Source organism: Enterococcus sp. DIV1937 (assembly GCF_050535975.1).
Taxonomy (GTDB): domain Bacteria; phylum Bacillota; class Bacilli; order Lactobacillales; family Enterococcaceae; genus Enterococcus; species Enterococcus faecalis.
Genome location: NZ_CP172909.1, coordinates 1,652,401 through 1,710,071, shown reverse-complemented (window position 1 = coordinate 1,710,071; position 57,671 = coordinate 1,652,401). Strand labels below are relative to the sequence as shown.

The window sequence follows — 57,671 nt, the reverse complement described above, 5'->3', positions numbered from 1 at the left end:
TTATGACAAAAAATGGTAGAATATGAATGAAAACGACTATTATTTTATATTGACGGAGGATATCATGACCGAAAACTATCAAGATGACACCTTACGCATCTTCAGTTTAAATGCAAATCGACCACTTGCTGAAAAAATCGCAGCATCAGTAGGAACAGAATTAGGAAAAAGCACCGTGCGCCAATTTAGTGATGGCGAAATTCAAATTAATATTGAAGAAAGTATTCGTGGCGATCATGTCTACATCATCCAAGCAACGAATGCTCCTGTAAATGATCATTTGATGGAATTGCTTATTTTAATTGATGCATTAAAACGTGCTAGCGCAAAAACAATTAATGTTATTTTGCCTTACTATGGTTATGCTCGCCAAGACCGCACAGCGAAACCAAGAGAACCCATTACTGCGAAATTAGTTGCTAATATGTTAGTAGAGGCAGGCGCAACACGTTTGTTAACATTAGACTTGCATACTGTTCAAGTCCAAGGATTTTTTGATATCCCAGTAGATAATTTATTTACAATGCCTTTGTTCGCTCATTATTATCGTCAACAAGCATTAGTAGGGGAAGAAATTGTGATTGTTTCGCCTAAAAACAGTGGCGTTCAACGCGCACGTAGTTTATCGGAGTACTTAGATGCGACCTTAGCAATTGTCGACCATGAAGAGATTGATGGGGTGCGCCAAGAAGGTTACGTTATTGGGAATGTCGCTGGGAAAAAATGTATTCTTGTTGATGACATTTTGAATACTGGTCAAACGTTAGCCACAGCGGCGGAAGTTTTAATGAAAAATGGTGCGCAAGAAGTGTATGCTTGCGCCTCGCATGGTTTGTTATCAGAAGGCGCAAAAGCAACCTTAGAAAATGCGCCAATTAAGGAAATTAGTATTACTGACTCTGTTTATACGACAGCAGACCGCCAACCAGCAACCTTGAATATTATTTCTTGCGCTGAGTTAATGGGGGAAGCGTTACTTCGTATTCATGAAAATAAACCAATGAGTCCATTATTCCGTTTAGAACCAAAAGGAGAATAAGTGATTCCTTAAACTAGAAATAGGTCTAACAACTTTAATAGTGTTGGGCCTATTTTTCTTATCTCTTTTATAAATAGAAGAGAAAGTATTCTGATTTTGTGTTTTAAGCTTTTTATGCTAGAATAACGCCAGAACATAAGGAAAGGGACGAGTCATTTGGAACCCATTTATTTAGATCATGCGGCAACAACACCGCTTCATCCAACGGTCATTCAAGCGATGACTGAAAATATGCAAACGACTTTTGGCAATCCATCAAGTATTCATCAGTTTGGACGAAAGGCACACGGTCTTCTGGAAGAAGTGCGTCAAATGATTGCCGAGAGCTTACAAGCCAAACCCCACGAGATTATTTTTAATAGTGGTGGCACAGAAGGGGATAACACAGCCATCTTGGCAGTTGCTTTTTCTCGTCAAAAGGAAGGAAAACATATTATTACTACGGCAATTGAACATCCCGCTGTGTTACGAACGATGGAATACTTAGAAACGTTAGGCTTTGAAGTGACTTACTTACCTGTGAATGAAAATGGTCAGATTTCAATGGATCAATTCAAAAAGTCTTTACGCGAAGAAACGATCTTGGTTTCAATGATGTATGGCAATAATGAAATTGGAAATCGATTACCGATTGCTGAAGTTGGTGCAATTCTTAAAAATCATTCGGCGATTTTTCATACAGATGCCGTCCAAGCTTATGGAAGTGAAGTCATTTTACCTCATGAATTAGGGATCGACTTATTAAGTATTTCCGCTCATAAAATCAATGGTCCAAAAGGCGTAGGTTTTTTATTTAAAAGCGATGCAATCCAATTACCACCTCTTTTACATGGTGGGGAACAAGAAGAAAAACGACGTGCGGGCACGGAAAACTTAGCTGGAATTATTGGCATGGGTACTGCCGTTTCATTACTAACTTCTGCAGAAAAGCAAGCAAGAAAAACAGCCTATCAAAGTTTTCAAACGATTATTTTAAAAGCGTTAGAAGAAGCCAATATTGATTTTTCAATTAATGGTGAACCCACCAATCGTTTAGCGCATGTTTTAAATCTTCATTTAAAAGGAATTCCCAGTGATTTGCTCTTAATGCATTTGGACTTAAGAGGTATTGCGATTTCAACAGGCTCGGCTTGTACAGCGGGAACTGTGGATCCTTCGCACGTGTTGACAGCGATGTATGGAGAAAATTCCTCAGCTATTAAAGAATCAATCCGGATTAGTTTTGGCTACGGGAACACACCAGAAGAAATTGCGACTTTTTCTGAAGTACTAGTTGCAGTGATTCAACAATTGAAAAAATAATCTGATTGCGGCAGCTACAGGTTTTCGCTATAATGAAGATAACAATGAAAATAACGAGGTGGAACCCATGGCATTTACAACAACGGCTGCTGTTGAAGGCTCAACAGTTTTTTACAAAGTACATCCTAGTGCAAAACGCTATACATTAAAAGATAACGGCTTTACTGAAACAAAATCAGGGAACTTTCAATTGATTCGTTCCTTAGATCCAACGCCTCAGAGAAATGAAGGCTTCAAATTGAAAATTACGATCACTGCTGATCTAAAAGAGTTGAAAATGTCCATTACAACGGCAAATGGTTTAAAACCAATGAATATTTTCAAGAATGAACAACATGAAATGAGTAAAGAAAAATACTTTTTCTTAATGGATGGCTTAATTAGCCGTGGTGTATTAGAGAAAGTAGAATAATTTAGAGAAACCTGAAGAAACAAGTGAAAGTAGCTTGTTCCTTCAGGTTTTCTGTTTATTTGAAAGCAACAGCTTGTTGGCTGTGTCTTTGTTCCAAGTATTTTCTCATTATACGCCCGGCTTGCTTTACTTATTTCAAAAAAATAGTATAATGAAAAGCACTGAAAAGTTACGACCTTCAAATCGTGGATGATTTCAGAATCTAATTGAAATGATGGTGATAAAATGGCAGATAACAGCAAAACGCGTGTCGTGGTAGGCATGAGTGGCGGTGTCGATTCATCTGTCACAGCGTTGCTTTTAAAAGAGCAAGGCTATGATGTAATTGGGATCTTTATGAAAAATTGGGATGATACAGACGAAAATGGTGTCTGTACCGCAACTGAGGATTATAAAGATGTCGCAAAAGTAGCGGATCAAATTGGGATTCCGTATTATTCGGTCAATTTTGAAAAAGAATATTGGGACCGTGTGTTTGAATATTTTTTAGCAGAATATCGGTTAGGACGGACACCAAATCCAGATGTCATGTGTAATAAAGAAATTAAATTTAAAGCATTCCTAGATTATGCTATGCAACTAGGCGCTGACTATGTTGCAACTGGCCACTATGCGCAAGTAGAAACGGATGAAAATGGCGTAGTGCATATGTTACGTGGAATTGATAATAATAAAGACCAAACTTATTTTTTAAGCCAATTATCACAAGCCCAATTGGCAAAAACAATGTTTCCATTGGGTGGCATGGAAAAATCAGAAGTTCGTGCAATTGCTGAACGTGCTGGATTAGCCACAGCCAAGAAAAAAGACTCAACGGGCGTTTGTTTTATTGGTGAAAAGAATTTCAAAGAATTTTTGAGTAATTATTTACCAGCTAAAAAAGGCAACATGGTGACAGAAGATGGCGAAATCAAAGGACAACATGATGGTCTGATGTATTATACTATCGGTCAACGCCAAGGCTTAGGAATTGGTGGCGGCGGTAAAACACAAGAACCATGGTTTGTGATTGGGAAAGATTTAACTACCAATACATTATATGTGGGACAAGGATTTCACCATGAAAAACTATATGCAACACATTTAGAAGCTAGTGAGGTTCATTTTACTGTTGATACACCAATGCCAAAAGAGTTTGACTGTACGGCTAAATTCCGTTATCGTCAAGCAGATATTCCAGTGCATGTTTCCTTATCTGAAGATGGCACAAAAGCAACCGTTACGTTTAAGGAACCAGCGCGCGCAGTCACTCCAGGTCAAGCTGTTGTTTTTTATGATGGGATGGAATGCTTAGGGGGCGGCTTAATTGATCGCGCCTACCAAGATGAAAAAGAGCTACAATACGTCTAAAAAGTTTCACGAGTTGTGAAACAAAAAGGATGGAGTTAACCAAAAGAAAAGCGGATATGCTGGTTATAAAACCAGTAAATATCCGCTTTTCTTTTTTGTTTTATATGCCTATTTTTTTTAAAATAAGAAAAAGAGAAAAATTAAAAATTCAAATTGTGGATAACTTTTCTGTGTATAACTTAGTCATCATTTTTCTCTTTTTTTAATTCGGCGGTGCTTCGACGAACCCATAGAAGGTTAATGAGAACCAGACAAGAAGTGGAAATAAAGACCCCACGATAACCGAAAGCGGCAGATACGCTTGAACCAATCATAGGACCAATCACATTTCCTGTCGCTTGGAAAGATTGATTGTAACTGAAAATACGACCTGCAGCGTCACTTGGGGAATAACGAGTGATCAACGTTTGAACAGCTGGTAGTAAACAGGCATCGGAAATCCCAACTAAGAAACGAAGCATGGCAAGCTGCCAGACATTTTGAACAAAGGCCATTGGTAGGTAAACGAAAATGGCTAAAATTAAGCCAATTGTCAAGATACGTTCACTGCCAATACGATCGCCTAAGCGGCCGAAACGTGGGGCGGCTATTAACGTTGCAATCCCTGGAATAGAAGCAATGACTCCGCTAATTAAGGTGACATTTCCGTGACCACCCAACAATTGTTGAATATATAAACTGATGATGGGACTAATTGAATTATTGGAAGCTTGAATGATTAATGTCGTAATAAACATTCCAAGAATCACGTGGGGATGTTCTAGTTTTTTTAAAATTTGTTTCCCAGATGCGGCTTGATTTTTTTCAATTGGCACAAACTCTTCATGGACAAAGACGAGACTCAAAACAAAAACGAGTAATAAAATCGTACCAGTAATGAAAAAGGTTGGCCGATAACCGAAAATAGACGCAGTGACACCGCCCAAAAGAGGACCAAGCAACGTGCCGGTAACAGAACCAGTGGCTAAAGTACCAAGCACTTGACCGCTTTTTTCCTTAGGTGTGCCTGTAGCAACTAACGCAGTCGCATTACTGATATAACCAGAAAAAACACCTTGTAATAAGCGTAAGCCAATCAATTGATAAACACTTGTGACTGCGCCCATTAAACTAATGACGATAGCCATCCCTAATGAAGCGCGTAATAACATTAACTTGCGTCCTTTTCGGTCGGCTAAACGGCCCCACCAAGGTGAAACAATGGTTGTGACTAAAAAAGTGGAAGAGAACGTGATTCCGCTCCAAAAATTCAATTGTTGGTGGGTAAAAGTACCTAATGTGTTGATATAAAGAGGCATAAATGGCATCACTAAGCTAAAGCCAATACCAGCCATAAATGTGCCAAACCATAAAACGAGCAGATTTTTTTCCCAAGGTTGTCTTGGACGGAAAATTTTACTTTTAATTAATTCATACATTCTATTTCCTCACTTTCTAGTAAAGAAATTCAAATTTGGCTTTGGCGAGTAGTTGATCATTCAATGCTTGATGCAATTCATTCGCAAAAAAGCCTTCTTTTAAATTTAGTGGATTTTTTGTAGCGTACACATATAACGTATAGGTGTGCACACCAGAGCGAGGGCTTAACCCCAGATAACGTTCGGTTAACTCAGGTAACGTTTCAGTGGCAAGCGCAGGAATCATCTGTTTCCCCAAAGGAGAAGCAAGACTATTTTTTCCTTGAATGGTAGGCTTGAGTGCTGTTCGACTAAAGTCTTCAGGAATCTCATTGGTTACAGGAACATTGGCAGCTAACCAATGAATAAAAGGGAAACCGATTAGAGGAATCGTGTCATAATCAATTAATTCCCAGGATAAATAGCGGGCTTCTTTAGGAATGGCCGCTAAAGAAATAGGAAAAGATAAAATAGGACGTTCGTGTAATAAAAATTCTGCACTGGTTCGTTTGCCATAACGATCGGCCAAATGAGAACGGTTGGTAATATGCATGCCAAACAGCCTTCTTTCAAAAATAATGTTTACAAATTATTATTATAAACTATAATTTATAGTTTAAAAAGAGTCAATAGATATGATAAACTAATACTTGTCCAAAATTTAAGAATTGGAGGCGTCAGAAAGATGGCAAAAAAACGGAATTTAACGAAAGCCAAAATCCTTGAAAGTGCCCGCAATCTAGCGGAAGAATTGGGCGTTCAACAATTAACCTTTCAAAATTTAGCCGTTGATTTAGGCATCAAGTATCCTTCACTCTATAATCACTTTAAAAATATTGCTGAAGTAAAAAATGCTCTAGTGGACTTGTTAATTCAAGAATTAAATGATGCATTGCGAAGAGCCTTAGTGGGTAAGAGTGGCGCAGAAGCAATTCGGATATATGCTGAAACGTACCAACAATTTGCTTTTGAAAATTCTGCAGTCTATGAATTACTTATCAGTGTGCCGAAAACGCAAAACCAACAATTAATTGAAGGCATCCATGAAACCAATCAAATTATCTTACAACTTTTAGCTTTTTATCCATTTAATAATGAAGAACGACTGCATAAAAGTCGAGAACTACGTAGCTTAATCCATGGTTATATTACCTTACGTTTTTTAGGTTATTTTCAACGCGAAGAAGCCACGCCGGAAGAAAGTTATCGTCGCATGATTGAAGATTTTATTGCTTCTTTAGAAGTGGCAGGATAAAATAAATTTCAAAAATTTCTCAGTCCGAAACCAAATCCTTGCAACTTTTTCAGAAAGTGACTATGATACCTACAGTAGCAAAAAAAGGAGCGGTTCAATGTATCAAGTAATTACAATGTATGGCGACAATGAACCTTGGTGGTTTTTTGATGATTGGCAAGAGGACATTGTTCAAGAAAAAACCTTCGATAACTTGACCGATGCAGAGACATATTATGTGGAAGTTTGGCAAAAACTTTCTCAGAATTATACATACGTCAACACAAAGCCTAACTATTTAACGGCTTTCTGGAATGATGGGGAAGAACGCTGGTGTGAAGAATGCGATGAAGATTTACAACAATACTTCGGTTTAGCATTACTAGAAAATCATCATGCGGTTACTTTTGAAAATAAAGCTGAGTTTACCACAATATCCAATCATTTTGGCAAAACAAAATTCTGCAAACGGAAAGTTATTTGAAACGCATGAGTTTAAAGAAAAACCTCAGGGAATTTTCTTTAAACTCTTTTTCTATTCTCGGAATTTAGAGAAAATCGAACCAATATTTGGTATAATACGAAAAGATAGCACTCAAAAAGGAGCGAAACTAGTGGTTGCAAAACAATTAATTATTGCTGAAAAACCTAGCGTAGCAAAAGATTTAAGCCGCGTTTTAGGAGCAAATCAAAAAAATAAGAATTATTATGAAGGACCCAACGTGATTGTCACCTGGGCTTTAGGCCACCTCTTAGGACTAAAAATGCCAGAAGATTTAAACAAAGAATGGCAAACGTGGCAAATGGAAACTTTACCGATGATTCCTAAGAATTTAGGGATTAAACCGTTACCGAAAACGGGACATCAATTAAAAGCGATTAAACAATTAGCTAATCGTAAAGATGTTTCTGAAGCCGTAATTGCCACCGATGCTGGTCGTGAAGGTGAATTAGTGGCCCGCTGGATTTTAGAATATGTCCGTTTTAACAAACCAGTCAAACGCTTATGGATTTCATCTCAAACAGACAAAGCCATTAAAGACGGGTTTAAGAAAATTCGCCCAGCGAAAGACTACGATAATTTGTATTACTCTGCCTTGGCGCGCGCAAAAGCTGACTGGTTAGTTGGGCTAAACGTCACACGGGCCTTGACAGTGAAATATCAAGATAACTTATCCGCAGGTCGTGTTCAAACACCAACTTTAGCAATGGTGCGCCAACAAGAAAAAACGATTGAACAATTTAAGCCTCAAACTTATTTTACTATCTCGTTAACTGTTGAATCAGAAAAAGCAAAGATGACCCAAAAAAATCCATACGCTTTAAAAGAACGGCAGGAAGCAGAACAATTAGTCAAAGAACTCTCAAAACAAAAGGGCTTAGTTACCGATATCCAAGAAAAAGTTAAAACAGAAAATGCGCCGTTACCATATGATTTAACCGAAATCCAGCGTGAAGCCAACCAGCGATTCCAATTTTCTGCAAAGAAAACGTTGTCTCTTGTACAAAGTTTATACGAAACCCATAAAATTGTTTCCTATCCTCGAACTGACAGCAAATATCTAACAACGGATATGAAAGGAACGATGAAAGAACGACTTCAAGCCATTGCTGATTTTTCACCAGAAGTGAAAGGCTACCTTAAAAATGGGGCCGTTGTTAAACAACAAAAAGTTTTCCAAAATGCAAAAGTCACGGATCACCATGGGTTGATTCCAACTGAACAACGTCCTCGTTATGAAAAGCTAAGTAATGATGAACAAAAAATCTATCAAATGATTGTTCAACGATTCTTAGGTTTGTTTGCTGAGCCAAACCAAACCAAACAAACAAAAGTTACAGTCGCTTTTGGAAAAGAAATATTTGTCTTTCATCAAAATAAAGTAGTTGTTGCTGGCTGGAAAACAACAGCCGAACAGCCGCTATCAACTGTCCAATGGCAAAAAGGCATGACCGTTGCGCCAAACTTTACCATTAACAAAGAATTAACGTCGCCGCCAAAACCATTAACCGAAGGAACGTTGTTAGGAAAAATGGAGAAACACAGTTTAGGCACACCGGCAACGCGAGCTGAAATCATTGAAAAACTGATTAAATCAGAATTGATGGAACGAACCAATAGCGGTTTAAGTGTGTCTGCCAAAGGAAAGCAACTATTAGACTTGGTGAATCCATCACTTGTGACACCTGAACTAACGGAAAAATGGGAAAAGTCGCTCGAAGCAATCGCTTCGGGTCAACAAAAGAGTCAACTTTTCTTAAAGGATATTGAAGAGGATACGAAAAAATTAGTCCGTGAAATTAAACAAAGCGAGAAAAAATATCAAGATTTTTCCATTACGCAAAAAAAATGTCCAGATTGTGGCTCAAACTTACGGGAAAAAAATACGAAAGATGGGAAGATTTACGTTTGTACAAACCAAGAATGTTCTTATCGTCGGCGAAAAGATCCTAAAGTATCCAATCACCGTTGCCCACAATGCCATAAAAAAATGGTCATCATAGAAGGAAAAAATGGTCGTTCTTTCAAATGTAAATTCTGTTCGATTACTGAAAAAATTCCCGATAAAAAAGAACGAAAACAAAAAATGACTAAACATGAAGAACGTCGTTTGATGAAAAAATATTCACAACCAGACGAACCAGAAGAAAGTGCTTTAGCGCAGGCCTTAAAAGCCGCTATGAATCAAGAGTAGCGACTTGACGAATGTTGGCTCTAAATAATCAAGTCATCCATGTTGGTCTTTAGTAAACTTTCAAATAGAAAGAGAGGGACACGGATGCTCGCAAATTTAAATCAAGCAATGGATTATATTGAAGAACATTTAACGGAAGAAGTATCCTTCGATGAATTGGCAAAAAAGACAGGGATTTCTGTTTACCATTTTAAACGAACTTTTTCGTTTTTTGCGGGGATGAGTCTGGCTGAGTATATTAAAAAGAGACGTTTGGCGGAAGCAAATTTAGCATTACTTGCTGGTGAAAAAGTGACGGATGTAGCTTTTAAATATGGTTATCAAAGTATTGAAGGATTCTCAAGAGCTTTTCGCGATTGGTCAGGACAAGCCCCTTCTGAAGTAATGAAAACACAAATCCAAAAAACGTTCCCTAAATTCTCTTTCTATATTGATATTAAAGGAGGACAATCAATGGATGTTAAATTGATTGAAAAACCAGCGTTTCAAATAGTCGGAGTTAGTCAGAAGGTTCCCTTGCAGTATCAAAAGGAAAATCAAGCAATCATGGAATTAGCACAGCGCATTACACCACAACAACGAGCGGAAATGCATACATTTGATGATGTATATCCTCATCAAGTAGTAAATGCTTCTTTTGACTTTCAAGAGGGACGAACAACAGAAGGTGGAGAAATGACACACATGATTGGCTTTGCCACTTTGCAAGAAAATATCTATGAAGATTTGGAGCAACTAAGCGTACCTGCTCATACATGGGCGGTTTTTCCAAATGAAGGTCCTTTCCCACAAACTTTACAAGAAACCTGGGCAAGGATATTCTCTGAATGGTTGCCTTCATCTGGTTACCAAGTCGTTGCAGCACCAGAAATTTCGTTTACGCAATATCAAGGACCAGCAGAAGCTAAGTACAGTGAAATCTGGCTCGCTGTTACAGCTACTAAATAAAGAAAACCCACCATTGAAAAATGGTGGGTTTTTCCGCCAAGAAGGAGAAAGTTTGGTATAATAAACGTGAAGAAAAAAATCAGACCTTCTAAACTGAAATCTAGCTATGGATAAGTGATGCGAATACGGAATCATGGAGAAAAAATAATTCTCCGAGGTTTTAGAGTCATGTTGTTTAGAATGGTACCAAAACGGGATTTACAATAACTTCGCTACCATCTTCGTTTTAGAGTCATGTTGTTTAGAATGGTACCAAAACTTATGTGATTGAGGGAATTTTGATTGATGCGTTTTAGAGTCATGTTGTTTAGAATGGTACCAAAACATAAGGCTAAAGAATCTATCAAGAAAGTAAGTTTTAGAGTCATGTTGTTTAGAATGGTACCAAAACCTTAAAGCGTTCCGAATAGCGTTCTAAGAAGTTTTAGAGTCATGTTGTTTAGAATGGTACCAAAACTAAGCATTTTTTTGATGTGTAATACTTATCGTTTTAGAGTCATGTTGTTTAGAATGGTACCAAAACCTTATTTAAAAGACGGCAATATTAAAAACAGTTTTAGAGTCATGTTGTTTAGAATGGTACCAAAACAAACTTTTTTGATTTGGCTTTTTCTCCCCTGTTTTATAGCCATGTTGTTAAAAAACAAACTATCACCTCAAGCAATCCGTAATTTTCATCACAAGATTAGAATTTTTATCATCAAAGACGAGCTGTTTCAATTTTCGAAAACTAATCAAGTGATAAGTCAAAATGTTGATAGATTGAGATTAGTTCTTCCTTTTTTTAGGAAGGGCTTTTTTTATTGATAGAAGAAAGGGAAGAAATCTTGGTAGCACCTAAAAAAATTGTGAGAAATGCTTCTGTATTGTTTGGTTTCTGCCTCAGAAAGTTGTATACTTAGATTGGAATTATTCTATATTACATGCATTTTCACACTTTTTGGAAAAGTTCACTTGAATTTTCTTTTAGTTTCGTAGATAAAAGGAGTCATCGCTAATGGAAATGAACAATTCAGGTAAGCTTGTTTCTTTGTGTGGAGGCAAATCAGGGAGGAAATAATATGTTTGATATTGTAACATTGGCGAGAATCCAATTTGCGATGACAACAGTTTTCCACTTTTTCTTCGTACCGTTTTCAATAGGATTAGCACTTGTTGTAGCAATTATGGAAACAATGTACGTTGTGAAAAAAGAGGAACGTTATCGTAAAATGGCCAAGTTTTGGGGAAATATATTCCTATTAAGCTTCGCTGTTGGGGTTGTAACCGGGATTATTCAAGAATTTCAGTTTGGGATGAACTGGTCTGATTACTCTCGATTCGTCGGAGATATTTTTGGGGCACCGTTGGCGGTAGAAGCGCTCTTAGCTTTCTTCTTAGAGTCAACATTCTTAGGTTTGTGGATCTTTACTTGGGATAAAATGAATCCAAAAGTTCACGTAACCTTTATCTGGTTAGTCGTATTCGGTTCAATGATGTCTGCTTTCTGGATTTTAGTTGCCAATAGTTTTATGCAACATCCAGTAGGTTATGTCATCAATAATGGCCGTGCTGAAATGGTGGACTTTGTAGCTGTCATCAGCAATCCAAAAGTTTGGTATGAATTTTCACACGTTATCATGGGCGCCTTTACATTGGGCGGCATGGCAGTAGCTGGTATGGCTGCTTTCCAATTGTTGAAAAAACGGGATATTTCATTCCACAAAGCATCTATGCGCATTGGCTTATGGGTTACTTTGTTCGGTTCAATCGGCGTTTTATTAGCTGGCGACTTGCAAATGAAAGCTCTAATTGAAGGACAACCAATGAAATTTGCGGCGATGGAGGGGGCCTATGAAGACTCTGATGATCCTGCTGCTTGGACATTGATTGCTTGGGCAGATGAACGAGAACATAAACAAGTTTTTGGTATCGATATTCCGTATATGCTAAGTATTTTATCGTATAATAAATTATCAGGTTCGGTTGATGGGATGGATACAGTCAACAAGCGCTTGGTAGAAAAATATGGGGATGATAAAAATTATTATCCACCAGTTAACACTTTATTCTGGAGCTTCCGTATCATGGCTGGTTTTGGTGCCTTAATGTTATTGGTTGCTGCCTTAGGACTATTCTTTACAAGGAAGAAAAAACCATCGCTGTACGAGAAGAAATGGATGCTGTGGATTGTTGCTTTATGTACGTTCGCACCATTCCTTGCCAATACAACAGGTTGGTTAGTCACTGAATTAGGTCGTTATCCGTGGACTGTCTATGGATTATTTACGATTGAACAAAGTGTTTCACCAAATGTATCGGTTGCTTCATTAATTACGTCAAATGTCATTTATTTCTTATTATTTGCTGGTTTAGGTAGTGTCATGGTTTACTTGGTTATTTTAGAATTACGTAAAGGACCAGACTATGAAGCGAAAAAATTAGCGAAAGAAAATGAACCAGCGTTGGATCCATTTGATAAGGGGGTATTTGGCGAATGAGTACACTACAATTATTATGGTTTGTCCTTATCGGCGTCTTGTTCTCAGGTTTCTTCTTCTTAGAAGGATTTGACTTTGGTGTTGGAATGGCCGTTCAAACGTTGGCACACAATGACGACGAAAAAGATCAAGTCGTTGCAACAATTGGACCTGTTTGGGACGGAAACGAAGTTTGGCTATTAACAGCGGGCGGCGCAATGTTTGCCTCTTTCCCATATTGGTATGCTTCATTATTTAGTGGCTACTATTTAATTCTATTTACGATTTTATTTGGCTTAATTATTCGCGGAGTTTCCTTTGAATTCCGCCATAACATGCCGGAAGGTAAACGTCGTCGGATGTGGAACTGGACGCTATCAATTGGTAGTTTCCTTGTACCGTTCTTCTTTGGTATTTTGTTTATCAGCTTAGTCCAAGGGATGCCTTTAGATGCAAACGGCAATATGCATGCGCAATTTACGGATTATTTTAATCTGTTTTCAATTGTTGGTGGAGTAGCCTTAACATTACTTTGCTACTTACACGGCATGAACTATATTGCTTTAAAAACAGAAGGCCCAATTCGTGAACGTGCTCGAAATTATGCAGAAATCTTATACGGCGTTTTATATGTCGGTTTAGTTGTTTTTGCAGTGTTGATGTACTTCAAAACGGACTTTTATGAAAAGAACTTTGCGGTCACTTTAATTTTAACGTTAGCAATTGTGGTCTTAACGGTCATTGCTAATGTTGGGGTGTTTAAACGCAAAGAGATGTTAGCTTTTCTAGCGAGTGGTTTAACATTAGTTGTACTAGTTGCTCTCTTGTTCAGTGGCTTGTTCCCACGTGTTATGATTGGTAGTGAAGGTTTTGATTTGTTGATTAAAGATGCAACAAGCACACCATATACACTAAAAATTATGACGTGGATTTCTTTAAGCATTTTACCATTCGTGTTAGCTTATACTGCTTGGTCCTATTATATTTTCAGAAAACGTATTTCACAGACAGCCGTACCAGAGGGGTATTAAATCTATGATTGATAAAGACATCTTACAGATGCCTAAAATCAAAAAAATTCTTGTCTTGCTTGCAGGTTTTTCTTTCCTGCAAGCAGTCTTTATAATTGGGCAAGCTTTTTTTCTTTCAAAAGCCATTGTCGGCCTTTGGAGTGGCGGGCATCTTAACCAACAACTACAGAGTATTTTACTCTTTTTTATTTTTTATCTTGGTCGACATGTTATTACGTATTTTCGTGAGAGAATGCTCGATACATTTAGTTATGAACGCTCAAAAGAATTACGCGAACAATTATTAACTAAAATTTTCCGTTTGGGGCCAAATGTTGTTCAAAAAAATGGAACTGGAAATATGGTTACTATGGCTTTAGAAGGCATCAGTCAAACCGAAAATTATTTACAATTGATTTTGACAAAAATGATGAATATGATGATTATTCCTTGGATTATTTTGGCCTTTGTTTTTACACAAGATATTCGTTCAGGCATAACATTGCTGATTGTTTTTCCGATTATTATTATTTTTATGATTGTGTTAGGTTATGCAGCACAAAGTAAAGCGGACAAGCAATATGCGGCGTTTCAAATGCTTTCCAATCATTTTATTGATTCCTTGCGAGGAATTGACACGCTGAAACTGTTTGGGTTGAGCAAAAAATATGCTGGGAGTATTTACCATACAAGTGAACGATTCAGAAAAGCGACCATGAGTACATTGAAAATTGCTATTTTATCAACCTTTGCGTTAGACTTTTTTACGACATTATCGGTAGCTGTTGTGGCAGTTTTCCTTGGATTAAGTTTATTAAACGGCACGATTTTATTATTTCCTGCCTTGGTTACTTTAATTTTAGCACCTGAGTTCTTTTTACCGATTCGTGATTTTTCAAGTGATTATCACGCAACCTTAGATGGAAAAAACTCTTTTCAAGCGATCCAAGCGGTATTAGCATTGCCAGAAGCAGAACAGACCGATGTGCTCACGTTAGATGATTGGCATCAAGAAAGTCAGTTGTCAGTCACAGCGTTAAATTTTTCCTATGAAGATGCAACGCAAGAAGCGATTCAATCGTTGCAATTCTCTGTTGATGGTCGCAAAAAGATTGGAATTATCGGGGCGAGTGGTTCTGGTAAGTCAACGTTAATTAATTTATTAAGTGGCTTTTTATTGCCAACAGAAGAAACGAGTCAATTGGCGATAAATGGCCAAACGATTCCACATTTTTTACAAAAAGACTGGCAAAAACAAATCCTTTATATTCCGCAAGCACCATATATTTTTCAAGATACTTTGGCAAACAATATTCGCTTTTATACACCTGAAGCAACAGATGAGGCGATTCAGCAAGCGATTCAGTTAGTTGGCTTAGACGAGCTGGTTAAAGATCTTCCCGAAGGAATTCATACCTTGATTGGGGAAAGTGGTCGAATGTTAAGTGGGGGACAAGCGCAACGAGTAGCGTTGGCCCGCGCCTTTGTCGATCAAAAACGCCACGTCTTGCTGTTTGATGAGCCGACAGCGCATTTGGATATTGAAACAGAAGTTGAAATGAAAGAGCGCATGTTGCCATTAATGAACAATCATCTTGTCTTCTTTGCGACACATCGTCTGCATTGGATGGAAGAAATGGATTACATTTTAGTGATGGAAAAAGGTCAATTAGTGGAACAAGGAACGTTAGCAGAGTTGATTGAAAAAGATGGCTACTATGTTCAATTAATGAAGCAAATGAGAGGAGGACGCCAATGATGGAAAAACAGCCGACAACGAAAGACGTTTGGAAAAACGATCAATGGGTTCGTCCTTTCTTAAAACGCTATAAAAAAACCTTGTATTTTGCCTTACTTTTAGGCTTCTTGACGTTCTTTAGCGCAGGGGCATTAATGTTTACGTCTGGTTACTTAATCAGTCGTGCGGCTTCCTTACCAGAGAATATTTTATTAATTTATATTCCCATTGTTTTAACAAGAGCATTCGGGATTGGCCGTCCTGTTTTTCGTTATGTGGAGCGTCTAACGAGTCATAACTGGGTGTTAAAAATGACCTCTGATCTGCGCTTGAAACTTTATAATGTACTAGAAAAAGATGCGATTTTCTTTAAGACAAAATATCGCACTGGGGATATCTTAGGTTTGCTTTCGGAGGATATTAATCATATCCAAAACTTGTATTTACGAACGATTTTCCCAACCGTTATTGCTTGGATTTTGTATATCTTTTTAGTGATTGCATTAGGTTTCTTTTCTTGGTGGTTTGCTTTATGCATGTTACTGATGTTAGGAGTGGTTGTTTTTCTATTACCACTTGTTTCAGTTCTAGTGAATGGTGCGCGTCAAGAAAAACATAAATATGCCAAAAATGAGTTATATCAAACACTAACCGACAATATTCTAGGTGTGTCTGATTGGGTATTTAGTCAACGAGGCTCTGAATTCGTTGCTCGTTATGAAACAGATGAAGCAAACGTTCGTGCATTAGATGAAAAAATGAAGCAATTTAACCGTGGCCGAGACTTTGTTTTACAACTTCTGTTTGGTGTGATTGCGATTGCTGTCTTAGCTTGGACTAGTGTGCGGTTTCCAGGTAATCATGGGGGCGCAGCCAATTGGATTGGTGCCTTTGTTTTAACCGTTTTTCCGTTAATTGATGCTTTTGCTCCGCTACCTGCTGCAGCACAGGAAACAACGATTTATAAGGATTCCATTCGTCGTTTTAATGAGCTTCCTGAAGGGGAAGATGACTCAACAGAAGCGCCTGTTCAGCCAAATGGCACCAGTTTATCGATAGAACATTTGTCTTTTGCATATGAAAATCAAGAGAAAAAGGTATTAAATGACTTATCGTTAACAATTCCTGAAAAACAAAAATTAGCGATTTTAGGACGCAGTGGTTCCGGAAAGAGTACGTTGGCTTCGCTCATTCGTGGTGATTTACGGCCTACTTCGGGAGAAATCCTTTTAGGAAATATCCCAACTGAGGCATTTGGTGAGACGATGACTGAATATATTGGGGTTATGCATCAAGCACCGTACCTATTTCGAACAACCATTTTAAATAATATTCGGATTGGTAGAGAAGAAGCAAGCGAAGCAGAAGTTTGGGCGGTTTTAGAAAAAGTTGGCTTAAAAGAAATGGTTGCCCAATTACCAGAAGGTTTACAAACAATGGTGGATGAAGCAGGTTTGCGTTTTTCTGGTGGCGAACGACATCGCTTGGCGCTAGCGCGGATTCTTTTGCAAGATACACCGATTGTGTTATTAGACGAACCAACTACTGGTTTAGATCCAATTACAGAACAGCAATTGCTGGAAACCTTTTTTGAGGCATTAAAAGATAAAACCGTCATCTGGATTACCCACCATTTGCAAGGCGTAACTTTGATGGATCAAGTGATCTTTATTGAAGATGGCCAATTAGAGATGAGTGGTACGCCAGAAGAATTACTTGCAACCAATGCGCATTATCAGAAACTTTACCGAATTGATCGTGGCATTAGTTCTTTCGAGGAATAAAAAAACGACTGGTTGTTGATTAAAGCAAACAATCAGTCGTTTTTCTATTTCAATTAATGGCAATTCTTCCATAAAACGTTTAAAATGAACGATGTAATAAGAGCTCAGTTAAGGAAAGTAAGGTTTCTTTTGCTGTGCCATCAGGCAATTGTTGAATATCAGTGATTGCTTTGTTGGTTACTTTTTTAGCAAAAGCTTGTGCTTCTGTAACGCCATGATAGTCATTGACTAGCGCCGCAACTTCAGCTGCCTCTTCTAAGGTAATGGCGCGTCCTTTATCCAAATAAGGGCCGAATACGTCAGGTGCTGCTTGATAAGCGAAGAGAAGGGGTAACGTATAAACACCTTGTGACAAGTCTTCTAAAGCGGGCTTTTTCAAAGTTTCCGTGTCGGCAGTGTAATCTAAAATATCGTCATAGACTTGAAAAGCAATGCCAATATGACGGCCAATTCGTTTAGCTAAACGTTGGACTTCTTTTGAACTATGACCGAAATAGGCCCCTTCAAGACAGCTTAGTGAAAAAAGTTCGGCTGTTTTGCCGTTGACACTTCTTAAATAAGCAGGAATCGACATGCGGCGGTCAAATCGATGACTCATTTGATCGAGTTCACCAAGTAATAACCGTTTCATTCCTTGTGCATTGATTTTCATAAATTCAGAGCCATTCATGGCATCTGCAATCAAAGTAAAGAATTCAGTGAATAGTAAATCACCTGTGTAAACAGCCACGTCTTTACCATATTGTGATTGAATAGTCACAGCGCCTCGGCGCAATGGAGAATCGTCAATAATGTCATCGTGAATCAACGTAGCCATATGTAGGATTTCCAAAGATGCAGCTATTTTTAATAGTTGTTGTTTCTCTTGTTTTTCTTCATCACCCAGTTGAGCAAAAAGAAAGAAAAAAGCGGGGCGTAATAATTTGCCGCCAGAACGAGCCAAAGTTACTAAGGCTTCTTCAATGTCTTCGTTGCGTGTATGCAACGTTTGTTCAATTAATTCACATGTTTCCGTTAAAGAACGTTCAACGTCAGGAAACGACTTCCAAAATGTGTTCATAAATATACTACGATCCTTTCAGTGGTTCAATACTATTTGATTGTATACGAATTGGCGACAGAAATACAGTAATTAAGTTTTAAAAGTAACAAAGTTTGTAAAAAAGTAGCGGAGGGATAGTTTGAATCGAGAAATATTTTTTGAATTAGTAGAATTAAAAGCAAAAACAGCGAGTGTTTTGCCATTTTTGTTAGGAATTTGTTTTAGTTGGTACCAATATGGGCGGCTCCATGTTGGTTATGTTTTAATTTTTTTCATTGCGATGTTTATTTTTAATATGGCGGTCGATATTTTAGATAATTATAATGATTACCATCATGCTACAGAAGTTCATGATTATAAGGAAAAAACGAATATTATCGGTCGAGAAAATTTATCTTTGCCATTAATACGCAAAATGATTTTTTGGATGATTCTCGTTTCTGCTTTAATGGGGATTGGGTTGTCATTTATTGTTGGCTGGCCGTTATTAATTATGGGTCTTTATTGTTACTTAATTGGTATTTTTTATTCATCAGGACCGAAACCTTTGTCCAGTCTACCATTAGGGGAAGTTTTCTCAGGATTTACAATGGGGTTCATGATTACCCTTATTTGTGTCTACATTAATACGTTTGAAGTTTTCAATTGGTCAGCAGCTAATTTATGGGGGATTTTCTTAGTCGCTTTACCTAATACTTGTTACATTGCTAACTTAATGTTAGCAAATAATATCTGTGACTTAGAGGAAGATGAAAATAACAAGAGATATACATTAGTTCATTACCTTGGCAAAGCAAGTTCTTTGAAATTATTCGTCGGATTAAATACAATAGCAATGTTAGCCATTTTGTTAGCTGTCGGGTTAGGATTAACCCCGCCAACAATGTTACTCATGCTTTTAACTTTACCTTTTGTACGGAAACAAACCCAAGCCTTACTGAAGGAACAAGTGAAGAGTAAAACATTTGTTTGTGCTGTGAAGATCTTAGCTGTGGGAGCAACTGCACAAGTGCTATTTTTTGCCATAGGTTTGTGGTGGCTGTAAATTTTTTATAGAGTGGAAGGGAATCAAAATGAATAAGAAACATGTTGTTATTTTAGGTGCTGGTTACGCAGGCTTAAAAACATTACGCGAATTACAAAAAGGCGCCAAAGACGTCGAAATTACTTTAGTGGATCGTAATAACTATCACTACGAAGCAACGGACTTGCATGAAGTTGCTGCTGGAACACAACCAGCTGAAAAAATCACATACAATATTATGGATGTTGTCGATGAAAAAATGACCACCTTTATCCAAGGAACAGTTCAAACAATTGATGCTGCAACACAAACAGTTGCTTTAGAAGATGGCCAAACAATCAATTATGATTACTTAGTTGTTTCTCTTGGGTTTGAATCAGAATCATTTGGTATCCCTGGTGTGCAAGAACATGCTCTACAAATGGTAGATGTGAAAACGGCTTTAAACGTGTATGAACATATCCAAGAACAAATGCGTCAATACAAAGCAACTCAAAACGAAGAATTCTTAAAAATTGTTGTCTGCGGAGCAGGCTTTACAGGGATTGAATTATTAGGTTCTCTTGTTGAAAATAAACCAAAATTTGCTGAAATCGCAGGTGTCTCAGCAGATCAAATCCAAATTTATTGTGTCGAAGCAGTTACTCGCCTATTGCCGATGTTTAACGAAAAACTTGCGAACTATGGTGTGCAATTATTAAAAGATTCAGCTATTCATTTATTATTAGGTAAACCGATTAAAGAAATCAAACCAGGCGCAGTTGTTTATCAAGATAACGAAGCAGGCGACTTGGCAGAACTTTCTGCTAAAACAATTATTTGGACAACGGGTGTTAGTGGAAGCCACGTTGTAGGCGATTCTGGATTTGAAGCTCGTCGTGGTCGTGTCATGGTTCAACCAGATTTAACAGATGCGAACCATAGCAACGTCTATATTATTGGTGACTGCTCAGCAGTGATGGATACAGAAACCAATCGACCTTACCCAACAACAGCACAAATCGCCTTGAAGATGGGCGCTCATGCTGCTAAAAATATTCAAGCACAATTGAAAGGGGAAGCAACTAAACCTTTCAGCTTTAAATCACAAGGTTCTGTTTGTTCTGTCGGAAATACACGTGCTTTAGGAATCGTTGGTAAAACAGACATTAAAGGATACCCAGCTTCATTCATGAAAAAAATTATCATGAACAAAGCGCTCTTTGAAACAGGTGGTACCAAAGAAATGATGGCTAAAGGTCGTTTCGACTTATACCATTAAGAATCAGCAAAATAAGAAATAATGAGGTCGGGACAGAACCGTTTAGCTCCGAGAAATAAGAAGAAATTTCCGAAAATTGCTCTTTAATTTTTGGAGAATTTCGGCTTATTTCCGAAGGAGTTGGTTCTGTTCCCGCCGTTTATCAGTTTTTGAGCGTGGAGCAAAAATCCAAAGTGATTTTTGTCCCACGCTCATTTTTCTTAAATGAAAGTTTTTAAAAAATTTCCATGATTTTTCAAGTAAAATGAGGTGGGCACTTTTGTTCGATTCCATTTTTATGTATAATGAGAAGTGATGGAAAGAGGGAAGTTAAATGGCACAAAAAAGAGCAACAAATAAGAAAAAAAGTACGACAAAGAAAAAGACCAAAAAACAACAGCAACAACAAGAACGTTTAAATTATATGTTTCTTGGCCTGATTTTTATTTTATTCGGTGTCTTTGGACTCTTTCGCTTAGGGTTTTTAGGCACGTTATTAGCGAATTGTTTACGCTTAGTTGTAGGTAATACCTTTCCATTTGCAGCGATTTTACTAATCCTGTATGGCTTATTAGTCATGATTTATGGGAAAGATTTTCCGTTAAAAAGAGGGCGCCCTATTTTTGGGGCTGTTCTGATTTATATTAGTGTTTTGTTATTTTTCCATGCCTTTATGTTTCGAAATGTTAGTGGCAGTCAACCAGATATTTTAGGTAACACTTGGGAGTTTTTGCAAAGCGATCTAAAAGCCAACCAAGTGACGCAAAACGTAGGGGGCGGTATGATTGGCGCGCTGCTTTATCAAGGAACGTACTTTTTGGTGGCACAATTTGGCAGCTATTTAATTGCTACATTGCTACTGTTAGCGGGTATTTTCTTGATGAGTATGTGGGATTTTCAGCAAATTGTTGATCATTTCCAAAGTATTCAAGATCGCCTAAGTCATGTTTCGGCAAAATCACAGGCGCGACAAGAAGAAAAAGAGACGAAGCGAGCAGCGAAGAAAGAAGCCAAAGCTGCAGAACGCCAAGCAAAAATTGAAGCCGCTGCCCAACAAAAATTACAAGAGCGGGAACGCATGGAACAAGCGGCAGCCGAGCGCTTAACAAAAACACCTGTTGAAACCCACCAACCAATGGTGGAAGAACCGGCCGCACCAACGCCTGTTCAAATTGATTCGTTTCAACAGCAAAATCAGGCGATGCCTGTACCACCAATTGCAGCAACAAAACCGCAACGAGAGCAGGAAGAAGAGGCGGCAGATGAAGCTGGTGTTCTCGAATTTGAAATTTCTGAAGAAGCGGAAGATCGTGATTATCAACTACCACCAACTGATTTGTTAGATACAATTCAAGCAACGGATCAAAGTGGTGAATATGAAAAAATCGAAAAAAATATTGGCGTCTTAGAACAAACCTTCAAGAGTTTTGGTGTTGATGCTAAAGTAGTCAAAGCTAGTTTAGGACCATCTGTCACAAAATTTGAAGTTCAACCCGCTGTTGGGGTAAAAGTTAGCAAAATTGTTAACTTGACGGATGACATTGCTTTAGCGCTTGCGGCCAAAGACGTTCGTATGGAGGCTCCGATTCCTGGGAAATCACTAATCGGGATTGAAGTTCCTAATAGTGCAATTAGTACAGTATCCTTTAGAGATATTGTTGAGGCACAACCAAGTCATCCAGATAAACTATTAGAAGTACCTTTAGGTCGAGATATTTCAGGGATGGTTCAAACTGCGGATCTATCAAAAATGCCGCATTTATTAATTGCGGGATCGACAGGGAGTGGGAAATCGGTTGCTATCAATGGCATCATCACAGGTATTTTGATGCAAGCGAAACCTCATGAAGTAAAATTAATGATGATTGACCCGAAAATGGTGGAATTGAATGTGTATAACGGGATTCCTCATTTATTAACGCCAGTGGTTACTAATCCGAGAAAAGCAGCACAAGCCCTGCAAAAAGTAGTTCAAGAAATGGAATTTCGTTATGAAAAATTTGCAGCAACAGGCGTCCGAAATATCACTGGTTACAATCAACTAATTCAACAGAAAAATGCGGAAGATGGCGAAAATCGTCCAATTCTACCATTTATTGTTGTCATTGTTGATGAGTTAGCTGATTTAATGATGGTGGCAAGTAACGAAGTAGAAGATGCGATTATCCGTTTAGCCCAAATGGCACGGGCAGCAGGTATTCATATGATTTTAGCGACACAACGGCCAAGTGTGGATGTCATTACAGGAATCATCAAAGCAAATGTCCCTTCTCGAATGGCTTTTGCGGTCTCAAGTGGGACAGACTCGCGTACCATTATTGATACCAACGGGGCGGAGAAACTATTAGGTCGAGGCGATATGCTCTTCTTACCAATGGGAGAAAATAAACCAATTCGTATCCAAGGGGCCTTTATCTCTGATCAAGAAGTCGAACGAGTGGTTGCGTTTGTAACGGACCAACAAGAAGCTGAATATCAAGAAAGCATGATGCCAACAGATGAACCGACCACTTCAGGCGGTGGCGAAGCTCCTCAAGATGAGTTGTTTGAAGAAGCGAAAAACTTGGTGGTTGAAATGCAAACAGCTAGTATTTCATTGCTACAAAGACGTTTTAGAATTGGCTATAATCGTGCGGCTCGCTTAGTAGATGAATTGGAAGCACACGGAGTTATTGGACCATCAGAAGGTAGCAAACCAAGAAAAGTCTTTCTACAAGCGGAATCAGAAGAGGCAGCACCTGAGACGCCAGAACAATAAACAAAAAGAACAAAAATAGATAAATTTATCTATTTTTGTTCTTTTTTTATAATTTCAGCAAAGCATCATGTTATAATCATCATTTTCTGGTAAAATAGAAAGGAATAGTGCGGTTGGGAGGGAGCGTATCATGAGAAGAAAGAGCGTGCTTTATTTAGAAGTAGCAGATCAGATTAAAGAAGATATTTTGAGTGGCAAGTATCCAGTAGGAACGTTTTTACCAACAGAAACAGAATTGGAAGAGCTGTTTAACGTTAGTAAAATTACGATTCGGCGGGCAATCGAAATGTTAGCAACGGAAGAATTTGTTGAGAAAAAAAGTGGCCGAGGCACAACTGTGTTAAGCAATCGTCCCTATAATAAACTATCAAAAGCAGGGACATTCACTGAATTTTTGAATGAATCAGGTCAGAAAGTAACTAAAAAAGTTTTACAAGTTGAAAACTTGACGTTGTCAAAAGAGATGCCGGCTTATCAATTTTTAGGAGAAGAAGTGGTTCACCTTTCACGGTTATATCTAATCGATGAACAACCCTATATTTATTTTAATTACTATTTGCCAGCTGCCATGAAAGACGTATCATTGACTGAATACAAAGAAGAATCCTTGTATCGTTTGATGGATCGACATGCCATTGAAATTTATAAATTTGAAGACCGTTTTGAAGTTGCAACTTTGACAGAAGCAGAGCAAAAGATGTTGCAAACAACTGAAACAACGGGCTTAAAAAGAATTCGGCGTTCGTTAAGCCCAACAGGTCGTTGCGTAGAATATTCAGAAGCTATTTATAATACGAAGATTCATCCTTATGTGATTGAATATGAAGCATAACTTTTAAAAGAATAACAGTGCACTTACAGTAATGTAAGTTCATTGTTATTCTTTTCTATTGTCGTTTTTTTTCGTTTTCGATACACTAAATGAGTGAGAAGAATAGGAGTGGAAAATATGTTAGAAGTACAAAATTTGAAAAAAGTTTACGGAAACGAAATTAAATATGAAGCTTTAAAAGGGATTAATTTAACTGTCCAAGATGGTGAATTTATTGGTATTATGGGACCTTCTGGAAGTGGGAAAAGTACACTTTTAAATTTATTGGCAACAATCGATAGTCCAACAGACGGTGAAATACTTTTAAATGGAAAAAATCCAAACAATTTGAATCAAGAACAAATTGCTAAATTCCGTCGCACAGAATTAGGATTTGTTTTTCAAAGCTTTAATTTAATGCCAACATTAACTGTTGAAGAAAATATTATTTTGCCATTGACGCTTGATGGAGAAAAAGTCTCTGTAATGAAACGACAATTAGCAGAATTAAGTGAGCGTTTAGGTATCAATCATCTGTTGAAAAAACGAATTGCAGAAATTTCTGGTGGACAAGCACAGCGTGTCGCCGTTGCGCGGGCAATGATTCATCATCCGCAATTATTATTGGCTGATGAACCAACAGGAAACTTAGATACGAAATCATCTAAGGATGTGATGGGCTTGTTACAACAATTAAACGAAGAAGAAGCGGCGACTATTTTAATGGTGACCCATGATCCGCTAGCCGCAAGTTATTGCAAGCGCATCGTCTTTATTAAAGATGGTGAATTAATTGATGAAATTGTCCAAAATGGCAATCAAAAAGAGTTCTACGATTTAATCATGGTGAAACTGGCTGAGATTGAAGGTGTCGATAATGAATTTTAATCAGTTTGTTATAAGAAACACGATTCGAAATAAGCATTTATACTTGGCTTATTTCCTAAGTACAATGTTTTCTGTGATGATCTTTTTTACGTTCACTGGTTTTGTCTTTCACCCAGCCTTAGCTAATGGTTTAAATCCTAAAGCACAAATGGGAATGACGGCTGCGGCTATTATAATCTATGGTTTCTCTTTCTTATTCGTTTTATACTCGATGGATGTCTTTATCCAATCTCGGAAAAAAGAGTTTGGAACCTTGATGATTCAAGGGATGAGTCCAAAACAGTTAAAGAAAATGATTTTTATTGAAAACTTAGTGATTGGTTTCTTTGCTACAATTTTTGGTAGCATTTTAGGTGTTGGATTTTCACAGTTTATTTTATGGATTAGCAATTTATTGATGCATCTAGGTTTAGGTTTTTATTTGCCAGTGATGCCGTTTATCATTACTGTCATTTCATTTGCGGTCTTGTTCTTAGTAATTTCTTTCTTTATTCAATTCCGCTTGCCAAAAGCGACACTTCAAGAGCTATTAAAAGCAGGGGAAATGGGTAAAGGTGAAATCAAAAGCTCTAAAGTTAAATCTTTCTTAGCCGTGTTGCTTTTAGTTGTCGGTTATGGAATTGCTTTAGTTGCTAAGGGACAGTTAGTTTTAATGGTGATGTTCCCAGTGATTTTCTTAGTTATTTTAGGGACAAAATTCTTATTTGACCAATTGAGTGTTTCTGTCATTGAACGTTTAAAACGGAAACCAAAAATCTTTTGGAAAAAAACCAATATGGTCGTTTTATCAGATTTAGCATTCCGCATGAAAGATAATGCACGTTCGTTCTTCTTGGTTTCGGTGATATCAACGGTTGCTTTTGCTGCCATTGGAACGTTATACGGCGTGAATGAGATGATTTTTAAAGGAATAAGTTCTGTACCGTACGAACTGACATTGTCTGATTCGACCAACCCAGAAAATCAAGAAATGAAACAATTTGCGACAAAAACATTCCAAGAAAAAAATATTCAGTTTGATCAGATTGATTACACAATGTACAAAACAAGTGCCGGTATCCAATTAATCAAAACATCTGAATATAATAAACTCGCAAAATTTATAGATGAACCAACTTTAACAGGTGAGAAAGTAGTTAATTTATCACAAAAAGATGCTCCTTCTGCTGCATCAGTAGATGTCAAATCTGTTCAATTGGCAAATGATCAAGTTTTAAACATTGATAAAACAGAAGAAACCAATGTATTACCGACTTTTGGCGGTGTGGTTGTTATCCCAGATAGTACCTCAACAGATGGAATCAAAGCGGAAACAGAAACAATTTGGCAACCAAAAGAAGGCACAGATAAAGAAACCTTAATTGATGCTGAAAATATTATTGGTGAAAAATACCCAATGTTACTAGGAACCGCGGCTACAGTTGCAGGTATTACGCAATTTTATACGCCAGTTCTTTTTGTCGGACTATTTATCGGTATCGTGTTCTTTGTTTCGGCGGGTAGTTTCTTATACTTCCGTTTATATAGTGATATGAATACGGACGTTGAAAAATTCAAGATGATTTACAAACTTGGCTTGACGAAAAAAGAATTGAAGAAAATGATTTACCAACAAGTAGGTATTTTATTCTTTACACCGATTGTTGTTTCATTTATTCATGGAGCTGTTGCTTTGAAAGCAATGTATGCCGTGTTAGATCAGCCAATGCAATTAGCTGGCTGGCAAGTTTTAGGCGTTTTCTTATTGATTCAGGTCGTTTACTATTTAATTGCCAGAACGTTCTACTTCAAAAAAGTTTATCACTTAGTGAAAGATTAATTATAAAAAATCGTTAAGTATGCACGCTTAACGATTTTTTTTTGAGGCTCTTCGTGATATTGCATTCAAAGTGAGAATACGTTATAGTTATGAAGCGAATGTAATAGCAGAAATGAGGAAAAGAAATGCAGAAAGAATCCATTTATGGACTGACGAGAGAACAGCTTGTGGACTGGTTTTTAGCCCATGGCGAGAAGAAATTTCGCGCAACACAAGTGTGGGAATGGTTGTATACAAAACGTGTTGCTTCATTTAGTGAAATGTCGAACATTTCTAAATCGTTGATGACTTTATTAGAAGAAAATTTTTCATTAAATCCATTAAAACAAGTCATTGTGCAAGAAGCGCAAGATGGTACCGTGAAGTATTTATTTGAATTACCAGATAAAAATATGATTGAAACAGTCTTGATGCGTCAAGAATATGGATTATCTGTTTGTGTGACCACTCAAGTTGGCTGCAATATTGGGTGTACATTTTGTGCTAGTGGGCTATTAAAAAAACAAAGAGATTTAACTGCTGGCGAGATTGTTGCCCAAATTATGTGGGTGCAACATTATTTCGATGAACGTGGGTTGGATGAACGTGTTAGCCATGTCGTTGTGATGGGAATTGGTGAACCATTTGATAATTATGCCAATGTCATGAACTTTTTACGAACGATTAATGATGATAAAGGCTTGGCTATTGGTGCCCGCCATATTACAGTTTCAACAAGTGGTTTAGTGCCAAAAATTCGTGAATTTGCAGACAGTGGACTACAAGTAAACTTAGCAATCTCATTACATGCTCCTAACAACGAAGTTCGTACATCAATTATGCGGATTAATCGTAGTTTTCCAATTGAAAAATTAATGGCAGCAATTGATGAATACATTCAAAAAACCAACCGACGTGTTACATTTGAATATATTATGTTGAGTCAAGTGAACGACCGACCAGAACATGCTCAACAATTAGCAGATTTACTACGGAATAAGAAAAAACTTTCTTATGTTAATCTGATTCCGTATAACCCAGTGAGTGAACACGATCAATATAGCAGAAGCTCTAAAGAAGCGGTTTTAAAATTTTATGATGTACTCAAAAAGAATGGCATCAATTGTGTTATTCGTAAAGAACACGGAACAGATATTGATGCGGCTTGCGGACAATTACGCAGCAAACAAATGAAAAAAGAAAAAGTCAAAAACCAATAACGTAGTTAAAATCGGATCAGAAAGGTTTCTTTTTGATCCGATTTTTCGTTTATTTAATAAAAAATCGTCGGTTTTTCAATTCTTGTTTATAAACAAAAGATGAATGCTCTAAAACTTTTATGACAAATTTTCTTTTTGTGGTTTTCAAACTTGAAATTCTAAAAGAAATAGCTATACTGAAAAGAGATCGTCACAGAATTTTTCATGAAAACAGCTATTATTTTCGTTATCTTTTCAAGAAAGTGAAATTTTGTTACGCTTGTTTAGTTTAAATGAAATGAGGGAGTCTATGGAGAAAAAGCAATTAAAAAGAGAGATAACAACGTTTGGTGCGTTATCCACGGTAATGGGTACGGTGATTGGCGCTGGTGTTTTCTTTAAAGCTGCGAGTGTCGTTGGACACGCACAGTCAGCTAGTTTAGCTATTTTTGCTTGGGTGTTAGGTGGTGCCTTAACCATTTGTGCAGGATTAACCAGCGCCGAACTTGCTACAGCAATCCCTGAAACAGGTGGCGCAGTGAAGTATATTGAATATACATATGGTAAATTAGCTGGTTTTCTTTTAGGGTGGGCACAAAGTATCATTTATTATCCTGCCAACATTTCGGCGTTATCCATTATTTTTAGTACACAACTAATCAATTTGTTTCATTTATCGGCAAATTTATTGATTCCAATTGCCATTCTTGCGGGAACTAGTATCACCGTAATTAATTTATTAGGAACAAAAATTGCTTCTTTGGTCCAATCCACGACATTGGTAGTAAAACTGATTCCAATTGCCTTGATTTCTTTAGTAGGATTATTTACTCCCGGACAGGTAGCTGTTTCACTTTTTCCTGTTGAAACAACAGCGAATACTGGCTTTTTAGTTGCTTTTAGTGGCGCCTTAGTCGCCACCATGTTTGCTTATGATGGCTGGCTAGGTGTGGGTAACGTGGCTGGTGAAATGAAGCGACCAGAAAGAGATTTGCCTAAAGCCATTATTTTTGGTTTGTTATTGATTACTTTAATTTATGCCTTAATTAATTTTGTGTTTCTAAAAACATTACCAATTGAGCAAATCGCTGGGAATTTGAATGCAGCTTCGGATGCTTCTGTGGCTATTTTTGGACCAATTGGTGGCAAAATCGTAACTATTGGGATTTTAATCTCTGTATATGGTGCGTTAAACGGCTACACAATGACAGGGATTCGGATTCCTTATGCCTTAGCCTTAGATAATCTGATGCCTTTTAGTCGTCAGTTTCAAAAGTTGTCTAAACGCTTTGTTGTTCCTTATGTTGCTGGAATTTTCCAGTTAGCTGTAGCCATTATCATGATGTTTTTCGGGACCTTCGATTTATTGACGGATATGTTAGTTTTTGTTATGTGGCTGTTTAATCTATTAATTTTCTTAGCCGTTTTTATTTTAAGAAAACGAGAACCTGAATTAAAACGACCGTATAAAGTTCCTGGCTATCCAATTATTCCAATTATCGCAAGTCTAGGTGGTATCTTCATCTTGGTTACAACAAGTATTACACAGCCTATTCTTGCATTGATTGGTATAGGGATTACGCTTCTAGGAATTCCAGTTTATTTAGTTAATAAACAAAAAACGAAGCCAAAAACGTAAACGATCCGATCTGATTCTGATAGTTTTTCTCAAAAATTTTGTGATTCAGAGAAATTTTTGAAAACTAAACGCAAGATTTTTTTAGTATAATATTAAGTGTCTAGGAGTTCCACTATTTTGGGGAAGATAGATGGACAGCGCAAACTTCAAAAAAAGAACCTTCATCTTATTGGTGAAGGTTCTTTTTTTTGCTGAAATCATAAAATAAATGCGTAGTTTATTAGTGAGAGGAGGAAATGAATGACTGAAAATGTAAAAAAATTAGCTCATCAATTAATTGAATGGGGCGTCCTTCATGGGGCGCAAGACGTTTATTTTTTACCCAATGATACCGAAATAGCCATCTCTTTTCGGACAGGGATGCAACGGACACTTTACACACAAGTTTCCGCAGAAATAGGCGAAAAGTTAATTTTCCACTTTAAATTTATAGGCGGCATGGATGTCGGAGAAAGACGAAAAGCACAATTAGGCGCGACAACTTATCTAATTGGCGAGACGAAGCAACGCTTGCGTTTATCATCTGTGGGAGATTTTCAGAATCGAGAGAGCTTGGTAATTCGTTTTTTGCACCGATTTGGTGAACAAGCTGAACATTTTTTCTTTCCCCACCAGCTGAATGAAATTGAAGCATCTTGTCAGAAACGAGGACTTTATTTATTCAGTGGACCAGTTGGTTCTGGGAAAACAACAACCATGTATCGTGTGGCTAAACAAAGAAGTGGCGAACAACAAGTGATAGCGATTGAGGATCCTGTTGAAATTGAGGAAAAGCAGTTTTTACAGTTGCAAACAAATGAAAAAATTCAGTTAACGTACGAAGCCTTGATAAAAGTTTGCTTACGCCATCATCCTGATATTTTGATTATTGGTGAAATTCGTGATGGCGAGACGGCTCAAGCAGTTATTCGAGCCGCCTTAACGGGTCATACTATTTTTGCGACAATTCACGCCCGTAACTTATTGGGGGTGCAACGGCGTTTGATAGAATTAGGTGGCCCAGAGCATGAATTGGCTGAATGCTTGCAAGGTATCATTTATCAACAGATTTTGACAACCACGATTAATAAGGAACAAGTAGCGGGAATTCTTTATGATTATTTCTTCTTTAAGGAAGCTGTTATAAAGAGTAGTTGGCAAAAGAATCTAAGAAAGGCGTGGGCGTATGGGTTTATTACAGAAAAAACGTATTTTCAAGCCATCGAATAAATTAACGAAAAAACAACAGCAGCTTTTTCTGAAACTATTAGCGGATTTGCTTGCAAATGGTTTTAATATACAAGAAAGTTTTTCCTTCATGAAAAAATCAAACGCCTTACCTCAGCACAGTATAACTTTTTTAGTTGAAGGCTTTTCCTCAGGCATTGCCTTACAAGCTTTAGTCGAAGAATTAGGGTTTTCAACAATGGTCTCGGCACAATTGTCGTTTGCTACTGCACACGGGGATTTGGTAGGGACACTACAAGCGATTTCCGAACATTTTTTTCAAACGGAAAAATATCGGCAACAGTTCTATAAAATAATTAGTTACCCGCTGCTCCTGATTGTTTTTTTGATTCTCGTCATTGTTGGTATCCGGCAATTTTTATTGCCCCAATTAATGGAAAATGATGCCAATAGTTATTCTAAAAATATTGGGATTCTTCTGATTGTTTACAGTCCATACATTCTGGTTACCTTAGTTTTTGTCCTCTCATTTAGTTTCTTCATTTTAAACCGTTATTTGAAGCATCAGTCTGCTATTCAGCGGGCCTTCGTATATCTGAAACTGCCAATTATCCGTGGCCTTTATCGGGAATACGTCAGTGCTTTTTTTGCACTAGAATGGGGGAAGTTGCTTGCGCAAGGATTAGAAATGAAAGAGGTCATCGATTTGATGCGCCATACAACCAATTACCCCTTAATGAAAGAATTAGCTGGAGCAATTAGTGAAGGACTGCTAGTTGGTGAAACCTTATATAGACAATTAGCTGCTTATCCTTTTTTTACGAAAGCATTGGGTTTAATGATTCAACAAGGGGAAGTAAAAGGAAAATTAGGCAAGGAGTTGATGGTTTATAGTAATGTCTGTTTCCAAGGTTTTTTCAAAAAAATCGAACGAGTCATTACCCTTGTTCAACCATTTATTTTTATCATAATTGCTTGTTTAATTATCGGTGTCTATGGGGCAATGTTGCTGCCTATTTATGGCAATATGGAAGGAGTTTTATAATGAAAAAGAAACAAAAATACGCAGGGTTTACATTATTAGAAATGTTGATTGTCTTATTGATTATTTCCGTATTGATTTTACTTTTTGTTCCTAACTTAGCGAAACATAAAGAAACAGTTGATAAAAAAGGCAATGAAGCAATCGTAAAAATTGTAGAATCACAAATCGAGCTCTACACACTAGAAAAAAATAAGACGCCTTCCTTAAATGAATTAGTCAACGAAGGCTACATTACTAAAGAGCAGTTAGATAAATATACAGCAGAAAAGCAATGAACAAGTCAGCAGGATTCACATTAATGGAAACACTTGCTAGTTTAACGATTGTTTGCTTTATGACTATGCTCCCAACACTTGCTATTCACCGCTGGCAAGAAACATTAAAAATTGAACAGTTTCTTGCTACGGTAGAAAAACAACTTCGTTTTGCGCAACAGCAAGCAATTGTTTTAGAGGAAACACAAGAAGTTTGGTTTTTTGAAGAACAACAAAGCTTTTCATTTCCTGATAAATTGAACCAATCAGCTCGAAGGACTTCGCTAGCTGTACCTGAAAAAATGACAGTGAGTGGCCCAAGCAAACTCAGTTTTCTTCATTCGTCAGGGAACAATGGCCGTTTAGTGAAATATATTTTTACTTGGACTGAAAAGAAACAGCAACTTATTTTACAATTTCAGATGGGGAGTGGCAAATATACGAAGAAAATTAACTATTTATAGCGGTTTTATTTTATTAGAGAGTCTCGTTAGTTTTAGTATTGTATGTGTGATAGCAGGGATATTCTCCCTGACTATTACACAATTAATTCAGCAAAATTATCAACGGGAGCAAGAATTAACGCGCACTCGTCTAGGATGCGAAGCAATTTTATTTTTAGAGCAGACGGGTGATTTACGTTTCAAAGAGCGGATATATCAAGGAGAAACTTACCGATTTTCTTTGATGGAGAACGAGGGAAGAAGGATACTAAAAGTCACAGATTCAAGAGGAGCGATTTTGATTGGTCAATAAAAAATATGCGGGTTTTACAATGTTAGAGTGTTTAGTGGCACTAGTCGTTTTAAGTTGTATGTGTCAATTGTTTCAGTTGATGATTCAACAAAGTTTTATCGGAAATCAATATTTGAAAAACAATGATTCGAAATCCTGGCATATATTTTTAATTCAATTAGAAAAAGAATGTCAAAAGCTCGTTTTCCAAACAGGCTCTGCTCAAGAGATTTCTTTCCTCGACTCAGAAACAAACAAGACTATTTTAATTCAAATCAAAGAAGATAAAATTATTAAGCGAGTCAATGGTAAAGGCTATCAACCGCTGTTAATTGGTATCAAAAATGGACAGTTTAAAAATGAAGGACAATCGTTTACTTTGGAAGTTACTTTTACTTCTGGAAAAACATTTGATAGTTTTTTTCCGATAAAGGGAGAATTTTAATGAGGCAAAAATATTCAGGAAACTTATTGTTCACGGCCATGGCCTTTGTTTATTTGATGAGTTTTCTCGCCCTTCAGTTACTAGAAGAACGTCAGTTAACACAAAAATTTACGCAAGCTACCCAGGAATACTATGCAGGGAAAAGTATCCTTCATTTATTTCTTGCAGATGTTAAACAAAATAGACGAAAGTTAAAAACAGAAGAAAAGCTCATGTACGAGCAAGTAACCCTCGATTATACATATAAAAATGAACAATTAAGAATAACTGTTTTATTAAACAAATCTGGTCGAAAATACCAATATCAAGAGAGAGTTTCTCATCAAAAAAAAGCGGAAACAATGCTGGAATAGCGTTGTTTTTCTACAAATTATTAGATTTTAGAAGAAAGACAGTAAAGGCATTGATTATTCTTTCTTTTTTCGTTAAAATAAAACAGGTATGGAAGTTGTTACATTTTGAATAGAATAGAGGTGCTAATTTGTTCCCAGAAAAAATTGAAGAGGCTTTCGAGCCAATGGAACAAGCAATCCAGTTATTGCAACAGTCATTGGATACTTCTTTTTTAGATGCGTATATTGAAAATGGTGAAAATATTTTAGATGATTTTCAAGTACGAGTACTTGACGGAGTACCTAATCCAGAGACAGTGAAACAATTAGAAACGCTGTATCATACGATTAAAAAAATTGATTTAGCTCCTGAAGATGTGCGACGCTTGTCCCAATTACTTTTGTTAAAAGGAACGAGAAAAGAGCAGCTTCAAGCAAATCATCAATTGACGCCAGACGGTATTGGCTTTTTGTTTGTTTATTTAGTAGAACAATTAACAAATAAATCAGAGCCATTAAAAATTTTAGATCCTGCTTCAGGAATGGGAAATTTACTGTTAACGGTTCTGCTAAACCTTGAAACAGCTGGTTACAAAGTTTCTGGTTATGGTGTGGATATCGATGAAACACTTTTGGCGGTATCTTCTGTGAACAATGCTTGGTCACAAGCTAATATTCAGTTGTTCCATCAAGACGGATTGCAAGATTTGTTATTGGATCCAGTTGATTTAGCATTAAGTGACTTGCCGATTGGCTATTATCCAAATGATGAGCGAGCAAAGGGATTTGCTGCTGCTGCGGAGGAAGGCCATAGTTATGCGCATCATTTATTAATGGAGCAAGCTATGAAATACGTGAAGCCAGCAGGGTTTGGCTTATTCTTAATCCCGACCAATATTTTAGAGACTGAGCAAAGTGAATTCTTTAAAAATTGGTTGACAAAAAATGTCTATTTACAAGGAATGATACAGTTACCTGATGAATTGTTTAAGTCAGAACAATCACGTAAAAGTATCTTGCTTGTTCAAAACAAGGGTGCAGATGCTGAGCAAGTGAAGGAAGTTTTGTTAGCAAAACTTGCCTCTTTGAAAGATATCAATAAAGTAACGGAGTTCTTTAAACAATTTGAAGCTTGGAAAGCTTCAAATTTAAAATAAAATAGTAACGAAGAGGAGAAAATTATGTCTAAAACAATTGCAATTAATGCAGGTAGTTCAAGTTTAAAATGGCAATTATACCAAATGCCAAATGAAGAAGTGATCGCTAAAGGAATCGTTGAACGTATTGGCTTAAAAGATTCTATCTTCACAATTAAATATGGTGAAGGACAAAAATATGAAGTAATTGTTGATATTGATAACCATGAAGTGGCAGTAAAAATGTTACTAGACCAATTAATCGACTTAAACATTTTAGGTTCTTATGATGAAATTACTGGTGTTGGTCACCGTGTAGTTGCTGGTGGAGAAGAATTTAAAGATTCTGTTGTTATTACAGACGAAGTATTAGAAAAAATTGAAGCTTTATCTGAATTAGCACCTTTACACAACCCAGCGAATGCAATGGGAATTAAAGCATTTAAACATATCTTACCAGAAATCATTAGCGTGGCAGTCTTTGATACGTCGTTCCACACAACAATGCCAGAACACAACTATTTATATAGTGTACCGCGTGAATACTATGAAAAATTTGCTGCACGTAAATATGGGGCACATGGAACAAGTCATCGTTATGTCTCTCAACGTGCTGCAGAAATGTTAGGTCGTCCAATTGAAGACTTGAAAATTATCACTTGTCACTTAGGAAATGGTGCTTCAATCACTGCAGTTGATGGTGGTAAATCAGTCGATACATCGATGGGCTTCACTCCTCTTGCTGGCGTTACAATGGGGACTCGTTCAGGGGATGTTGATGCGTCACTATTGCCTTATTTAATGACAAAACTTGGCTTGACTGATGTACAAGACATGGTTGATATTTTAAACAAAAAATCTGGTTTATTAGGTTTAACAAATGGTTTATCAAGCGACATGCGCGATATTCAATCAAACTTAGATAAACCTGAAGTTCAAACAGCATACAACATTTTTATCGATCGTATTCGTAAATACATTGGTAGCTATGTCACTGTTATGAATGGCGTTGATGCGATTGTCTTTACTGCTGGAATCGGTGAAAATGCAGTGGGCGTTCGTAAAGATATTATTGATGGCATGACTTGGTTTGGTTGTGAAATCGATGATGACAAAAATAATGTACACGGTGAAGAAGCAGTTATCTCAACTGATGATTCAAAAATCAAGCTTCTATTAGTACCAACTGACGAAGAGTTAATGATTGCCCGTGACGTAGAACGTCTAAAATAATTAAACGAACACACCTTGTGAGACGCTCTCACAAGGTGTGCTTAATAGGTAAATAAGAAAAAACTGAGCCAACTATCAAAAGTGATAGTTGGCTCAGTTTCTTTTTATTTTTTATTTTTCTTCATTTTTTGGTAATTTGTTGTCTAAATCCGTCCGTACAACGAGAACATCGCAGCTAGCGTTACGGATAACTGATTCAGAGACAGAGCCAATAAATAAACGCTCAACGGCATTTAATCCAGTTGCTCCTAACATAATTAAATCAATGTTGTATTCTTTTGGTAATTCTTTGGCAATGATATTCTTAGGAGAACCATAGGCTAGAACGCTAGAGACTTTTGTTTGTCCCATATCCACCGCTTGTTGTTGGTAGGTGTCTAAGGTTTCTTTTGCCATTGACATTGCTTCTTCTGCTAGCGCACCATCAAAAGAGGACACTGATTGGAAAGAGCGCGTATCAACAACATGTGCTAATAGTAATTCAGCATCGTTTCGTTTAGCGACGTTGACCGCTTTTTTAAAGGCTAAGTCTGCTTCGTCAGAACCATCGATTGCTATCATAATTTTTTGATATTGTTGTAACATAATAACCGCTCCTTTCAGCGTAAAAAAAAGTCATTAATTGTTTCTATAATAATTGTAAAACAAACAAAGAAAAAAAGAAACTGAAACCGCTTCTTTTTTTCTGAATATTGGCATTTTTTTGTAAAAAAGAACCTGGGACAAAAATCACTTTGGATTTTTGTCCCAGGCTTAAAAATTGATAAACGGCGGAAACAGAAGCAACTCCTTCGGAAATAAGCCGAAATTCTCCGAAAATTGTTCTTTAATTTTTGGAGAATTTCGGCTTATTTCCGAAGGAGTTAAACACTTCTGTCCCGACCTCTTTAAATTCATCGTCTTTTATGACATTTTTTTTGCAAAAGTTAAACTAAACAACGTTGAAAGTAATAAAACAAAAAAGATAAAACCAATTGACAATAACGGGCGATTAAAAATAGCCGCTAGAACACCTAGAATGGCGATAATCAAGTAATAACGCCCAAAACGTTCGATAAACTGTTGACTTTCTGTTGCAGTTTCTTTTTTTAAGAGTGGTAAAAAAGCTGCACTTTTCTTCATCAAATAATAACTGGCTACGCCTGTGACAACGGCGAGTAATAGTACGAGTATACGAATCATCTTGTCCTCCAAAAAAAAACAACTTGCCAGAGCAAATTGTTTAGAAATCTTCATAAAAATGGTAAAATCCGTCGATGCCGGTAATCGTCCTAGAGTATTGAACCCGCAAGATAAGCAGGTGGGTTCCTCGATCGCAGTATTGAACTACCAAAAGAAAAGGCATGTTACCAACTTTGATACAAGCAGGATCCCTAGATATCAATAAAAATGTTCGGTCAACACAGTGAAAGGACAACGCGTACATCACAGATTTACCATCTTTATAATAGCATACTCTCTCAAAATCGGCAACGAGATTGTTTCTTTTTTTGAAAGCGTATTATTTTGTTATTTTTTCTGTTTCCATTCTTGGATACGCTTGAGTTGCTGATGTAAGGCTTGTTCATATTTACCAATATCAATCGGTTCGTAATAACGTGCCTCTTTTAATTTGTCAGGTAAGTATTGCTGATTGACCCAACCGTTTTCAAAATTATGTGGGTATTGATAACCAATACCACGGTTTAATTCTTTGGCTCCAGCATAGTGGGCATCACGTAAATGATCAGGAACGTCTCCCACAGAGCCTTGTCGAATATCTGCCAAAGCAGCATCAATCGCTGTGACTGCAGAATTTGATTTTGGCGATAAACATAAATCAATGACGACACTGGCTAGAGGAATCCTAGCTTCTGGAAACCCTAGCTTTTCGGCGGCTTGAACAGCGGTGACCGTCCGAGCGGCGGCCGCAGGATTCCCAAGACCGATATCCTCGTAAGCAATGACCATTAAACGACGACAAATAATCGGTAAATCACCTGCTTCAACTAAGCGACCCAAATAATGAAGTGCAGCATCTACATCGCTTCCTCGAATCGACTTTTGGAAAGCGGAAATCACGTCATAATGGGCATCGCCATCTTTATCATGCGTTAAGGCTTTTCGTTGCACGCACTCTTCAATAATCGGTAAGGTGATCTTAATTTCGCCTTGTTCATTTTTGGGTGTTGATTTAACAGCTAATTCTAGTCCATTTAGCGCACTACGTAAGTCACCGTTCGTTGCGCGTGTCAAATGTTGTAATGCTTTTTCTTCTAAGTGGACAGGATAATCGCCTAAGCCACGTGTGCTATCGGTTAAGGCTTCTTGAATCGCTTGCTGAATGTCTGTTTCCGTTAAGGGCTTTACTTCAAAGATTTGCGTACGACTACGAATCGCAGGATTAATTGTGATATATGGATTTTCGGTAGTGGCTCCAATCATAATAATTCGTCCGTTTTCTAAATGAGGGAGCAAAAAATCTTGTTTTGTTTTATCTAATCGGTGAATTTCATCAAGCAGTAAAATCACTGTGCCACTCATTTTGGCTTCTTCAGCAACGATTTGTAAATCTTTTTTGGTATCTGTGGCCGCGTTCAACATGCGAAAGGCATAATTTGTTGAACCAGCGATTGCGCTGGCAATACTGGTTTTTCCAGTGCCAGGCGGCCCATAAAGAATCATCGATGAAAGCATTTTGGCTTCGACCATCCGACGAATAATTTTACCAGGGCCGACTAAATGTTGTTGACCAACTACTTCGTCTAAGTGACGAGGTCGCATTCGATAGGCTAAAGGTTGTTGCATAAAAGGACCTCCTTTTTCATAATCATCTTATTATAACATAAAGAACGTACATTCGCTTTTTGGTGGTTTTTTGGGTTTTAGATGGATATAGCGGAAGGTTTCGTGTATGATAGGGAGTGGTGAAAGAAATGAAAGAAACGATAAATATCTTTAACACAAAAACAACTGAAGAAGTGGCACAATACTTGTTAGGGATGTATTTAGAGCACGAAACAGCAACAGGCGTTTTAGGTGGGTACATTGTGGATGCAGAAGCTTATTTAGGTCCTGATGATGAGGCGGCCCATAGCTTTGGCTTGAGAAAAACGCCACGCTTACAAGCCATGTATGACAAACCAGGCACGATTTATTTATATACTATGCACACGCATTTAATTTTAAATATGGTGACACAAGAACAAGGCAAACCACAAGGGGTGATGATCCGCGCGATTGAACCTGTTGAAGGTGTCGACAAAATGATTGAAAATCGCCAAGGACGTCAAGGCGTGGAATTGACCAATGGACCAGGTAAATTAGTTGCAGCCTTAGGAATTGATAAGCAATTATATGGGCAGTCGATTTTTTCTAGTTCGTTACGGCTCGTGCCAGAAAAACGAAAATTTCCGAAAAAAATTGAGGCACTACCACGAATTGGGATTCCCAATAAAGGTCGTTGGACAGAGTTGCCTTTAAGATACGTCGTGGCTGGCAATCCATATATTTCTAAACAAAAAAGAACAGCAGTAGACCAAATAGATTTTGGCTGGAAGGATGAAGAAAATGAAAAAAGCAACAATGCTCACATACTTAGAGGAACAACTTGAAAAACACTTAGGAGATTACGAAGTAGGCCTTGATTGGGATCGCAAAAACCATACCATCGAAGTCATTGTTCGTTTATATGCAGAAAACAATGAGCAAGTGGCGATTGATGATGTTGATGGTACGCTTTCAGAAGAAGAATTCATTGAATTTGAAGATGGTTTGTTATTTTACAATCCGCAAAAGTCTGTCGTTGATGACGAAGAGTATTTAGTCACAATTCCTTATGAAGGAAAAAAAGGGCTACGCAAAGCAGTTTTAGACGGATTCATTCACTATTTAAAAGTGGTTTTAGATGAAGGGCAAAGTGATTTGTTAGACTTTTTATCAGATGAAACAGCGGAAGTTTTTGAATTGCATTGGGAGCCAGCAGATTTTGAAGCGATGATTAAAAAAGTGGCAGAAACAGAAAAAGAACAATGGATTGCGTATCCAAGTTATTAATTTAGAGGTGAGAACATGAAGTGGACAGAAGTAAAAGTCGAAACGGCTAGCGAAGCAGTTGAAGCAATTTCAAACATTATGATGGAAGCTGGCGCAAGTGGCGTGGCCATTGAAGATGCGTTGGACATTGAAAATTTTGAAAGTGATCTGTATGGGGAAATTTTAGATAAAGAGCAATTCACCCACATTAAAGAAGGAGCGATTGTGATGGCTTATTTTCCTGAAACAACCTTCTTACCAGAAATTTTACCATTTATGAAAGAAAATATTTTACGCTTGCCTGAGTACGGCTTATCCATTGGTAAAAACGAAATGACAATTAGTGAAGTAGCAGAAAGCGACTGGGCAACTGCTTGGAAAAAATATTATCATCCTGTCCGTGTCACACGATTCTTAACGATTGTGCCAAGTTGGGAAGCCTATCACGCACAAGATGAAGCAGAAAAAATTATCACATTGGATCCGGGGATGGCGTTCGGTACAGGCACGCATCCAACGACTCGTTTAACCTTGCAAGCTTTAGAAACTGTTTTACGTGGTGGCGAAACAGTTCTAGATGTAGGAACGGGTTCTGGTGTTTTGAGTATTGCAAGTCGCTATTTAGGGGCTAAAGACGTCTACGCATATGATTTAGATGAAGTAGCAGTTGCAGCGGCAAAAGAAAATATGGATTTAAATCCCATTGCGGTCGATGTTCATGTGTCAGCCAATGATTTACTAAAAGGGATTGACCATTCTGCTGATGTAATCGTCGCAAATATTTTGGCAGATATTATTGTGTTAATGATTGAAGATGCTTGGCGTTTGCTAAAACAAGACGGTACCTTCATTATTTCTGGAATTATTGAAGATAAAAAAGCAATGGTTTTAGAAGCACTAACGAAAGTCGGGTTTGTGGTGGACCAACTCTTTAATCAAGGCGATTGGTATGCGATTATCTTGAAGAAACCAGAGGAAGAGTAAAATGCAACGGTATTTCATGAAAGAAGATTATCAAGAAAAAGATTTGTATAAAGTCGCAGATGAAAACTATCATCATATTGTGCGAGTTATGCGAATGACGCCGAATGATCGTTGTTATTTAGTATTTCAAAATAAAACTGCCATTTTAGCTGAGATTGTGGAAATTGATTCAACATCTGTTTACTTTAAAGAAATTAGTAAAGAAGAAATGGACAAAGAATTGCCAATTGAAGTGACGATTGCGTGTGGGTTACCAAAAGGGGACAAGTTAGAATGGATTGTTCAAAAAGGCACGGAGCTAGGTGGAAATCAGTTTATCGGCTTTCCTGCGAAAACTTCCGTTGTCAAATGGGACCACAAAAAAAGAGCAGCCAAAGAAAAAAGATTACAAAAAATTGCCACAGAAGCGGCGGAGCAATCGCATCGGCAGCAGACACCAAGTGTTTCTTTGGTGGAAAAAACACAAGAAATCATTGCGCAATTTGACTCATATGACACAGTCTTGGTTGCGTATGAAGAATCAGCAAGACAAGGAGAAAAAAGTCAATTAGCACAAGTATTATCCACTTGCCAGCCAGGCGCACGTTTGTGTGTGCTCTTTGGACCTGAAGGTGGCTTTGCACCGCAAGAAATTGAACAATTTCTGCAGGCTGGGGCGAAACTTTGCGGGTTGGGTCCGAGAATTTTACGAGCAGAAACAGCACCGTTGTATCTTTTAAGTGCGGTTAGCTACCAAATGGAACTTTTAAATTAAACGAAAGCCCGCCTGTAAAATTCTTGTAGGCATTCTCTTTGAATAAACAGAGAGTAAAAAAGCGACAGTGATTGAAATTTAAGGGAAATTTAGTATAATAGAGTTGTTGAAAGTGCTACTGTTTCAAGTGGTACTTTTCTTTTTTATTAAAATAGATAAAACGTGAACGAAGTGTTCTTTATCCAAAGGTCACCTTCATAGAGGAGTGAATACCATGCCAAAAGAAGAAATACTGACAGGCCCAGCGGTCATCAAAATTGTAAGTACCTATATGGGACCAGAACATGTTGAGTTGGTTCAAAAAGCATTAACTTATGCTGAAAAAGCACACGAAGGTCAAGTCCGACAATCAGGTGAACCTTACATCATCCATCCGATTCAAGTGGCAGGCATTCTGGCTGAATTACATATGGATCCCCATACTGTAGCAACAGGATTTTTACATGATGTTGTCGAAGATACGGACGTAACACTGGACGATTTAAAAGAAGAATTTGGCGAAGACATCGCAATGTTAGTCGATGGCGTAACGAAACTAGGAAAAATTAAATATAAATCTCATGAAGAACAATTAGCTGAAAATCATCGGAAAATGTTATTGGCAATGGCGCAAGATTTACGGGTCATTATGGTGAAACTAGCCGATCGTTTGCACAATATGCGCACATTAAAACATTTACGTGAAGATAAGCAACGACGGATTGCACAAGAAACTTTAGAAATTTATGCGCCTTTAGCACATCGCTTAGGGATTAGTCGAATTAAATGGGAATTAGAAGATACTGCCTTACGTTATATTAACCCCAACCAATACTATCGAATTGTTAATTTGATGCAAAGCAAACGCGATGAACGTGAAGCTTATGTGGCAGAAGCAGTCGAAGATATTCGTTTAGCTACGGAAGATTTAGAAATTTACGCAGAAATATATGGTCGACCAAAACATATTTATTCAATCTATCGTAAAATGAAGGACCAAAAGAAACAATTTAATGAAATCTATGACTTATTAGCCATTCGTGTTATTGTCGATTCCATTAAAGATTGCTATGCCGTGTTAGGGGCGATTCATACACGTTGGACACCAATGCCAGGTCGCTTTAAAGATTATATTGCTATGCCAAAAGCGAATATGTATCAATCTATCCATACGACAGTTATTGGGCCAAAAGGGAATCCAGTAGAGGTCCAAATTCGGACCCATGAGATGCACCAAATCGCCGAATTTGGGGTGGCGGCTCACTGGGCCTATAAAGAAGGCAAAGCGGAAAAAATTGAAACAGATGAACTGACGAAGCAAGTCGATTGGTTCCATGAAATTATTGAATTACAAGATGAAAGCTATGATGCTTCTGAATTTATGCAAGGTGTGAAAGAAGACATTTTTAGCGACAAAGTCTATGTCTTTACGCCAAGTGGAGATGTAACCGAACTGCCAAAAGGCTCCGGACCACTAGATTTTGCTTACAGTATCCATACTGAAATTGGGAATAAAACAACCGGTGCGAAGGTCAACGGCAAAATGGTACAGTTAGACTATGTCCTAAAAAATGGGGATATTATTGAAGTCCTAACATCACCGAATTCTTTCGGACCTAGTCGCGACTGGTTGAAAATGGTTAAAACAAGTAAAGCTAAAAATAAAATCAAACGTTTCTTTAAAGAACAAGACCGTGAAGATAATATTATTAAAGGGCATGATGCTGTCATTAAATACATGACAGAAATCGGCTTTACACCAAAAGAATTTTTAACGAAGAATAAAATGGCGGAAGTGCTAGATAAATTCAAATTTCAAACGGAAGATGATTTATTTGCGGCAGTAGGTTATGGCGAAGTAAGTGCGCAAGTAGTGTGCAATCGTTTAACAGAAAAAGAACGCCGCGAACAAGAGTTGGAACGCCAACGTCAAGAAGCAGAAGAGTTGTTAAATCAGCCAGCTAAAAAAGAATCAGAAAAAATGAAAGTTCGTCATGAAGGCGGCATCGTGATTCAAGGGGTGGACAACCTATTGATTCGTTTAAGCCGCTGTTGTAATCCAGTGCCTGGTGATGAAATCGTTGGTTACATTACCAAAGGACGTGGCGTTTCAATTCATCGTGCGGACTGTCCTAACGTACAACATCAAGAAGAACTAGCACAACGTCTAATTGAAGTTGAGTGGGAAGATACCGAGCACAGTCGCAAAGAATACGCTGCCGATTTGGAGATTTACGGCTATGATCGTAGTGGCTTACTGAGTGATGTTTTACAAGTCATTAGTTCGATGACAAAAAATTTAGTTGGCGTTGAAGCTCGTCCATCCAAAGATAAGATGGCCCAGATTCATGTCACTGTGAAAATTCAAAACCTTTCTCATTTAAAAACCATCGTTGACAAAATTAAAAGTGTACCAGATGTTTATAGTGTTCGTCGAACCAATGGGTAAGTGTTAAAAGTGAGGCAAAAAAGATGAAAGTAGTTATTCAAAGAGTCAGTCAAGCACAAGTTGCGATAGAAGAGCAGATAGTGGGACAAATCAAACGAGGCTTCATGGTGCTGGTGGGCATTCATCAAGAAGACACGCCAGAAGATGTGGCTTATGTTGTTGGTAAAATCAGTAAATTACGTGTTTTTGAAGATGACGAAGGAAAAATGAATCGCAGTATTCAAGAGATTGAAGGATCAATTTTGAGTATCTCTCAATTTACCCTCTATGCAAAAACTAAAAAAGGCAATCGTCCCAGTTTTATTGAAGCGGCTCGTCCAGATGTGGCGATTCCTTTGTATGAATTATTTAATCAACAATTAGAAGCAGAAGGAATAGCGGTAGCCACAGGAGAATTTGGCGCGGATATGCAAGTGTCGTTGACCAATGATGGTCCAGTGACCATTGTGATCGATACACGAGAAAAATAATTGATTTTCCTATCGGAACCCCTTGACTTTCTAAGAGAACTTTAGTAGTTTATAGATAATATTAAAAATCTACGAAGGAACGAGTAAGTTTCATCTGTCTGCGAAGAGAGAGTTGCCGTGGCTGAGAGCAACTTCAACAGTGAAAGTGAAAGACATTCTGGAGATGGACGGAAGAAAAGCCGTCCCGTTACGAGCGTTAATCGTTGAGGAAAGAGTAAAATCTTTCAAAACTAGGTGGTACCGTGTAAAAGAGACTTTTACGCCCTTGTATGTTCAACATACAAGGGCTTTTTTCATTTTTAGAAAAAAGAAAATGGCGTACACATTTTTGTGGAATGATAGAAGGAGAGAAAGACAATGAGTTATCAAAAACCAAAAGGAACAAACGATATTTTGCCAGGAACTTCTGAAAAATGGCAATTTGTGGAAGAAACAGCTCGTTTGATTTTTAAAGATTATCAATACCAAGAAATCAGAACCCCGATTTTTGAACATTATGAAGTAATATCTCGCAGTGTTGGCGATACCACAGATATTGTTTCAAAAGAAATGTATGATTTTTATGATAAAGGAGACCGTCACGTGACGCTACGTCCTGAGGGGACAGCGCCAATTGTTCGGGCCTTCGTTGAAAATAAATTATATGGTCCGGAATATACGAAACCATATAAAACCTATTACATGGGGCCGATGTTCCGCTATGAACGCCCACAAGCTGGTCGTTTGCGTCAATTCCATCAAATTGGTGTGGAAGCATTTGGTAGTGAAAACCCAGCATTGGATGTTGAAATCATGGCTATGGCTTTGGACTTCTTCAAACAATTAGGCATCCAACAAATCAAATTAGTTATTAATTCCTTGGGGGATAAAGAAACACGTGCTACGTACCGTCAAGCATTAATCGATTATTTAGAGCCCCATATGGCAGAATTAAGCGAGGATTCACAACGTCGCTTACACGAAAATCCATTGCGGGTGTTAGACAGCAAAGATAAAAAAGACAAGGTGATTGTCGCAGAAGCGCCCTCCATTTTAGATTATTTAAATGAACCATCTAAAGCACATTTTGAAGCAGTAACTGATATGTTAGATTTACTAGAAATTCCTTATGAAATTGATAGTAATATGGTTCGCGGCCTGGATTATTACACACACACAATTTTTGAAATTATGAGTGAAGCGCCTAAAATGGGTGCGCAATCAACTATTTGTGCAGGAGGCCGATACAATGGTTTAGTTGAAGAATTAGGCGGCCCAGACACACCAGGTTTTGGTTTTGGTATGGGCATTGAGCGAGTGTTGTTAACAATGGAAGCTGAAGAAGTTGTGATTCCAGCGTTATCTGAATTAGACGCATATGTGGTTGGCATTGGTTCAGAAACCAACGTCGCAGCTTTGCAACTTGTTCAAAGCATTCGTAACTTTGGTTTCTCAGCTGATCGTGATTACATGAATCGCAAACCAAAAGCGCAATTTAAAACGGCCGATAAATTACAAGCAAAATTAGTTTTAACAATCGGTGAAAATGAATTGAATGAAGGCATTGTCAACGTAAAATCAATGGCAACACGCGAAGAAAAAGCCTTCCCGTTAAGTGCTATTCATGATTCATTTGATGAAGTGTATGACGAAATGATGACAAAAATGATTGAAGAATAAAAAGGAGAGAATGAGAAATGGCAAAACGCACAACCTATTGCGGCAATGTATCTGCCGAATTTATTGAAAAAGAAGTTGTATTAAAAGGATGGGTTCAAAAACGTCGTGACTTAGGAGGCGTTATCTTTATTGATTTACGTGACCGTGAAGGAATCGTCCAAGTGGTCTTTAACCCAGAAAAGTCAAAAGAAGCATGGGAAATTGCTGATAAATGTCGTAGTGAATACGTCATCGAAGTTAAAGGTCAAGTCGTTTATCGTGATAAAGAAGCGATTAATCCCAAAATGAAAACTGGCGAGTTTGAAGTGATGGCGACTGACATTACGATTTTAAATACTGCGAAAACAACGCCATTTACCATTGAAGATGACAATAACGTTAATGACGAATTGCGCATGAAATATCGTTATTTAGATTTACGTCGTCCATCAATGACAAACAACATTAAATTACGTCACCAAGTAACGAAAACAATCCGTCACTATTTAGATAATCATGACTTTTTAGACATTGAAACTCCTTATTTAGGCAAATCAACACCAGAAGGCGCTCGCGATTATTTGGTTCCTTCTCGTGTCCATGCCGGTCATTTTTATGCTTTACCACAATCACCACAACTCTTTAAACAATTATTAATGGGGGCAGGCTTCGATCGCTATTACCAAATCGTTCGTTGTTTCCGTGATGAAGATTTACGAGGCGACCGTCAGCCAGAATTTACACAAATCGATATCGAAACGACCTTTTTAACACCAGAAGAAATTCAAACATATACAGAAAATATGTTGGCTGAAGTGATGAAAGAGACAAAAGGAATTGAGATTTCTGTTCCGTTTCCACGAATGAGCTATGACGAAGCAATGGCACGCTATGGTAGCGATAAACCCGACACTCGTTTTGCTATGGAATTAATTGATGTCGCAGATGTAGTGAAAGACGTAGACTTCAAAGTTTTCCAAGCAGCGTTGGAAAATGGCGGACATGTGAAGGCTTTGAATGCAAAAGGCGCCGCAGATAAGTATTCTCGTAAAGATATGGATAACTTAGGTAAGTATGTGAGTCAATTTGGCGCAAAAGGCTTAGCTTGGTTAAAAGTTGAAGAAGATGGCTTAAAAGGACCAATTGCTAAATTCTTAACAGAAGTTAGTGATGAATTAATTGCTGCTACCAATGCAGAAGTCGGTGATATTTTAATGTTTGGTGCCGATAAACCTGAAATCGTAGCCGCTGCTTTAGGTGCGGTACGTACACGTTTAGGTAAAGAATTAGGTTTAATTGATGAATCGAAATTCAATTTCTTGTGGATTGTGGATTGGCCGTTGTTTGAATATGATGAAGAAGCTGGTCGCTATGTTTCTGCTCATCATCCATTTACACAACCAAAAGCAGAGGATGTGGCCCGCTTAGCAACAGACCCAGCCTCTGTGTATGCTGAAGCTTACGATGTTGTCTTAAACGGCTACGAATTAGGTGGCGGCTCATTACGGATCCATACACGAGAATTACAAGAAAAAATGTTTGAAACGTTAGGTTTTACAAAAGAAGAAGCACAAGACCAATTTGGTTTCTTGCTAGACGCATTAGATTACGGCTTCCCGCCACATGGAGGGATTGCTTTAGGGCTAGACCGCTTAGCAATGCTATTGGCTGGGGAAGAAAATATTCGTGAAGTGATTGCCTTTCCTAAAAACGGCAAAGCAATTGACCCAATGAACAACGCACCAAGTTTAGTTTCTCCATTACAATTGTTTGAATTAAACATTGATGTAACAGCCATTGACGAATAAGTGTTAAATCCAAAGAAAGAGTGACTTCATTGACGGATGAGGTCACTCTTTCTTTGGGAAGGAAAAAGATAACGAAAGACTTAAAAAGTGGCTGAGCTAAAAATCTGCCAATTGGCTGTTTTTTCTTTTTAGAAAACTTTGTATGATAACTGAGTGTATAAAGGAGCGAAACAAATGACAAAAATAATTTTAACAATTGGCGGTTCCGATCCTTTTTCAGGTGGCGGGATTCAAACAGATTTAAAAACGTTTGAAAATCATCAAGTCTTTGGCTTATCAACTTTAACTTGCCTTGCTACAGCCCCAAGGAATCATTTTCAGATTCATGACCTTGAGACTTCTTTGGTGAAAGAGCAACTCGCTTCCATACCTGCCGGGAGTTTAGACGGCATCAAGATTGGCTTGATTCACAGTGAAGAAAGTATGCTACAAATTGCAACCTTTTTGAAAAAGCACGCAGGTCTGCCGGTGGTGTTGGATCCTGTCTTGGCTTTTAAAGAAACGACTTCAGTTTATGAAAAAAGATACATGCAGTTATTGATTGAGAAACTTTTTCCATTCGCAACGATTATAACGCCTAATTTAAAAGAAGCAGAATTACTCATTGGCAGAAAATTAACAACCGTCGAAGAAGTCCAACAAGCGGCGGAAGAGTTAAACTCTTTAGGAGCGGCAACGGTGGTGATTAAAGGTGGTAATCGTTGGCTTGGCCAAGAAGCACGTGACTTTTTTTATGATGGACAACAACATATTCAATTGGTCAAAGAAAAAGTAATGGCCCACACCATTGATGGCGCTGGTTGTTCCTTTGCTTCTGCAATTGGTGCGAATTTAGTTAAAGGATATCCGTTAATTGAAGCAGTTGATTTAGCAAAAACATACGTTCATGAAGCCATTGTTTCTGGGGTCCAGCTAAATGCAGCTTTTGGAAGTGTGTGGCATGAAGGATTACTAGCAGGAGGTGTGGCGGATAATGACAAGAAAAATTAGTCTATATGCAGTAATTACCGCTTTAACAGTGGCTGTGTCAATGGTCTTTATTATCCCCGTCCCAGCAACAAATGGCTTTGTTACATTGGCGGATGCAGGGATTTACATTGCTAGTTTACTTTTTGGTCCGATTGGTGGCTTGACAGTCGGAGCTTTAAGCGGTGGCTTAATTGATTTATTGTCAGGCTATCCACAATGGTTCGTTTTTTCGTTATTGATTCATGGCGGACAAGGTTGGTTAGCAGGGCACTTCTTTAATAAAAATAAAAAGATGCAAACGCTAGGATTACTTTTAGCCAGTCTCCTCATGATTAGCGGGTATGCTTTAGCGACTAGCTGGCTTTATGGCGTGGGTGCGGGGATTGCCTCATTACCAGGGAATATCATTCAATCCTTATTTGGGGTGATTGTAGCATTGCCTCTGAGTCAAACATTAAAACGTGTGTTACCAAAAAATGGTCGTTTAGAAGAAAGAAGGATGAACAAATGACTATCGATGAAAAAATGTTAAAAGAACAGTTAGTGACAATTACAGAAGAAGTCATTACAGCAGGAAATTTACAAAAAGGGGACCTATTTGTTTTAGGTTGTACCACCAGTGAGGTAGTAGGTGGCGTCATTGGTAAAAATTCCAGTGCCGAAGTAGGGCAATGGATTGTCTCAACCTTAATTGAACAATTAGATAAAAAAGGCATATCTTTGGCTGTCCAAGGATGCGAACATATTAATCGTGCTTTAGCGATGGAACGTCGTGTGGCTGAAGAAAAAGGCTTTGAAATTGTCTCGGTAGTACCACAATTACATGCTGGCGGTTCTTGTTCAGTGGCTGCCTTTGAAAAATTTGATGAACCTGTGGAAGTGGAGCATATTGTTGCTCAAGCAGGGATTGACATTGGCGATACATCTATCGGTATGCATGTAAAACATGTGCAAGTTCCTCTTCGCTTGAGCATTCGAACGTTAGGTGCGGCCCATGTTACAGCATTATATTCTCGTCCTAAATATATTGGTGGACCAAGAGCCCATTATGAAACAACCCAAGAACGAAATCGTTAAGATTTCGTTCTTTTTTCATTTCTATAAACATTTGATGAATCTTCCGTAATTATTATAGGAATCTCTTTTTTTCTCTCGGTAAACCACGTATAATATGAAAAGAAATGTAATTTATTGAAAACCTGAAACGAGGCTATTATTTATGAAAAAAATTTATGACGGACTGCCAGTTCATGACTATACAACAAAATTTTCTGTGTCGATTGTCTATGCTATTCTTGCATCAATTGCCATGAACTTTTTCTATCAACCAGGAAATATTTATTCCAGTGGCTTAACAGGCTTGGCACAAATTTTAACAACCCTCTCAACAAAAATTGTGGGTTTTAATGTGCCTGTCTCCATTACATTGTATCTGTTAAATGTGCCGTTATTCTTTATTGCGTGGAAAAAAATAGGTAAGAAGTTTACAATTTTTACTTTCATTACCGTGACTTTAACTTCATTATTTATGCATATTGTTCCGCAAACGGTGATGACCCAAGATCCAATTATCTGTGCTATTTTTGGTGGGGCGATTTCTGGATCAGGAATTGGTTTTGTCTTAAAAAACGGGGTTTCTTCTGGGGGCTTAGATATTCTAAGCATTACCATTCGGAAAAAAACGGGGCGTTCCGTTGGCTCGATTTCAATTTATTTTAACGCACTAATTGTCTTCGTTGCAGGTTATTTATTTGGCTGGCAGTACATGTTCTACAGTGCGTTATCAATTTTTGTAAGTGGGAAGGTCACAGATGCCGTTTATACTAAGCAAAAGAAAATGCAAGTTATGATTGTCACTAAAAACCCAGATCGAGTCGTGGATGAGATTCAAAAGAAAATGCGCCGCGGTATTACAATTATTCATGAAGCGGAAGGGGCATATCGCCACGACCGCCAAACTGTTTTGCTAACTATTGTGACACGCTTTGAGTTGCCAAGTTTAGAAGCAGCCATGAAAGAAAGTGATCCGAATGCCTTTGTCAGCATCTCAGATAATGTTAAAATTTTAGGACGTTTTTACGAAGAAGATTACAAATAAAAGGATATGAAGCAACGAGAGAATGGCTGTGTCTATTCTTTCGTTGCTTTTTTTGAAAAATAAGTAAAAAATGCTTTGTGAGAGGACCTGAAATTCCCGTTTAAACAAGAAGTTAATTGAAAGACGTTCGTGAATTCCTTTGCTTTTGGTTTAATTAGATCTGATTATTCGGAAATAAGTCGCTATTGTTTCTCACAAACGAATGCTTTGTTTGGATTTGAAAGAAAACGATGAAAAAAGAATCATTTTTATTGAAAAGACCTAAAAAAACTGGTACACTAAGTGTGTAATTGATAAGTACTTTTAATACTGTTATGAATAAATAGTAGGAAAAACGAACATCAATTCTATTTTTTTAAAGTTCATAGGTCGTTTTCAGTCTTACTTGGACATATTTCGACCCACAAAAGGAGCGCATCATGTTAAAAGAATTTAAAATGATTGAAGCAGTTGCTCCAGATATGCTCGATGTATTACAAGAAAGATTCCAAATTCTTCGCAATATTTATTGGATGCAACCTATTGGACGTAGAAGTTTATCAGAAACGATGGGAATTACAGAGCGAGTCTTGCGTACAGAAACAGATGTTTTGAAGCAGCTCAACCTGATTGAACCTTCAAAAAGCGGAATGACATTAACAGAACGCGGTTTGGAAGTCTATCAAGGCTTAGAATTAGTCATGAATCAATTGCTTGGCATGCACCAAATCGAAAAAGAAATGACACAGTACTTTGGCATTCAACGTTGTATCGTTGTTGCAGGAGATAGTGATATCCAAAAGAAAGTTCTTTCGGACTTTGGAGATGTCTTAACCAATACGCTGAATTTACTCTTACCAAATGGTGAGAATACAATTGCGGTTATGGGTGGGACAACAATGGCCATGGTGGCCGAAAATATGGGATCACTAGAAACTGAAAAACGTCATAATTTGTTTGTTCCAGCCAGAGGAGGGATTGGTGAAGCAGTTTCTGTCCAAGCCAATTCAATTAGTGCTGTAATGGCCAACAAAACGGGTGGTAACTACCGGGCGTTATATGTCCCAGAACAATTGAGTCGTGAAACGTATAATAGTTTATTACAAGAACCCTCGATTCAAGAAGTTCTTACGTTAATTAGTCATGCCAACTGTGTGGTGCACAGTATTGGTCGAGCGTTGCACATGGCGGCACGCCGAAAAATGTCTGATGACGAAATGGTTATGCTCAAACAAAAAAATGCCGTGGCAGAATCGTTTGGTTATTTCTTTGATGAAGAAGGAAAAGTGGTCTATAAAATTCCACGAATTGGCCTTCAATTAAAAAACTTACAAGAAATTCCCTATGTCGTCGCAATTGCGGGCGGCAAAACGAAAGCCAAAGCCATTCGCGCATATATGAAAAATGCACCAAAACAAACGTGGCTCATCACAGATGAAGCTGCCGCAAACGAGATTTTAAAAGGGGTAACCCTTTAAAATAAAAAATTTTTGATTTTCATAAGGAGGAAATCTTTAATGACAGTTAAAGTAGGTATTAATGGATTTGGACGTATCGGACGCTTAGCTTTCCGTCGTATCCAAGATGTAGAAGGAATCGAAGTAGTTGCAATCAACGACTTAACAGATGCTAAAATGTTAGCACACTTGTTAAAATATGACACAACTCAAGGCCGTTTCAACGGTACAGTTGAAGTTCACGAAGGTTCATTCAACGTTAACGGCAAAGAAATCAAAGTTTTAGCTAACCGTAACCCTGAAGAATTACCATGGGGCGAATTAGGCGTAGACATCGTTTTAGAATGTACTGGTTTCTTTACTTCTAAAGAAGCTGCTGAAAAACATTTAACTGCTGGTGCAAAACGTGTAGTTATTTCAGCTCCTGGTGGTAACGATGTACCAACAATCGTTTACAACACAAACCATGAAACATTAACTGGAGAAGAAACTGTAATTTCAGGCGCTTCTTGTACTACAAACTGCTTAGCTCCAATGGCTAAAGCTTTACATGACAACTTTGGTGTTGTTGAAGGTTTAATGACAACTATCCACGCTTACACAGGTGACCAAATGACATTAGACGGACCACATCCTAAAGGCGACTTCCGTCGTGCGCGCGCTGCTGCTGCAAACATCGTACCTAACTCAACTGGTGCTGCTAAAGCAATCGGCTTAGTAATCCCAGAATTGAACGGTAAATTAGATGGCGCTGCTCAACGTGTTCCTGTAGCAACTGGTTCATTAACTGAATTAGTTACTGTATTAGACAAAGAAGTTACTGTTGATGAAGTGAATGCAGTAATGGAAAAAGCTGCTAACGAATCTTATGGTTATAACACAGACGAAATCGTTTCTTCTGATATCGTAGGTATGACTTACGGTTCATTATTCGATGCAACTCAAACAAAAGTTATGACAGTTGGCGACAAACAATTAGTTAAAACTGTTGCTTGGTATGACAACGAAATGTCATACACTGCTCAATTAGTTCGTACTTTAGAATACTTCGCTAACTTATAAGATTCATTCTTATCATTAGTGAAATTTGAACAATTGTGAAATAATAAGCGGGGAAGCAACGCGCTTCTCCGCTTTCTTTTTTTAAAAAAGAAAAATCCTAAAATTGACAATACAGGAGGTCTACTCATGGCTAAAAAGACAATTAAAGATGTAGATTTAAAAGACAAAAAAGTCCTTGTCCGTGTTGACTTTAACGTTCCGTTAAAAGATGGCGTGATCACAAACGATAATCGTATCGTAGCGGCTTTACCAACAATCAAATACGTGATTGAAAATGGCGGAAAAGCAATTCTTTTCTCTCATTTAGGTCGTGTAAAAACAGAAGAAGACAAAGCTGGCAAATCATTAAAACCAGTGGCTGAACGTTTAAGCGAATTACTAGGTCAACCAGTTACTTTTGTTCCAGAAACACGTGGTAAAGAATTAGAAGACGCTGTTAACAATATGAAAGACGGCGACGTTTTAGTATTTGAAAACACTCGTTTTGAAGATGTTGACGGCAAAAAAGAAAGCGGCAATGACGCTGAATTGGGTAAATACTGGGCTTCTTTAGGCGATGTATTTGTCAATGATGCTTTTGGTACTGCACACCGTGCACATGCCTCAAACGTTGGAATTGCTTCAACTGGTATCCCAACAGTTGCTGGTTTCTTAATGGAAAAAGAAATTAAATTCATCGGCGAAGCTGTTGAAAATCCAAAACGTCCATTCGTAGCAATCTTGGGTGGCGCAAAAGTTTCTGACAAAATCGCTGTCATTGAAAACCTAATTGAAAAAGCCGACAAAATTTTAATCGGTGGCGGTATGGCTTACACATTCATGAAAGCACAAGGCTATAGTGTTGGTTTATCTTTACTTGAAGAAGATAAAGTGGACTTAGCGAAAAGCTTAATGGAAAAAGCTGGCGACAAATTAGTTTTACCGGTTGATACAGTTGTCTCTAAAGAGTTCAGCAATGACGCTCCTTTCCACACGGTTCCTTCAACTGAAATCCCAGATGATGAAGAAGGCTTGGATATTGGTGAAAAAACAATTGAATTATTCGCTAACGAATTACAAGGTGCGAAAACAGTTGTTTGGAATGGACCAATGGGCGTATTTGAAATGAGTAACTTTGCCAAAGGAACAATTGGTGTTTGTGAAGCGATTGCTAATTTAGAAGACGCAACAACAATCATCGGTGGCGGGGACTCTGCTGCTGCAGCAATTCAATTAGGATACGAAAACAAATTCTCTCACATCTCAACAGGTGGCGGAGCAAGTTTAGAATTATTAGAAGGCAAAACTTTACCAGGTTTAGCTTCTATTAACGATAAATAATCAGTTTAAAAGACAATATTTTTAAAAAAAGAAAAGGATGTGCTTTTCATGCGCAAACCAATTATCGCTGGTAACTGGAAAATGAACAAAACTTTAAGCGAAGCACAAAGCTTTGCAGAAGCAGTAAAAAATGCTGTTCCATCAAACGACGTTGTTGACGCTGTGATTGGATCTCCAGCATTATTCTTAGCTCCTTTAGCTTGGAACCTAAAAGATTCTGAAGTGAAATTAGCTGCACAAAACTGCTACTGGGAAAACGCTGGTGCCTTCACTGGTGAAAACTCACCAGCTGCAATTGCAGATTTAGGTGTAAACTATGTGATTATCGGACACTCTGAACGTCGCGAATATTTCCACGAAACAGATGAAGATATCAATAAAAAAGCCAAAGCAATCTTTGCAAATGGTATGACACCAATCTTCTGTTGTGGTGAAACTTTAGAAACGTATGAAGCTGGTAAAACAGCGGAATGGATCGAAGGTCAAATCACTAACGGCTTAGTTGGTTTATCAAACGAACAAGTTGCTTCAATGGTTATCGCTTACGAACCAATCTGGGCAATCGGAACTGGTAAATCTGCAGATGCTAATATTGCAGATGAAATCTGTGGTGTTGTTCGTTCAACAGTTGAAAAATTATACGGCAAAGAAGTTTCTGAAGCTGTTCGTATTCAATACGGTGGTTCTGTTAAACCAGAAAACATCGCTGAATATATGGCAAAAGAAAACGTTGACGGTGCTTTAGTCGGCGGCGCAAGCTTAGAAGCAGACTCATTCCTAGCTTTATTAGATGCTGTAAAATAAGAAATCACTAACGGTAACGTTTTCTCAATGACTTTTGCAAAAAAATGTTTGCATAGTTTGCGAGAATTAACTACAATCATACATGAGGGAATCCCCTTAGTATAAATACAAACTCAAAGGAGAGACAAAACATGTCAATTATTACTGATATTTACGCACGCGAAGTCTTAGACTCACGCGGTAACCCAACAATCGAAGTAGAAGTTTACACTGAAAGCGGAGCTTTCGGCCGTGGAATGGTTCCTTCAGGAGCTTCAACTGGTGAATACGAAGCAGTTGAATTACGTGATGGCGACAAAGCTCGTTACTTAGGTAAAGGTGTTACTAAAGCTGTAGATAACGTAAACAACATCATTGCTGAAGCAATCATCGGTTACGATGTACGCGATCAAATGGCTATCGATAAAGCAATGATCGATTTAGATGGAACTCCTAACAAAGGTAAATTAGGTGCTAACGCTATTCTTGGTGTGTCTATCGCCGTAGCTCGTGCTGCTGCTGATTACCTAGAAGTGCCTTTATATCATTACTTAGGCGGATTCAATACAAAAGTATTACCAACTCCAATGATGAACATCATCAACGGTGGATCACATGCTGACAACAGTATTGACTTCCAAGAATTCATGATCATGCCTGTAGGTGCGCCTACATTCAAAGAAGCTTTACGTATGGGTGCAGAAGTATTCCACGCATTAGCTTCAATCTTAAAAGGTCGCGGCTTAGCTACTTCAGTAGGTGACGAAGGTGGTTTCGCTCCTAACTTAGGTTCAAACGAAGAAGGTTTCGAAGTAATCATCGAAGCTATCGAAAAAGCTGGCTATGTTCCTGGTAAAGACGTTGTTCTTGCTATGGATGCTGCTTCTTCAGAATTCTACGACAAAGAAAAAGGCGTTTACGTTTTAGCTGACTCAGGCGAAGGTGAAAAAACAACTGAAGAAATGATCGCGTTCTACGAAGAATTAGTTTCTAAATACCCAATCATTTCAATCGAAGACGGCTTAGACGAAAACGACTGGGACGGATTCAAAAAATTAACTGAAGTATTAGGCGACAAAGTTCAATTAGTTGGTGACGATTTATTCGTAACAAACACAACTAAATTAGCTGAAGGTATCGAAAAAGGTATCGCTAACTCAATCCTAATCAAAGTTAACCAAATCGGTACTTTAACTGAAACATTTGAAGCAATCGAAATGGCTAAAGAAGCTGGCTACACTGCAGTTGTATCTCACCGTTCTGGTGAAACAGAAGATTCAACAATCTCTGATATCGCTGTTGCAACAAACGCTGGCCAAATCAAAACTGGTTCATTAAGCCGTACTGACCGTATTGCTAAATACAACCAATTATTACGTATTGAAGATCAATTAGGCGATGTAGCTGAATACAAAGGCTTAAAATCTTTCTACAACTTAAAAAACAAATAATTCATTAAATGAATAACGCTTAAAGGGACAATTGGTTAATGAACCAATTCTCCTTATACTCGGACGTAAAAACACGCCTTTCTGCAAAGAAAGGCGTGTTTTTTTATATTTATAAAAATATTGAAAAAAATAGATTAGAAATAACTTCAGTCGTACATCGCTCTATAATCACTTGTTTAAAAATAACAAAACATTAACAAAACAACATTATATAAAAATTTAATAAAACAAAATAATTGTTATTTTATAATTTTAGTATTGACTGGTTTCAGATAACGCTGTACGCTTAAAGAAATAGTATAGAATTTCACAAAAAAATGAAAACACAAATTTAACTTGGA

Annotated in this window: 54 protein-coding genes, 1 other RNA gene and 1 CRISPR repeat array; of the genes, 47 read left to right on the top strand and 8 right to left on the bottom strand. The window is 37.7% G+C overall.

Going from position 1 to position 57,671, the window contains the following annotated elements:
* Positions 1–64 precede the first annotated feature (64 nt).
* The 4 genes from IGL13_RS08285 (at position 65) to mnmA (ending at position 4,103) form a co-directional block, all read left to right on the top strand.
* Complete coding sequence (locus IGL13_RS08285) at positions 65–1,039, top strand: ribose-phosphate diphosphokinase (protein ID WP_002362076.1); 975 nt, start codon at positions 65–67, stop codon at positions 1,037–1,039.
* 156 nt (positions 1,040–1,195) lie between these two features.
* Positions 1,196–2,341, top strand: a complete 1,146-nt coding sequence (locus IGL13_RS08280) for a cysteine desulfurase family protein (protein WP_002378485.1) — start codon at positions 1,196–1,198, stop codon at positions 2,339–2,341.
* A gap of 67 nt (positions 2,342–2,408) precedes the next feature.
* The gene (locus IGL13_RS08275; protein ID WP_002356959.1) at positions 2,409–2,753 is read left to right on the top strand and encodes a DUF1831 domain-containing protein; all 345 of its coding nucleotides are present in this window, start codon (positions 2,409–2,411) and stop codon (positions 2,751–2,753) included.
* Positions 2,754–2,978: 225 nt separating this feature from the next.
* Positions 2,979–4,103 carry a tRNA 2-thiouridine(34) synthase MnmA gene (gene mnmA, locus IGL13_RS08270; protein ID WP_002362075.1) on the top strand — a complete coding sequence of 375 codons (1,125 nt, stop codon included), beginning with the start codon at positions 2,979–2,981 and terminating at the stop codon, positions 4,101–4,103.
* Between the two features lie 179 nt (positions 4,104–4,282).
* Here mnmA and IGL13_RS08265 read toward each other — a convergent pair whose 3' ends face one another.
* Together IGL13_RS08265 and IGL13_RS08260 are read right to left on the bottom strand one after the other, a co-directional pair.
* The gene (locus tag IGL13_RS08265; protein ID WP_002356962.1) at positions 4,283–5,521 is read right to left on the bottom strand and encodes a multidrug efflux MFS transporter; all 1,239 of its coding nucleotides are present in this window, start codon (positions 5,519–5,521) and stop codon (positions 4,283–4,285) included.
* A 16-nt stretch (positions 5,522–5,537) separates the two neighbouring features.
* Positions 5,538–6,053 carry a YbhB/YbcL family Raf kinase inhibitor-like protein gene (locus IGL13_RS08260; protein WP_002356963.1) on the bottom strand — a complete coding sequence of 172 codons (516 nt, stop codon included), beginning with the start codon at positions 6,051–6,053 and terminating at the stop codon, positions 5,538–5,540.
* A 132-nt stretch (positions 6,054–6,185) separates the two neighbouring features.
* On the opposite strand from IGL13_RS08260, the gene IGL13_RS08255 reads away from it, so the two are divergent.
* From IGL13_RS08255 to cydC, 8 genes are all read left to right on the top strand, one after another.
* A complete protein-coding gene (locus IGL13_RS08255; protein WP_002356965.1) occupies positions 6,186–6,755 on the top strand; it encodes a TetR/AcrR family transcriptional regulator in 570 nt (189 codons plus the stop codon).
* A 97-nt stretch (positions 6,756–6,852) separates the two neighbouring features.
* On the top strand, positions 6,853–7,218 hold the full coding sequence (locus IGL13_RS08250; protein ID WP_002356966.1) for a DUF1033 family protein: 366 nt from the start codon (positions 6,853–6,855) through the stop codon (positions 7,216–7,218).
* 130 nt (positions 7,219–7,348) lie between these two features.
* A complete protein-coding gene (locus tag IGL13_RS08245) occupies positions 7,349–9,430 on the top strand; it encodes a DNA topoisomerase III (protein WP_002378482.1) in 2,082 nt (693 codons plus the stop codon).
* 84 nt (positions 9,431–9,514) lie between these two features.
* Positions 9,515–10,378 carry an AraC family transcriptional regulator gene (locus IGL13_RS08240; protein WP_002378481.1) on the top strand — a complete coding sequence of 288 codons (864 nt, stop codon included), beginning with the start codon at positions 9,515–9,517 and terminating at the stop codon, positions 10,376–10,378.
* 157 nt (positions 10,379–10,535) lie between these two features.
* Positions 10,536–10,967: direct repeats of the CRISPR family, unit length 36 nt; unit sequence GTTTTAGAGTCATGTTGTTTAGAATGGTACCAAAAC.
* Between the two features lie 472 nt (positions 10,968–11,439).
* Positions 11,440–12,858, top strand: coding sequence for a cytochrome ubiquinol oxidase subunit I (locus IGL13_RS08235; RefSeq protein WP_002356974.1), 1,419 nt, complete (start codon positions 11,440–11,442; stop codon positions 12,856–12,858).
* Positions 12,855–13,868 (top strand): cytochrome d ubiquinol oxidase subunit II, encoded by a 1,014-nt coding sequence (cydB, locus tag IGL13_RS08230; protein WP_002356976.1) that lies wholly within the window; start codon positions 12,855–12,857, stop codon positions 13,866–13,868. Before IGL13_RS08235 ends, cydB begins: the two co-directional genes overlap by 4 nt.
* Before the next feature lie 4 nt (positions 13,869–13,872).
* A complete protein-coding gene (gene cydD, locus IGL13_RS08225; protein WP_002378477.1) occupies positions 13,873–15,606 on the top strand; it encodes a thiol reductant ABC exporter subunit CydD in 1,734 nt (577 codons plus the stop codon).
* Positions 15,603–17,369: a thiol reductant ABC exporter subunit CydC gene (gene cydC / locus IGL13_RS08220; protein WP_002364246.1), complete on the top strand. Its 1,767-nt coding sequence runs from the start codon at positions 15,603–15,605 to the stop codon at positions 17,367–17,369. The genes cydD and cydC overlap by 4 nt, the downstream gene beginning before the upstream one ends.
* Positions 17,370–17,448: 79 nt before the next feature.
* Here the strand turns inward: cydC and IGL13_RS08215 are convergent, their stop codons facing one another.
* Entirely contained in the window at positions 17,449–18,429 is a 981-nt protein-coding gene (locus tag IGL13_RS08215; RefSeq protein WP_002378476.1) for a polyprenyl synthetase family protein, read from the bottom strand.
* A 121-nt stretch (positions 18,430–18,550) separates the two neighbouring features.
* Here IGL13_RS08215 and IGL13_RS08210 point away from each other — a divergent pair, with 121 nt between their 5' ends.
* The 17 genes from IGL13_RS08210 to IGL13_RS08130 all read left to right on the top strand — a co-directional run bounded on the left by IGL13_RS08210 (position 18,551) and on the right by IGL13_RS08130 (position 36,115).
* A complete protein-coding gene (locus IGL13_RS08210) occupies positions 18,551–19,456 on the top strand; it encodes a prenyltransferase (RefSeq protein WP_002360016.1) in 906 nt (301 codons plus the stop codon).
* Positions 19,457–19,484: 28 nt separating this feature from the next.
* Positions 19,485–20,696 (top strand): NAD(P)/FAD-dependent oxidoreductase, encoded by a 1,212-nt coding sequence (locus IGL13_RS08205; RefSeq protein ID WP_002378475.1) that lies wholly within the window; start codon positions 19,485–19,487, stop codon positions 20,694–20,696.
* Positions 20,697–21,009: 313 nt separating this feature from the next.
* A complete protein-coding gene (locus IGL13_RS08200; RefSeq protein WP_002378474.1) occupies positions 21,010–23,433 on the top strand; it encodes a DNA translocase FtsK in 2,424 nt (807 codons plus the stop codon).
* Positions 23,434–23,563: 130 nt separating this feature from the next.
* Positions 23,564–24,265 (top strand): GntR family transcriptional regulator, encoded by a 702-nt coding sequence (locus IGL13_RS08195; protein WP_002364244.1) that lies wholly within the window; start codon positions 23,564–23,566, stop codon positions 24,263–24,265.
* A 117-nt stretch (positions 24,266–24,382) separates the two neighbouring features.
* Positions 24,383–25,132 carry an ABC transporter ATP-binding protein gene (locus IGL13_RS08190; protein WP_002381711.1) on the top strand — a complete coding sequence of 250 codons (750 nt, stop codon included), beginning with the start codon at positions 24,383–24,385 and terminating at the stop codon, positions 25,130–25,132.
* Entirely contained in the window at positions 25,122–26,951 is a 1,830-nt protein-coding gene (locus IGL13_RS08185; protein ID WP_002401809.1) for an ABC transporter permease, read from the top strand. The genes IGL13_RS08190 and IGL13_RS08185 overlap by 11 nt, the downstream gene beginning before the upstream one ends.
* A gap of 125 nt (positions 26,952–27,076) precedes the next feature.
* A complete protein-coding gene (rlmN, locus tag IGL13_RS08180) occupies positions 27,077–28,150 on the top strand; it encodes a 23S rRNA (adenine(2503)-C(2))-methyltransferase RlmN (RefSeq protein ID WP_002378471.1) in 1,074 nt (357 codons plus the stop codon).
* Between the two features lie 289 nt (positions 28,151–28,439).
* On the top strand, positions 28,440–29,768 hold the full coding sequence (locus IGL13_RS08175) for an APC family permease (protein ID WP_002360022.1): 1,329 nt from the start codon (positions 28,440–28,442) through the stop codon (positions 29,766–29,768).
* 240 nt (positions 29,769–30,008) lie between these two features.
* Positions 30,009–30,977: a competence type IV pilus ATPase ComGA gene (gene comGA, locus IGL13_RS08170; protein ID WP_002364362.1), complete on the top strand. Its 969-nt coding sequence runs from the start codon at positions 30,009–30,011 to the stop codon at positions 30,975–30,977.
* Positions 30,934–31,980: a competence type IV pilus assembly protein ComGB gene (gene comGB, locus IGL13_RS08165; RefSeq protein ID WP_430604579.1), complete on the top strand. Its 1,047-nt coding sequence runs from the start codon at positions 30,934–30,936 to the stop codon at positions 31,978–31,980. Before comGA ends, comGB begins: the two co-directional genes overlap by 44 nt.
* Positions 31,980–32,255 carry a competence type IV pilus major pilin ComGC gene (gene comGC, locus IGL13_RS08160; protein ID WP_002356991.1) on the top strand — a complete coding sequence of 92 codons (276 nt, stop codon included), beginning with the start codon at positions 31,980–31,982 and terminating at the stop codon, positions 32,253–32,255. The genes comGB and comGC overlap by 1 nt, the downstream gene beginning before the upstream one ends.
* Positions 32,252–32,698, top strand: a complete 447-nt coding sequence (gene comGD, locus IGL13_RS08155; RefSeq protein ID WP_002366895.1) for a competence type IV pilus minor pilin ComGD — start codon at positions 32,252–32,254, stop codon at positions 32,696–32,698. Before comGC ends, comGD begins: the two co-directional genes overlap by 4 nt.
* A complete protein-coding gene (locus IGL13_RS08150) occupies positions 32,664–32,990 on the top strand; it encodes a type II secretion system protein (protein WP_430604578.1) in 327 nt (108 codons plus the stop codon). The genes comGD and IGL13_RS08150 overlap by 35 nt, the downstream gene beginning before the upstream one ends.
* A complete protein-coding gene (comGF, locus tag IGL13_RS08145) occupies positions 32,980–33,414 on the top strand; it encodes a competence type IV pilus minor pilin ComGF (RefSeq protein ID WP_002378441.1) in 435 nt (144 codons plus the stop codon). The genes IGL13_RS08150 and comGF overlap by 11 nt, the downstream gene beginning before the upstream one ends.
* A complete protein-coding gene (comGG, locus tag IGL13_RS08140; protein WP_002362054.1) occupies positions 33,414–33,767 on the top strand; it encodes a competence type IV pilus minor pilin ComGG in 354 nt (117 codons plus the stop codon). Before comGF ends, comGG begins: the two co-directional genes overlap by 1 nt.
* 128 nt (positions 33,768–33,895) lie before the next feature.
* The gene (locus IGL13_RS08135; protein WP_002357063.1) at positions 33,896–34,903 is read left to right on the top strand and encodes a class I SAM-dependent methyltransferase; all 1,008 of its coding nucleotides are present in this window, start codon (positions 33,896–33,898) and stop codon (positions 34,901–34,903) included.
* A gap of 24 nt (positions 34,904–34,927) precedes the next feature.
* Positions 34,928–36,115, top strand: coding sequence for an acetate/propionate family kinase (locus IGL13_RS08130; RefSeq protein WP_002357064.1), 1,188 nt, complete (start codon positions 34,928–34,930; stop codon positions 36,113–36,115).
* 111 nt (positions 36,116–36,226) lie between these two features.
* Here IGL13_RS08130 and IGL13_RS08125 read toward each other — a convergent pair whose 3' ends face one another.
* The 5 genes from IGL13_RS08125 to IGL13_RS08105 form a co-directional block, all read right to left on the bottom strand.
* Positions 36,227–36,700, bottom strand: coding sequence for a universal stress protein (locus IGL13_RS08125; RefSeq protein WP_002357065.1), 474 nt, complete (start codon positions 36,698–36,700; stop codon positions 36,227–36,229).
* 14 nt (positions 36,701–36,714) lie between these two features.
* Positions 36,715–36,957, bottom strand: coding sequence for a hypothetical protein (locus IGL13_RS08120; RefSeq protein ID WP_409360315.1), 243 nt, complete (start codon positions 36,955–36,957; stop codon positions 36,715–36,717).
* Between the two features lie 61 nt (positions 36,958–37,018).
* The gene (locus IGL13_RS08115) at positions 37,019–37,351 is read right to left on the bottom strand and encodes a hypothetical protein (protein WP_002357068.1); all 333 of its coding nucleotides are present in this window, start codon (positions 37,349–37,351) and stop codon (positions 37,019–37,021) included.
* A 7-nt stretch (positions 37,352–37,358) separates the two neighbouring features.
* A non-coding RNA gene (ssrS, locus tag IGL13_RS08110) (6S RNA) lies at positions 37,359–37,552 on the bottom strand.
* Between the two features lie 72 nt (positions 37,553–37,624).
* Positions 37,625–38,902 carry a replication-associated recombination protein A gene (locus IGL13_RS08105; RefSeq protein ID WP_002360030.1) on the bottom strand — a complete coding sequence of 426 codons (1,278 nt, stop codon included), beginning with the start codon at positions 38,900–38,902 and terminating at the stop codon, positions 37,625–37,627.
* Positions 38,903–39,030: 128 nt separating this feature from the next.
* On the opposite strand from IGL13_RS08105, the gene IGL13_RS08100 reads away from it, so the two are divergent.
* The 18 genes from IGL13_RS08100 to eno all read left to right on the top strand — a co-directional run bounded on the left by IGL13_RS08100 (position 39,031) and on the right by eno (position 57,330).
* Positions 39,031–39,708 (top strand): DNA-3-methyladenine glycosylase, encoded by a 678-nt coding sequence (locus tag IGL13_RS08100; protein WP_002364174.1) that lies wholly within the window; start codon positions 39,031–39,033, stop codon positions 39,706–39,708.
* Entirely contained in the window at positions 39,665–40,150 is a 486-nt protein-coding gene (locus tag IGL13_RS08095; RefSeq protein ID WP_002388170.1) for a DUF3013 family protein, read from the top strand. The genes IGL13_RS08100 and IGL13_RS08095 overlap by 44 nt, the downstream gene beginning before the upstream one ends.
* Before the next feature lie 15 nt (positions 40,151–40,165).
* Positions 40,166–41,113 carry a 50S ribosomal protein L11 methyltransferase gene (gene prmA, locus IGL13_RS08090; RefSeq protein ID WP_002371999.1) on the top strand — a complete coding sequence of 316 codons (948 nt, stop codon included), beginning with the start codon at positions 40,166–40,168 and terminating at the stop codon, positions 41,111–41,113.
* A gap of 1 nt (position 41,114) precedes the next feature.
* On the top strand, positions 41,115–41,867 hold the full coding sequence (locus tag IGL13_RS08085) for a 16S rRNA (uracil(1498)-N(3))-methyltransferase (RefSeq protein ID WP_002378439.1): 753 nt from the start codon (positions 41,115–41,117) through the stop codon (positions 41,865–41,867).
* 214 nt (positions 41,868–42,081) lie between these two features.
* Positions 42,082–44,295: a RelA/SpoT family protein gene (locus IGL13_RS08080; protein WP_002357079.1), complete on the top strand. Its 2,214-nt coding sequence runs from the start codon at positions 42,082–42,084 to the stop codon at positions 44,293–44,295.
* Between the two features lie 23 nt (positions 44,296–44,318).
* Positions 44,319–44,765, top strand: a complete 447-nt coding sequence (gene dtd / locus IGL13_RS08075) for a D-aminoacyl-tRNA deacylase (RefSeq protein WP_002378438.1) — start codon at positions 44,319–44,321, stop codon at positions 44,763–44,765.
* A gap of 139 nt (positions 44,766–44,904) precedes the next feature.
* Entirely contained in the window at positions 44,905–45,126 is a 222-nt protein-coding gene (locus tag IGL13_RS08070) for a hypothetical protein (protein ID WP_002401802.1), read from the top strand.
* Positions 45,123–46,424, top strand: a complete 1,302-nt coding sequence (gene hisS / locus IGL13_RS08065) for a histidine--tRNA ligase (protein ID WP_002362049.1) — start codon at positions 45,123–45,125, stop codon at positions 46,422–46,424. Before IGL13_RS08070 ends, hisS begins: the two co-directional genes overlap by 4 nt.
* Before the next feature lie 17 nt (positions 46,425–46,441).
* A complete protein-coding gene (aspS, locus tag IGL13_RS08060; protein WP_002360034.1) occupies positions 46,442–48,211 on the top strand; it encodes an aspartate--tRNA ligase in 1,770 nt (589 codons plus the stop codon).
* A 153-nt stretch (positions 48,212–48,364) separates the two neighbouring features.
* The gene (locus IGL13_RS08055; RefSeq protein ID WP_002401801.1) at positions 48,365–49,201 is read left to right on the top strand and encodes a bifunctional hydroxymethylpyrimidine kinase/phosphomethylpyrimidine kinase; all 837 of its coding nucleotides are present in this window, start codon (positions 48,365–48,367) and stop codon (positions 49,199–49,201) included.
* Positions 49,185–49,691, top strand: a complete 507-nt coding sequence (locus IGL13_RS08050; RefSeq protein WP_002357086.1) for an ECF transporter S component — start codon at positions 49,185–49,187, stop codon at positions 49,689–49,691. The genes IGL13_RS08055 and IGL13_RS08050 overlap by 17 nt, the downstream gene beginning before the upstream one ends.
* Positions 49,688–50,257 (top strand): TIGR01440 family protein, encoded by a 570-nt coding sequence (locus IGL13_RS08045; protein ID WP_002365825.1) that lies wholly within the window; start codon positions 49,688–49,690, stop codon positions 50,255–50,257. Before IGL13_RS08050 ends, IGL13_RS08045 begins: the two co-directional genes overlap by 4 nt.
* A 142-nt stretch (positions 50,258–50,399) precedes the next feature.
* Positions 50,400–51,278, top strand: coding sequence for a YitT family protein (locus IGL13_RS08040; RefSeq protein ID WP_002357090.1), 879 nt, complete (start codon positions 50,400–50,402; stop codon positions 51,276–51,278).
* 419 nt (positions 51,279–51,697) lie between these two features.
* Entirely contained in the window at positions 51,698–52,735 is a 1,038-nt protein-coding gene (locus IGL13_RS08035; RefSeq protein WP_002357092.1) for a sugar-binding transcriptional regulator, read from the top strand.
* Positions 52,736–52,774: 39 nt separating this feature from the next.
* Complete coding sequence (gene gap, locus IGL13_RS08030) at positions 52,775–53,776, top strand: type I glyceraldehyde-3-phosphate dehydrogenase (RefSeq protein WP_002357093.1); 1,002 nt, start codon at positions 52,775–52,777, stop codon at positions 53,774–53,776.
* Between the two features lie 126 nt (positions 53,777–53,902).
* Positions 53,903–55,096, top strand: a complete 1,194-nt coding sequence (locus IGL13_RS08025; protein ID WP_002357094.1) for a phosphoglycerate kinase — start codon at positions 53,903–53,905, stop codon at positions 55,094–55,096.
* Between the two features lie 48 nt (positions 55,097–55,144).
* On the top strand, positions 55,145–55,900 hold the full coding sequence (tpiA, locus tag IGL13_RS08020; RefSeq protein WP_002362045.1) for a triose-phosphate isomerase: 756 nt from the start codon (positions 55,145–55,147) through the stop codon (positions 55,898–55,900).
* A gap of 131 nt (positions 55,901–56,031) precedes the next feature.
* Positions 56,032–57,330 carry a phosphopyruvate hydratase gene (gene eno / locus IGL13_RS08015; RefSeq protein ID WP_002357098.1) on the top strand — a complete coding sequence of 433 codons (1,299 nt, stop codon included), beginning with the start codon at positions 56,032–56,034 and terminating at the stop codon, positions 57,328–57,330.
* Positions 57,331–57,671: the final 341 nt, after the last annotated feature.

Coding starts and splice junctions, on each gene's coding strand:
- IGL13_RS08085 (WP_002378439.1), top strand. CDS start 41,115: ATGCAACGGTATTTCATGAAAGAAGATTATCAAGAAAAAGATTTGTAT.
- IGL13_RS08255 (WP_002356965.1), top strand. CDS start 6,186: ATGGCAAAAAAACGGAATTTAACGAAAGCCAAAATCCTTGAAAGTGCC.
- IGL13_RS08105 (WP_002360030.1), bottom strand. CDS start 38,902: ATGCAACAACCTTTAGCCTATCGAATGCGACCTCGTCACTTAGACGAA.
- IGL13_RS08130 (WP_002357064.1), top strand. CDS start 34,928: ATGTCTAAAACAATTGCAATTAATGCAGGTAGTTCAAGTTTAAAATGG.
- eno (WP_002357098.1), top strand. CDS start 56,032: ATGTCAATTATTACTGATATTTACGCACGCGAAGTCTTAGACTCACGC.
- dtd (WP_002378438.1), top strand. CDS start 44,319: ATGAAAGTAGTTATTCAAAGAGTCAGTCAAGCACAAGTTGCGATAGAA.
- cydC (WP_002364246.1), top strand. CDS start 15,603: ATGATGGAAAAACAGCCGACAACGAAAGACGTTTGGAAAAACGATCAA.
- comGB (WP_430604579.1), top strand. CDS start 30,934: ATGGGTTTATTACAGAAAAAACGTATTTTCAAGCCATCGAATAAATTA.
- IGL13_RS08185 (WP_002401809.1), top strand. CDS start 25,122: ATGAATTTTAATCAGTTTGTTATAAGAAACACGATTCGAAATAAGCAT.
- IGL13_RS08115 (WP_002357068.1), bottom strand. CDS start 37,351: ATGAAGATTTCTAAACAATTTGCTCTGGCAAGTTGTTTTTTTTTGGAG.
- gap (WP_002357093.1), top strand. CDS start 52,775: ATGACAGTTAAAGTAGGTATTAATGGATTTGGACGTATCGGACGCTTA.
- IGL13_RS08040 (WP_002357090.1), top strand. CDS start 50,400: ATGAAAAAAATTTATGACGGACTGCCAGTTCATGACTATACAACAAAA.
- IGL13_RS08200 (WP_002378474.1), top strand. CDS start 21,010: ATGGCACAAAAAAGAGCAACAAATAAGAAAAAAAGTACGACAAAGAAA.
- prmA (WP_002371999.1), top strand. CDS start 40,166: ATGAAGTGGACAGAAGTAAAAGTCGAAACGGCTAGCGAAGCAGTTGAA.
- IGL13_RS08205 (WP_002378475.1), top strand. CDS start 19,485: ATGAATAAGAAACATGTTGTTATTTTAGGTGCTGGTTACGCAGGCTTA.
- comGG (WP_002362054.1), top strand. CDS start 33,414: ATGAGGCAAAAATATTCAGGAAACTTATTGTTCACGGCCATGGCCTTT.
- comGD (WP_002366895.1), top strand. CDS start 32,252: ATGAACAAGTCAGCAGGATTCACATTAATGGAAACACTTGCTAGTTTA.
- IGL13_RS08215 (WP_002378476.1), bottom strand. CDS start 18,429: ATGAACACATTTTGGAAGTCGTTTCCTGACGTTGAACGTTCTTTAACG.
- IGL13_RS08125 (WP_002357065.1), bottom strand. CDS start 36,700: ATGTTACAACAATATCAAAAAATTATGATAGCAATCGATGGTTCTGAC.
- IGL13_RS08035 (WP_002357092.1), top strand. CDS start 51,698: ATGTTAAAAGAATTTAAAATGATTGAAGCAGTTGCTCCAGATATGCTC.
- IGL13_RS08190 (WP_002381711.1), top strand. CDS start 24,383: ATGTTAGAAGTACAAAATTTGAAAAAAGTTTACGGAAACGAAATTAAA.
- IGL13_RS08250 (WP_002356966.1), top strand. CDS start 6,853: ATGTATCAAGTAATTACAATGTATGGCGACAATGAACCTTGGTGGTTT.
- IGL13_RS08265 (WP_002356962.1), bottom strand. CDS start 5,521: ATGTATGAATTAATTAAAAGTAAAATTTTCCGTCCAAGACAACCTTGG.
- IGL13_RS08100 (WP_002364174.1), top strand. CDS start 39,031: ATGAAAGAAACGATAAATATCTTTAACACAAAAACAACTGAAGAAGTG.
- IGL13_RS08095 (WP_002388170.1), top strand. CDS start 39,665: ATGAAAAAAGCAACAATGCTCACATACTTAGAGGAACAACTTGAAAAA.
- comGA (WP_002364362.1), top strand. CDS start 30,009: ATGACTGAAAATGTAAAAAAATTAGCTCATCAATTAATTGAATGGGGC.
- IGL13_RS08235 (WP_002356974.1), top strand. CDS start 11,440: ATGTTTGATATTGTAACATTGGCGAGAATCCAATTTGCGATGACAACA.
- mnmA (WP_002362075.1), top strand. CDS start 2,979: ATGGCAGATAACAGCAAAACGCGTGTCGTGGTAGGCATGAGTGGCGGT.
- IGL13_RS08175 (WP_002360022.1), top strand. CDS start 28,440: ATGGAGAAAAAGCAATTAAAAAGAGAGATAACAACGTTTGGTGCGTTA.
- IGL13_RS08260 (WP_002356963.1), bottom strand. CDS start 6,053: ATGCATATTACCAACCGTTCTCATTTGGCCGATCGTTATGGCAAACGA.
- IGL13_RS08025 (WP_002357094.1), top strand. CDS start 53,903: ATGGCTAAAAAGACAATTAAAGATGTAGATTTAAAAGACAAAAAAGTC.
- hisS (WP_002362049.1), top strand. CDS start 45,123: ATGAGTTATCAAAAACCAAAAGGAACAAACGATATTTTGCCAGGAACT.
- rlmN (WP_002378471.1), top strand. CDS start 27,077: ATGCAGAAAGAATCCATTTATGGACTGACGAGAGAACAGCTTGTGGAC.
- tpiA (WP_002362045.1), top strand. CDS start 55,145: ATGCGCAAACCAATTATCGCTGGTAACTGGAAAATGAACAAAACTTTA.
- IGL13_RS08050 (WP_002357086.1), top strand. CDS start 49,185: ATGACAAGAAAAATTAGTCTATATGCAGTAATTACCGCTTTAACAGTG.
- IGL13_RS08080 (WP_002357079.1), top strand. CDS start 42,082: ATGCCAAAAGAAGAAATACTGACAGGCCCAGCGGTCATCAAAATTGTA.
- comGC (WP_002356991.1), top strand. CDS start 31,980: ATGAAAAAGAAACAAAAATACGCAGGGTTTACATTATTAGAAATGTTG.
- IGL13_RS08240 (WP_002378481.1), top strand. CDS start 9,515: ATGCTCGCAAATTTAAATCAAGCAATGGATTATATTGAAGAACATTTA.
- IGL13_RS08285 (WP_002362076.1), top strand. CDS start 65: ATGACCGAAAACTATCAAGATGACACCTTACGCATCTTCAGTTTAAAT.
- cydD (WP_002378477.1), top strand. CDS start 13,873: ATGATTGATAAAGACATCTTACAGATGCCTAAAATCAAAAAAATTCTT.
- IGL13_RS08045 (WP_002365825.1), top strand. CDS start 49,688: ATGACTATCGATGAAAAAATGTTAAAAGAACAGTTAGTGACAATTACA.
- IGL13_RS08275 (WP_002356959.1), top strand. CDS start 2,409: ATGGCATTTACAACAACGGCTGCTGTTGAAGGCTCAACAGTTTTTTAC.
- IGL13_RS08195 (WP_002364244.1), top strand. CDS start 23,564: ATGAGAAGAAAGAGCGTGCTTTATTTAGAAGTAGCAGATCAGATTAAA.
- cydB (WP_002356976.1), top strand. CDS start 12,855: ATGAGTACACTACAATTATTATGGTTTGTCCTTATCGGCGTCTTGTTC.
- aspS (WP_002360034.1), top strand. CDS start 46,442: ATGGCAAAACGCACAACCTATTGCGGCAATGTATCTGCCGAATTTATT.